At 70.0% G+C, this 57,671-nt stretch carries 53 protein-coding genes (1 of these 53 running past the window's edge); 42 read left to right on the top strand and 11 right to left on the bottom strand.

Translation table 11 applies throughout. The features are described 5' to 3' along the window. Together rplQ and truA are read left to right on the top strand one after the other, a co-directional pair. Positions 1–419 carry the 3' portion of a 50S ribosomal protein L17 gene (rplQ, locus tag ABZ656_RS19850; RefSeq protein WP_101400125.1) on the top strand. 106 nt of this gene lie to the left of the window's left edge, so the window shows 419 of its 525 coding nt (coding positions 107–525); its start codon lies off the left edge, out of view; the stop codon is at positions 417–419. A 91-nt stretch (positions 420–510) separates the two neighbouring features. Beyond that, positions 511–1,365, top strand: a complete 855-nt coding sequence (truA, locus tag ABZ656_RS19845; protein WP_360269514.1) for a tRNA pseudouridine(38-40) synthase TruA — start codon at positions 511–513, stop codon at positions 1,363–1,365. A 195-nt stretch (positions 1,366–1,560) separates the two neighbouring features. On the opposite strand, the gene ABZ656_RS19840 is transcribed toward truA, so the two are convergent. Beyond that, complete coding sequence (locus tag ABZ656_RS19840) at positions 1,561–5,907, bottom strand: choice-of-anchor D domain-containing protein (RefSeq protein ID WP_360269512.1); 4,347 nt, start codon at positions 5,905–5,907, stop codon at positions 1,561–1,563. A 375-nt stretch (positions 5,908–6,282) separates the two neighbouring features. On the opposite strand from ABZ656_RS19840, the gene ABZ656_RS19835 reads away from it, so the two are divergent. The 5 genes from ABZ656_RS19835 (at position 6,283) to ABZ656_RS19815 (ending at position 13,140) form a co-directional block, all read left to right on the top strand. Continuing rightward, entirely contained in the window at positions 6,283–7,869 is a 1,587-nt protein-coding gene (locus ABZ656_RS19835) for a cellulose synthase catalytic subunit (protein ID WP_097285866.1), read from the top strand. Next, entirely contained in the window at positions 7,869–8,885 is a 1,017-nt protein-coding gene (locus tag ABZ656_RS19830; RefSeq protein WP_360269510.1) for a glycosyl hydrolase, read from the top strand. The genes ABZ656_RS19835 and ABZ656_RS19830 overlap by 1 nt, the downstream gene beginning before the upstream one ends. Then, the gene (locus ABZ656_RS19825; protein ID WP_360269508.1) at positions 8,882–10,654 is read left to right on the top strand and encodes a glycosyltransferase family 39 protein; all 1,773 of its coding nucleotides are present in this window, start codon (positions 8,882–8,884) and stop codon (positions 10,652–10,654) included. The genes ABZ656_RS19830 and ABZ656_RS19825 overlap by 4 nt, the downstream gene beginning before the upstream one ends. Then, positions 10,651–12,303, top strand: coding sequence for a glycosyltransferase family 39 protein (locus tag ABZ656_RS19820; RefSeq protein WP_360269506.1), 1,653 nt, complete (start codon positions 10,651–10,653; stop codon positions 12,301–12,303). The genes ABZ656_RS19825 and ABZ656_RS19820 overlap by 4 nt, the downstream gene beginning before the upstream one ends. A gap of 84 nt (positions 12,304–12,387) precedes the next feature. Further along, positions 12,388–13,140, top strand: coding sequence for a polyprenol monophosphomannose synthase (locus ABZ656_RS19815; RefSeq protein WP_190169960.1), 753 nt, complete (start codon positions 12,388–12,390; stop codon positions 13,138–13,140). A gap of 33 nt (positions 13,141–13,173) precedes the next feature. Here the strand turns inward: ABZ656_RS19815 and ABZ656_RS19810 are convergent, their stop codons facing one another. Beyond that, positions 13,174–14,055 (bottom strand): hypothetical protein, encoded by an 882-nt coding sequence (locus ABZ656_RS19810; protein WP_101400130.1) that lies wholly within the window; start codon positions 14,053–14,055, stop codon positions 13,174–13,176. Positions 14,056–14,528: 473 nt separating this feature from the next. Between ABZ656_RS19810 and rplM the strand changes: the two genes are divergently transcribed. The 3 genes from rplM to glmM all read left to right on the top strand — a co-directional run bounded on the left by rplM (position 14,529) and on the right by glmM (position 17,061). Then, positions 14,529–14,972: a 50S ribosomal protein L13 gene (rplM, locus tag ABZ656_RS19805; RefSeq protein WP_101400131.1), complete on the top strand. Its 444-nt coding sequence runs from the start codon at positions 14,529–14,531 to the stop codon at positions 14,970–14,972. Positions 14,973–15,017: 45 nt separating this feature from the next. After that, a complete protein-coding gene (rpsI, locus tag ABZ656_RS19800) occupies positions 15,018–15,539 on the top strand; it encodes a 30S ribosomal protein S9 (protein ID WP_060895271.1) in 522 nt (173 codons plus the stop codon). A 163-nt stretch (positions 15,540–15,702) separates the two neighbouring features. Further along, positions 15,703–17,061 (top strand): phosphoglucosamine mutase, encoded by a 1,359-nt coding sequence (gene glmM / locus ABZ656_RS19795; protein ID WP_101400132.1) that lies wholly within the window; start codon positions 15,703–15,705, stop codon positions 17,059–17,061. A gap of 222 nt (positions 17,062–17,283) precedes the next feature. Here glmM and ABZ656_RS19790 read toward each other — a convergent pair whose 3' ends face one another. Both ABZ656_RS19790 and coaA read right to left on the bottom strand, forming a co-directional pair. Then, the gene (locus ABZ656_RS19790) at positions 17,284–18,231 is read right to left on the bottom strand and encodes a DUF389 domain-containing protein (protein ID WP_101400133.1); all 948 of its coding nucleotides are present in this window, start codon (positions 18,229–18,231) and stop codon (positions 17,284–17,286) included. 45 nt (positions 18,232–18,276) lie between these two features. Then, positions 18,277–19,245 carry a type I pantothenate kinase gene (gene coaA, locus ABZ656_RS19785; RefSeq protein WP_060895269.1) on the bottom strand — a complete coding sequence of 323 codons (969 nt, stop codon included), beginning with the start codon at positions 19,243–19,245 and terminating at the stop codon, positions 18,277–18,279. Between the two features lie 210 nt (positions 19,246–19,455). Between coaA and glmS the strand changes: the two genes are divergently transcribed. Continuing rightward, complete coding sequence (gene glmS, locus ABZ656_RS19780; protein WP_101400135.1) at positions 19,456–21,303, top strand: glutamine--fructose-6-phosphate transaminase (isomerizing); 1,848 nt, start codon at positions 19,456–19,458, stop codon at positions 21,301–21,303. On the opposite strand, the gene ABZ656_RS19775 is transcribed toward glmS, so the two are convergent. Next, the gene (locus ABZ656_RS19775) at positions 21,264–21,476 is read right to left on the bottom strand and encodes a DUF397 domain-containing protein (protein WP_360269502.1); all 213 of its coding nucleotides are present in this window, start codon (positions 21,474–21,476) and stop codon (positions 21,264–21,266) included. The genes glmS and ABZ656_RS19775 overlap by 40 nt on opposite strands. Before the next feature lie 8 nt (positions 21,477–21,484). Further along, complete coding sequence (locus ABZ656_RS19770; RefSeq protein ID WP_360269500.1) at positions 21,485–22,321, bottom strand: helix-turn-helix transcriptional regulator; 837 nt, start codon at positions 22,319–22,321, stop codon at positions 21,485–21,487. Between the two features lie 235 nt (positions 22,322–22,556). Here ABZ656_RS19770 and ABZ656_RS19765 point away from each other — a divergent pair, with 235 nt between their 5' ends. From ABZ656_RS19765 to tsaE, 11 genes are all read left to right on the top strand, one after another. Then, on the top strand, positions 22,557–22,970 hold the full coding sequence (locus ABZ656_RS19765; RefSeq protein ID WP_360269498.1) for an ATP-binding protein: 414 nt from the start codon (positions 22,557–22,559) through the stop codon (positions 22,968–22,970). Positions 22,971–23,003: 33 nt separating this feature from the next. Beyond that, the gene (locus ABZ656_RS19760) at positions 23,004–23,897 is read left to right on the top strand and encodes a hypothetical protein (RefSeq protein ID WP_101400138.1); all 894 of its coding nucleotides are present in this window, start codon (positions 23,004–23,006) and stop codon (positions 23,895–23,897) included. 186 nt (positions 23,898–24,083) lie between these two features. Continuing rightward, on the top strand, positions 24,084–24,575 hold the full coding sequence (locus ABZ656_RS19755) for a peptidylprolyl isomerase (RefSeq protein WP_101400139.1): 492 nt from the start codon (positions 24,084–24,086) through the stop codon (positions 24,573–24,575). A gap of 231 nt (positions 24,576–24,806) precedes the next feature. Then, on the top strand, positions 24,807–25,466 hold the full coding sequence (locus tag ABZ656_RS19750) for a sigma-70 family RNA polymerase sigma factor (protein WP_360269495.1): 660 nt from the start codon (positions 24,807–24,809) through the stop codon (positions 25,464–25,466). Next, entirely contained in the window at positions 25,463–26,716 is a 1,254-nt protein-coding gene (locus ABZ656_RS19745; RefSeq protein ID WP_360269493.1) for a CU044_5270 family protein, read from the top strand. Before ABZ656_RS19750 ends, ABZ656_RS19745 begins: the two co-directional genes overlap by 4 nt. 64 nt (positions 26,717–26,780) lie before the next feature. Beyond that, a complete protein-coding gene (locus ABZ656_RS19740; RefSeq protein ID WP_360269491.1) occupies positions 26,781–27,203 on the top strand; it encodes a holo-ACP synthase in 423 nt (140 codons plus the stop codon). 24 nt (positions 27,204–27,227) lie between these two features. Further along, positions 27,228–28,667: an NAD(P)H-hydrate dehydratase gene (locus tag ABZ656_RS19735; RefSeq protein ID WP_101400142.1), complete on the top strand. Its 1,440-nt coding sequence runs from the start codon at positions 27,228–27,230 to the stop codon at positions 28,665–28,667. 244 nt (positions 28,668–28,911) lie between these two features. After that, positions 28,912–29,790: a L,D-transpeptidase family protein gene (locus ABZ656_RS19730; RefSeq protein WP_101400143.1), complete on the top strand. Its 879-nt coding sequence runs from the start codon at positions 28,912–28,914 to the stop codon at positions 29,788–29,790. Between the two features lie 46 nt (positions 29,791–29,836). Further along, complete coding sequence (alr, locus tag ABZ656_RS19725; protein WP_101400144.1) at positions 29,837–30,991, top strand: alanine racemase; 1,155 nt, start codon at positions 29,837–29,839, stop codon at positions 30,989–30,991. Between the two features lie 158 nt (positions 30,992–31,149). Next, positions 31,150–32,388, top strand: a complete 1,239-nt coding sequence (locus tag ABZ656_RS19720) for an alpha/beta hydrolase (protein ID WP_101400145.1) — start codon at positions 31,150–31,152, stop codon at positions 32,386–32,388. Continuing rightward, the gene (tsaE, locus tag ABZ656_RS19715; RefSeq protein ID WP_095853078.1) at positions 32,354–32,887 is read left to right on the top strand and encodes a tRNA (adenosine(37)-N6)-threonylcarbamoyltransferase complex ATPase subunit type 1 TsaE; all 534 of its coding nucleotides are present in this window, start codon (positions 32,354–32,356) and stop codon (positions 32,885–32,887) included. The genes ABZ656_RS19720 and tsaE overlap by 35 nt, the downstream gene beginning before the upstream one ends. A 114-nt stretch (positions 32,888–33,001) precedes the next feature. On the opposite strand, the gene ABZ656_RS19710 is transcribed toward tsaE, so the two are convergent. After that, on the bottom strand, positions 33,002–33,205 hold the full coding sequence (locus ABZ656_RS19710; RefSeq protein WP_180362021.1) for a hypothetical protein: 204 nt from the start codon (positions 33,203–33,205) through the stop codon (positions 33,002–33,004). Between the two features lie 154 nt (positions 33,206–33,359). Continuing rightward, positions 33,360–33,914, bottom strand: a complete 555-nt coding sequence (locus tag ABZ656_RS19705) for a hypothetical protein (RefSeq protein ID WP_101400147.1) — start codon at positions 33,912–33,914, stop codon at positions 33,360–33,362. Positions 33,915–34,036: 122 nt separating this feature from the next. On the opposite strand from ABZ656_RS19705, the gene tsaB reads away from it, so the two are divergent. From tsaB to ABZ656_RS19625, 16 genes are all read left to right on the top strand, one after another. Next, positions 34,037–34,699 (top strand): tRNA (adenosine(37)-N6)-threonylcarbamoyltransferase complex dimerization subunit type 1 TsaB, encoded by a 663-nt coding sequence (tsaB, locus tag ABZ656_RS19700; protein ID WP_101400148.1) that lies wholly within the window; start codon positions 34,037–34,039, stop codon positions 34,697–34,699. Positions 34,700–34,716: 17 nt separating this feature from the next. Continuing rightward, positions 34,717–35,223: a ribosomal protein S18-alanine N-acetyltransferase gene (rimI, locus tag ABZ656_RS19695; protein WP_060895788.1), complete on the top strand. Its 507-nt coding sequence runs from the start codon at positions 34,717–34,719 to the stop codon at positions 35,221–35,223. After that, entirely contained in the window at positions 35,216–36,325 is a 1,110-nt protein-coding gene (tsaD, locus tag ABZ656_RS19690; RefSeq protein ID WP_360269487.1) for a tRNA (adenosine(37)-N6)-threonylcarbamoyltransferase complex transferase subunit TsaD, read from the top strand. Before rimI ends, tsaD begins: the two co-directional genes overlap by 8 nt. Continuing rightward, positions 36,322–36,573, top strand: a complete 252-nt coding sequence (locus ABZ656_RS19685) for a hypothetical protein (RefSeq protein ID WP_101400150.1) — start codon at positions 36,322–36,324, stop codon at positions 36,571–36,573. Before tsaD ends, ABZ656_RS19685 begins: the two co-directional genes overlap by 4 nt. 133 nt (positions 36,574–36,706) lie before the next feature. Further along, entirely contained in the window at positions 36,707–37,726 is a 1,020-nt protein-coding gene (locus ABZ656_RS19680; protein WP_075028486.1) for a LacI family DNA-binding transcriptional regulator, read from the top strand. Positions 37,727–37,995: 269 nt separating this feature from the next. Continuing rightward, positions 37,996–39,297, top strand: a complete 1,302-nt coding sequence (locus ABZ656_RS19675; protein WP_360269521.1) for an extracellular solute-binding protein — start codon at positions 37,996–37,998, stop codon at positions 39,295–39,297. A 117-nt stretch (positions 39,298–39,414) separates the two neighbouring features. Then, on the top strand, positions 39,415–40,323 hold the full coding sequence (locus tag ABZ656_RS19670) for a sugar ABC transporter permease (RefSeq protein WP_360269519.1): 909 nt from the start codon (positions 39,415–39,417) through the stop codon (positions 40,321–40,323). 128 nt (positions 40,324–40,451) lie between these two features. Beyond that, positions 40,452–41,216 (top strand): carbohydrate ABC transporter permease, encoded by a 765-nt coding sequence (locus ABZ656_RS19665; protein WP_248003692.1) that lies wholly within the window; start codon positions 40,452–40,454, stop codon positions 41,214–41,216. 42 nt (positions 41,217–41,258) lie between these two features. Beyond that, on the top strand, positions 41,259–43,487 hold the full coding sequence (locus tag ABZ656_RS19660; RefSeq protein WP_360269484.1) for a glycoside hydrolase family 3 N-terminal domain-containing protein: 2,229 nt from the start codon (positions 41,259–41,261) through the stop codon (positions 43,485–43,487). A gap of 112 nt (positions 43,488–43,599) precedes the next feature. Beyond that, entirely contained in the window at positions 43,600–44,661 is a 1,062-nt protein-coding gene (locus tag ABZ656_RS19655; RefSeq protein ID WP_360269482.1) for a LacI family DNA-binding transcriptional regulator, read from the top strand. An 87-nt stretch (positions 44,662–44,748) separates the two neighbouring features. Beyond that, positions 44,749–46,104: an endo-1,4-beta-xylanase gene (locus tag ABZ656_RS19650; protein WP_180362024.1), complete on the top strand. Its 1,356-nt coding sequence runs from the start codon at positions 44,749–44,751 to the stop codon at positions 46,102–46,104. Between the two features lie 196 nt (positions 46,105–46,300). Next, positions 46,301–47,299 (top strand): LCP family protein, encoded by a 999-nt coding sequence (locus ABZ656_RS19645; RefSeq protein WP_180362352.1) that lies wholly within the window; start codon positions 46,301–46,303, stop codon positions 47,297–47,299. A 65-nt stretch (positions 47,300–47,364) separates the two neighbouring features. Then, the gene (locus ABZ656_RS19640) at positions 47,365–47,847 is read left to right on the top strand and encodes a hypothetical protein (protein WP_360269480.1); all 483 of its coding nucleotides are present in this window, start codon (positions 47,365–47,367) and stop codon (positions 47,845–47,847) included. A 59-nt stretch (positions 47,848–47,906) separates the two neighbouring features. After that, on the top strand, positions 47,907–48,485 hold the full coding sequence (locus ABZ656_RS19635; protein ID WP_360269478.1) for a Uma2 family endonuclease: 579 nt from the start codon (positions 47,907–47,909) through the stop codon (positions 48,483–48,485). Between the two features lie 143 nt (positions 48,486–48,628). Then, a complete protein-coding gene (locus tag ABZ656_RS19630; RefSeq protein ID WP_060901481.1) occupies positions 48,629–48,985 on the top strand; it encodes a YciI family protein in 357 nt (118 codons plus the stop codon). A gap of 102 nt (positions 48,986–49,087) precedes the next feature. Next, positions 49,088–50,347: an RNA polymerase sigma factor gene (locus ABZ656_RS19625; RefSeq protein ID WP_360269516.1), complete on the top strand. Its 1,260-nt coding sequence runs from the start codon at positions 49,088–49,090 to the stop codon at positions 50,345–50,347. A gap of 40 nt (positions 50,348–50,387) precedes the next feature. On the opposite strand, the gene ABZ656_RS19620 is transcribed toward ABZ656_RS19625, so the two are convergent. Next, positions 50,388–51,575 (bottom strand): methyltransferase domain-containing protein, encoded by a 1,188-nt coding sequence (locus ABZ656_RS19620; RefSeq protein WP_101400157.1) that lies wholly within the window; start codon positions 51,573–51,575, stop codon positions 50,388–50,390. A gap of 110 nt (positions 51,576–51,685) precedes the next feature. On the opposite strand from ABZ656_RS19620, the gene ABZ656_RS19615 reads away from it, so the two are divergent. From ABZ656_RS19615 to groL, 4 genes are all read left to right on the top strand, one after another. After that, positions 51,686–52,615, top strand: a complete 930-nt coding sequence (locus ABZ656_RS19615) for a polysaccharide deacetylase family protein (RefSeq protein ID WP_360269476.1) — start codon at positions 51,686–51,688, stop codon at positions 52,613–52,615. Beyond that, a complete protein-coding gene (locus tag ABZ656_RS19610; RefSeq protein WP_101400158.1) occupies positions 52,612–53,391 on the top strand; it encodes a polysaccharide deacetylase family protein in 780 nt (259 codons plus the stop codon). The genes ABZ656_RS19615 and ABZ656_RS19610 overlap by 4 nt, the downstream gene beginning before the upstream one ends. Before the next feature lie 334 nt (positions 53,392–53,725). Further along, complete coding sequence (gene groES, locus ABZ656_RS19605) at positions 53,726–54,034, top strand: co-chaperone GroES (RefSeq protein ID WP_060901476.1); 309 nt, start codon at positions 53,726–53,728, stop codon at positions 54,032–54,034. Between the two features lie 129 nt (positions 54,035–54,163). Next, positions 54,164–55,792: a chaperonin GroEL gene (gene groL / locus ABZ656_RS19600; RefSeq protein ID WP_101400159.1), complete on the top strand. Its 1,629-nt coding sequence runs from the start codon at positions 54,164–54,166 to the stop codon at positions 55,790–55,792. Between the two features lie 100 nt (positions 55,793–55,892). Here groL and ABZ656_RS19595 read toward each other — a convergent pair whose 3' ends face one another. Beyond that, the gene (locus tag ABZ656_RS19595) at positions 55,893–56,600 is read right to left on the bottom strand and encodes an ester cyclase (RefSeq protein WP_101403683.1); all 708 of its coding nucleotides are present in this window, start codon (positions 56,598–56,600) and stop codon (positions 55,893–55,895) included. Between the two features lie 84 nt (positions 56,601–56,684). Further along, positions 56,685–57,458: an SDR family oxidoreductase gene (locus ABZ656_RS19590; RefSeq protein WP_360269473.1), complete on the bottom strand. Its 774-nt coding sequence runs from the start codon at positions 57,456–57,458 to the stop codon at positions 56,685–56,687. Positions 57,459–57,671 lie beyond the last annotated feature (213 nt).

The following is a 57,671-nucleotide window of genomic DNA, read 5'->3' as shown; positions in this document are numbered from 1 at the left end:
CCACCGAGGCGAAGGCCCGTCGCCTGCGCCCGTACGCGGAGCGTCTGGTCACCAAGGCGAAGAAGGGTGACCTTCACAACCGCCGTCAGGTGCTCTCGGTGATCACGGACAAGAGCATCGTGCACACGCTCTTCACCGAGATCGGCCCGCGCTACGAGAACCGCCCGGGTGGCTACACCCGTATCACCAAGATCGGTAACCGCCGTGGCGACAACGCGCCCATGGCCGTCATCGAGCTGGTGGAGGCCCTGACCGTGGCCCAGCAGGCCACCGGTGAGGCCGAGGCGGCCACCAAGCGTGCCGCCAAGGACGCCGAGGTCAAGACCGAGGCTCCGGCCAAGGTCGAGGACGCCAAGGTCGAGGACGCCAAGGTCGAGGACGCCGCCGAGGCTCCCGCCGAGGAGTCGAAGGACGCCTGAGGCACTGCCTGGCTGTGAGCGGGTCCGTCCCTTCGGGGGCGGGCCCGCTTTCGTGTTCCGGCACAGATGCCGGCCTTGAGAGGATCTAGGTGTGAGTGACGAAGTACAGCCCGGGTTCGTACGGGTGCGTTTGGATCTGTCGTACGACGGGACCGAGTTCTCCGGGTGGGCCAAGCAGGCCTCGGGGCGCCGGACCGTGCAGGGGGAGATCGAGGACGCCCTCAGGACCGTCACGCGGTCCAGGGACACCACGTACGAGCTGACCGTCGCCGGGCGCACCGACGCCGGTGTGCACGCCCGCGGGCAGGTGGCGCACGTCGATCTTCCCGTCGAGCTGTGGGCCGAGCACGAGGAGAAGCTGCTCAAGCGGCTGGCCGGACGGCTGCCCAAGGACGTGCGGGTGTGGTCCCTGCGGGAGGCCCCCAGCGGGTTCAACGCCCGATTCTCCGCGATCTGGCGGCGCTACGCCTACCGCGTCACCGACAACCCCGGGGGAGTGGATCCCCTGCTGCGGGGTCACGTCCTGTGGCACGACTGGCCGTTGGACGTGGACGCCATGAACGAGGCGGCCGAGCGGCTCGTGGGCGAGCACGACTTCGCCGCCTACTGCAAGAAGCGCGAGGGCGCCACGACCATTCGTACGCTCCAGAAGCTGAGTCTGGTGCGCGGGGACGACGGGATCATCACCGCCACCGTCCGCGCCGACGCCTTCTGCCACAACATGGTGCGCTCGCTCATCGGTGCGCTGCTGTTCGTGGGGGACGGGCACCGGGGTCCCGACTGGCCAGGGAAGGTGCTCGCGGCCGGCGTACGGGACTCGGCCGTCCATGTCGTACGGCCGCACGGGCTGACGCTTGAGGAGGTCGGCTACCCCGCGGACGAACTGCTCGCCGCGCGCAACAAGGAGGCGCGGAACCGGCGGACGCTGCCGGGGGCCTGCTGCTGAACCGGCTGTCGGCGGAGGACCGGAAGGCGGTGGCACGCCCCACTGCACGGGCCGTCGGCCGGGCCATGGACGCGCCCGGTCGCAGCCTCCGTCGGGGCATGGAGGTCGGCCACGAGGACCTGCCGCGCGGAAGGCGAGGCCCCGCCCTGGACCGCTGTCCGAGGACGGGGCTGTTCAGCCGGGTCGCAGTCGTGCCTACTGCCTGACGGTGAAGTACTGCCAGGCGCCCCAGGTGCTGAGGTTGGTGTTGTCCTTACTGCTGTGGATGTACTCCGCGGCGATGCGGAACCTGCTGTTGACGGACTTGGTGAGAGACATCTGGTGGCGGCCGGCGCTGGTGGAACCGAGTGAGGAGCAGGGGGTGGTGGTCTGCGTGTGCCAGGCGCCGCTGTAGTACCGCTGCACGCGGAAGACGAGGCACTGGCCGGCCTTGTTGGGTGTGACGGTGGCGTCGAGTTGCTCCTTGGCGGTGTGGTGGTACACCCAGTAGAGAGTGCTGCCGTAGTGCGTGCTCGTGTAGTAACCGGACAGTTTCTCCGAGATCCGCACATAGGACTGCACACTTCGGGCGACGGTCTTCGGGGCGTACTGGTAGTCACCGGCGAACACCGCGCTGAACGTGGTGTTGCGGGCGAGCTTGTAGGACCCTGTCAGATTGCCGTGGGAGTCCACCGTGCCCGACTTCACCAGGACCGATGTGCCGCCGAACGGCTGAGCGTAGATCGCCACCGTTCGCTTGTTGTAGGTCGTACCCAGGTGAGCGGTGACCTTCGCGGACTGACCGTATGCGTACGTCGAGTGGTCGGTGGTGATGGTCAGGCCCGTCGAGACTCGGGACACCTGGACGGTGGCGCTGCGGCTGCCCGGCTTGTGTGAGATGTCGCCGCCGTAGGTCACCTTGTAGGTGTTGGCGCCGCCGATCTGCGGGGTGTCCGCGAACGTGAACGAACCGTCCGCGGCGACCTTCGCGTCGGTGAGTGCGACGCCGGACGGGTGTGCGAGGTCGGTCTTCGTCACCGTGACGACCCCACCGGTGGCGAAGGGCGAGCCGGAGAGCGTGCCGGACACGGTCAGCTTGTGCGTGCGGGTGGCCGTGGCCGGGGCCGCCAGAGTGACCGAGGTGGCCGGCTTGGACACCTGGACGAGGCTTGCCGTGCTCGCCGCCTCGTGTGTTGCGTCCCCCGCGTAGCTTGCGGCGTAGGTGTAAGTGCCCTCTGCCGGCGGGGTGTCGCTGAAGGTGAAGGAGCCGTCCGCCTTCGTCGTTACATCGCGCAGTGCTGTTCCGTTCCGCGTGATGTGCGCGACCTGACCTGCGGGAAGCGCCACGGACGAGGTCAACGTGCCGTCAACGGTCAACGGCCGGCCCGGGACACCCGTGCTCGGGGCGGTGAGATGGAGCGAGGTCGCCGCTTTCGGCTCCGGGACCGGAGGCGCCGCCTCGCTGACGACCGGGCCGCTCACCGTCTGCACGTCGGCGTTGTCGCCGGTGGCACCGGAGAAGGCGAGGAGCGCGGTGGACGTCAGCGTCGGTGTCGCGTCCATCACCTGCGCCCCGTCGATCCAGACGTACAGATGGCCGGCGGCCACCTGGATGTCGACCTGGTGTGTGCCCTGGCGCAGGGAGGTGCCGAGTGTGGCCATCGACTGGTAGTCGATCGCCGACGAGCCGGCCGCACTGCGGCCGACGCCCACGAAGTTCTGTGCCTTGAGCGTGTCGTTCCAGCCGGTGGCGAGCGCGATCACCGTGCCCGGCCGTCCCGCGATGCCGAGGCTGTCACCGGTCCCGCCCAGTGCGGAGGCGGAGTTCTGGGCCGGGTCGAGCAGAGTGAGCGTCATGCCCTTCCCGCCGCTGCCGGGGCCGAACTTCGTGGTGAAGGTGGCCCGCAGACCGTCGGTGCGCAGCGGCTCGGTGTACACCGCCGTGCCCGCCTGATTGCTGGTGGCCGGGGTCAGTTGGACCCCGCCGCGGTCAGCCGGCACCGCCGAGCCGTTGGTCTGCCACAGGCCGTCGTCGGCCGAGGTGGTCGTGGCGGTGCCGGTACCGGTGCCCTTGACCGGCACGTACATGGCGCCCTGGCTGTTGCCGTTCGTGTCGGTCCCGGTGCCGGTGACCTCGTAGAAGGCGCTCAGATCCGCAGCCGAACGCGGAGTGAACGTCACGTTCTGCACCGCGGTCTGCTCAGGACCGATGATCAGGCCCTCCGACAGCTGCACCGGGCTGTTGAAGTCACCTGTCGGCGCCTTGGCCTTGGTCACCGTAACCGGGATGTTGCCGGTGTTGGTGATGGTGAACGACAGCGACTTGGAGCTGCCGATCGGGACCTGGCCGAAGTCCAGTGAACTCGTGGAGAACTCCAGGTGTCCCTGCCCCGTGATGGCCGTCGCGCTGACCGGCAGGCTCAGCGTGTGTGTGGCGCCGCCGCCGCTGCTGCTGACCACGAGCGCGTCGCTGTCGACCTGGTCGCCGGTCGGGGTGTAGGTGACCGAGAGCACGAACGAGCCACCGGCCGGTACGACCGTCCCCGCGCTCGGCAGGCCCGAGGCGGAGAAGGCGCCGCCGGGCGAGTCGACCGAGTCGATGGTCTCCGGTTCGGTACCGGTGTTGGTGATCTGAAGGTTCAGCGTCGAAGTGCTGCCGGTGGGCACTTCCCCGAAGTCCAGGGCGGCGGGTGCCGCCCCGAGGCCGGGCCTGGTGCCGACGCCGTGGAGGGCGAAGACCAGCTTCTGGCCGTCCGACAGGTTCGCGGTCAGCGTGCCGTTGATGCCGCCGGTGGCGGTGGGGGCGAAGGTGATCGGAACGTCCAGGGTGGCGTCCGCCGCCAGTGCCGTGGGCTGCTCGGGGGTGGGTACGGCGGACGGGTCGACCGAGAACGCGCCGGAGGCCTTGAGCCCCGTGACGCTGACGTCCTGCGTGGCCGTCAGTTTCATCTCGGCGGAGCCGCTGTCGCCCACACCGACCTGACCGAAGTCCAGCGAGGCCGCGGTCAGAGCCGTCCTGGCCGGGCTGCCGAAGCCGTAGAGCACACCGTCCCGGGTGCCGACGTACACCTTGCCGCCCTCGGCGGTCGGCGTGCTGAACTTGGTCGCGGTACCGATCGGCGCGGACCACAGCAGCTGGAGCAGGCCGTTGCCGTCGGGAGTGGGGCTGTAGGCGCGCAGGGTGCCGTCGGCCCCGGAGGCGTTGCTCGCGGAGGTCATCCACACCAGGGCACTGGATTCGTCCGTGCCGTCGGACGTGACCAGGGGAGAGCCGCTGGTGTAGCCGAAGGTGTCCTGGCTCTGGCCGGTGAGGGTGAGCGTGGGCGTACCGCCGTTGCGCACGCCGTACTTGAGAGCGCGCAGCGGACCCTGGTTGCCGACGACGTAGACATAGCCGCCGTCGCCGCCCCAGAACGCGGGGTGCCCCCACATGCCCTGGTAGGGGCCGGACGCGCTCACCGCGGCGTCGCCGCCCTGGGCTCCCTGGCCCATGCCGCCGAGGTTGTCGCGGTCGAGCAGGAACACCCGTCCGTCCTTGCCCTGCTGGATCAGCAGGTGCGGGTGCTCGCTGGTACCGAAGCCGTCCGGCAGCGCCATCGGGGCGCCCGAGGAGATGTCCTGGTCGTTGAGGTCCAGGGTGGAGGCGTCGCTCGGGCTGAAGAAGTCGGCTGTACCGAGGGTGTTGTCCGCGCCGACCTGGAGGCGTACGACGGACTCGGCCAGGGTTCCCTGAACGGTCTTGCCCGGCCCGGGCGCCGGGCTGATGCCGTTCCCGGTGCTGAAGAAGATCCGGCCGGACCCGTCCGAGACCAGTCCGCCACCCGACTGCCAGATGCCGGCGCCGCCGGTGCCGGCACCGGTCGCCGTGGCCCACATCGAGGTGATGCTGTGCCCGGTGGTGCTCACCCCGACCACATAGCCGCGGTACGGCCACGCGTCACAGTGGCCGCCGAAGCCCGCGTAGACGACGCCGTCCATCAACAGCAGGCCCGGGCGCTGCTGCTCGTAGTAGGCGTCGAACTTGGCGCTCGGGTCGTTGACGGGGCTTCCGGCGATGGTGACCGGCCACCCCGGGCGCTCGGCTCCGGAGGCCGGGTCCACTGCGTGCATCAGCCACGTCGGGTGGCGGTGCGTGGAGGTGCCGTCGTCGACCTTGGTGGTGAAGTAGAGGGCGTTGGTGGCCGGGTCGTAGACGGGAGTCGCGGTCGCCCCCACATTGGGTGTCAGGTCCCCGCAGCCGATCGCCGAGGCCGGCCATGCCGGTCCGTAGTTCTTGCTCCACTCGATCGCACCGGTGGCGCGATCGAGGCCGTACACGGTGTTGCTCTCGGTGACCGCGATCACCTGGTCGCCCAGCACCAGGGGCTGGGCGTATATCTGCCCGTCCAGTTTCGTGGCGAAGAGCCGGCCGAAGGCGGACGACTGGACAACAGCCGGGGAGAGCCCGGCCTCGTTCTGGTCCCAGTTGGTGCGCAAGTTGTCGATGCCCTGGGTGGTTTGGTCGGCCTGGGCCGAGGATGCCACCAGGCTGATCGTCGTGCCGATCAGTGCCGCAGCGGCCACGGCCACTGTGGCGAACAGCCATCTGCGCCGCCGGTTGCGATGGCGGCCACCGCGTGCGGGCACGGAAAACCCGGGCAAATCGGGACCTCCCCCTAGTGTTCGCACCCGGAATGGTCACAGGTGCGGCGCAAACGTGAAGACTGAGTGGTTGTTCTTACCATCAGTTGACCTTTTTGCGCACTGCGGGGGCGTGCTTCGCTGCTGCGCGGCGCCACTGCTACCCCTGTGACTCGTGATGAAACCATCACGTAACAAGGTTGTTGAGTCTTAAAGGGGAGATCCGGTTATGCTTTCGCGGTCCGGCTGAAAGTTCGAATTTGGGGCAGCCGGGCTCGGGGTGGGTTCACAGGTCCGTTCCAGGTCCTGGGGGGGTTCATGAACAGTGCAGTGAGTGCTGCGGCGCGCGCTGAGCGTCCTCATCGACGCAGACGCGAGCCGGAGAGCCATGGGCTCTTGCCACAGCCGCCGGACGACGCCGAGAAGTACTCGTACACGCGCCGTCACCTGTGGGTCCTGACGCTGGGCTCGCTGATCAGCTTCGCCTGTCTCGCGGTGAGCCAGTTCCTGTTCACGGCGTCCAGCCCGTGGTTCTGGCTGACGATGCCGCTGCTCGCCTTCGTGGTCGCGGACTACCTGATCTCGCTGTACCTGGACGGGCTCAGCAAGGACTTCGACATCAAGGCGCACAAGCTGCTGGTGCGGGACTGGCGGCCCGCCGTCCACCCGAGCGTGGACGTCTTCCTGCCGGTGTGCGGTGAGCCGCTGGAGGTGCTGCACAACACCTGGGTCAACGTGAACCGGCTCGCGGGCACCTACCGGGGCGTCGTCAAGGTGTACGTGCTGGACGACGCCGACGACCCGGAGGTCGGCGCCATGGCGCGGGACTTCGGCTTCCACTACGTGGTGCGGCCGAACCGCGGTTGGTTCAAGAAGGCCGGCAACCTCCACCACGCCTTCGGGATCACCGACGGCGACCACATCCTCATCCTCGACGCCGACTTCGCGCCGCGCGCCGACCTGCTCGACGAACTGCTGCCGCACATGGACGCCGACGAGCGGATCGGGATCGTGCAGTCGCCGCAGTTCTTCCGGATCACCGACCGGCAGAACTGGATCGAGCGCGGCGCGGGAGCGGTGCAGGAGCAGTTCTACCGGTCCGTGCAGACCTCCCGCGAGGACAAGGACGGATCGATCTGCGTCGGCTCGTGCGCGGTGTACCGGCGCGCGGCCCTCGCCCAGATCGGCGGCATCACGCTGATCGAGCACTCCGAGGACATGTACACCGGTTTCGACCTGCGGGCGCTGGGCTGGAAGCTGTGCTACGTGCCCGTCGCGCTGTCGGCCGGTGTGTGCCCGGACACCGCCGGTGCCTTCCACAACCAGCAGTACCGCTGGTGCATGGGCTCGTTGTCGCTGCTGACCAGCAAGCGGTTCTGGGAGATGGACCTCAAGTTCCAGACGCGGCTGTGCTACGTCTCCGGGTTCCTCTACTACCTGCAGACCGCCCTCGCGACCTTCCTCGCCCCGCTGATCCCGCTCGGGCTGCTCATCCTGCGGCCCGATCTGCTGCGCGCCGAGGCCTCGCTCTGGGTGCTGCCCAGCGTGGCGTACGTGACGCTGGTGCTGCCGCTGTGGCACCGGGCGCCGTACCGCCTGGAGGCCTGGTCGGTTCGCGTGATGTACGGGTGGTCGCATGTCTTCGCCGTGTGGGACGTGTTGCGCGGACGTCCGATGGGTTGGAAGCCGACCGGCTCGCAGGGCGCCAAGAAGAACGGCATGCGCCGGTACTGGACCGGAATGATCGTGTGGAGCGCCGGGACCGCGGTGCTGTGGATCGGCGTCGCCGCCTGGCGCATGCTCACGCTCTATCCGCCGGACTTCGCGCTGATGCTGTCCGCCGGCCTCTTCTATGCCATGGTCGTCGGGCGCGTGCTCGTCCAGCCTCGGGAGCAGATCGCGTGATGAGTCGTTTTCGTGCGCTGGCGGCAGTCCTGCTCGCCGGCGCACTCCTCGCCGGCTGCAGCACGTTCTCCGAGCAGGGCCGGGACGAGTACCGACGGGCCCAGGGCGAGGCGGCGGACCCCGGCGAGTCAGCGGCCACCGAGACGGCCAAGCCGGAACCCCCGTATGACGTACGCCCGTTGCTGAAACCTGCGAAGAAGTACCTCGGCCTGGCCGCCGAAGGCGCGCCCGCCGACATGAAGAACGTCGACGCCTTCGCGAAGTCCGCGGGCAAGAAGCCCAACCTGATCGAGTTCTACTCGGCGTGGGGCGACCGCTACGAGACGGCCGCCGTACAGAACGCCCGGGACTACAAGGCGCTGCCCTTCATCGCCTGGGAGCCCTTCGACAAGACGCTGGGGCAGATCGCCTCCGGCGCCGACGACGCGTACATCCGCGGCTACGCGAGGTCCGTCAAGGAGCTCAACCTGCCGGTGGCGATCAGCTTCGGGCACGAGATGAATGCCTTCTGGTACCCCTGGGGCACGAAGAAGGCCACCGCCGCGCAGTTCGTCGCCGCGTACCGGCACGTCCACGACCTCTTCGACCAGGAGGGCGCCACCCAGGTCATCTGGGTGTGGAGCCCGAACGTGATCAACCCGGTGCCGACCGTGCGCCTGAAGCCGTACTGGCCGGGCGAGGAGTACGTCGACTGGGTCGGAGTCATCGGCTACTACGCCCGCACCGGCCCCTCCACCTTCTCGACTCTGTACGGGCCGACGACGACCCAGATCCGTGCCTTCACCAAGAAGCCCGTGATCATCGCGGAGACGGCGGCCGAGGCCGGGCAGCGCAAGCCGGCCGACATTACCGACCTTTTCAAGGGGACGGCCGCACACGACGACGTGATCGGCTTCGTCTGGTTCAACTTCGACAAGGAAGCGGACTGGCGCATCACCAGCGGTCCGGCCACGACGCGCACCTTCCGCGAGCAGGCCGCCGCCTCCCGCTTCGGATTCGATGTGACCAAGCCATGAGCAGCAGACAGCCGCAGCCGCCGCAGGAACACCAGCAGCAGTACCAGCAGTACCAGGAGTACCAACAGGAGTCGTACGGGCAGGACTCGTACGCGTGGCCGCCCCAGCAGCAGGCGTATCCGCCGTACTACGAGACGTACGACCCGTACGCGGAGCCCTCGGCCCCTTCGAGCCCCGGAACCCCGGTCCGTGCGACCGGACCGGAGCCCGAACCCGAACCCGAGCCCGACGACCCCGGCTACACACTGCCCGCCGTCCCCGAGTCCTCCTGGGCCGTGGACAACCGGCGCGGCAAGCTGCTCGGGCGCGGAGTGCTGGGGTGCCTGCTGCTGGTGCAGGCCGGGCTCTCGCTGCGGCTTCGGGGGACGGCCTTCCAGGACGAGGCGCTCTACATCGCCTCCGGCCACTACGAACTGAACAACCTGCTGCACGGCACCAAGCTGCCGGTCGACTTCGCGGGCTACTTCTCCGGCCACCCGAAGCTGTACCCGGTGCTCGCCGCCGCCGTGGACTCGTACTTCGGGCTGACCGGCGTCCGGGTCCTGAGCCTGTTGTTCATGCTGGCCGCCACCGGCCTGCTGTACGCGGTGACCCGGCGCCTGTTCAACCTGCGGGCGGCGCTCGGCGCGGCCGCCCTCTTCTCCGTCCTCCAGTCGACGACCGTGCTCGGCAACTTCGCCACGTACGACGCCGCCGCGATCTTCCTGCTCGCCCTGTCGATGTACGCCGTCGTGCGCACCGACCGGATGCGCTCGGCGGCCGTCCTGCTGGCCGCGCCACCGGCCGCGCTGGCCTTCGCCGTGAAGTACGCCTCCGGCCTGTATCTGCCGACGCTGGTGCTGCTCGCGGTGGTCACCGCGCACCGGCACCGCGGGGTGAAGACCCTGGGCCGCGGGGTGTTCCTCGGCACGGGCATCGGGGCGCTGCTCGGCGCCGGGTACGTTCTTTCCGGGCCGCTCGGCGGCATCAGCTCCACCACCACCAACCGGGCCCAGGGCGCCGATTCCGCCATGAAGCTGCTGGAGCACAGCGCCGAGTGGGGCGGTCTGGTCTTCCTGGCGGCGCTCGTCGGCTCGGTCGCGTACGCGCTGCGCGGGCGGATGGGCGAGATGCCGTGGATCGAGGGGGAGACCGCCGGGCGGGTGCGGCGCGCCGGGCTCGGAGTGGTGCTCACCGGGACGGCGCTGCTGGCACCGGCGTACCAGATCCATCTGCACACCGAGGTCTCGCTCTACAAGCACGTCGGCTTCGGCCTGTTCTTCGCCGCGCCCATGGCGGGCCTGGGCATGGCCCGCCTGGTCGGCCCGCACTTCCGGCATCCACAGCTCGGGATCATGGTGTATGTCCTCGCGCTGGTGTTCGGCATGGTGCAGGCGCAGAAGGCGTACAGCTTCCCGGACTCCTCGCCGATGGTCGCCTATCTGCGCACGGTGGCCCACGTCGACAAGAAGGGGTTCTACCTGGCAGAGGAGCAGGAGGTACCCGCGTACTACCTGCGCGACGTCACCGGCTGGAACCAGTGGCAGAACACCTACTTCATGGACTACCGGGGCAAGGACGGCAAGCAGCACACCGGTCCCGACGCCTTCGAACAGGCGGTGCGCGACGGGCGCTTCGACGTGATCGTGATGCACGGCTCGGTGACCCCGGCGACGTACGAGGCGGTCAAGAAGGGGCTGAAGGGCAACACGCACTACCGCCTGGCCGCGGTCTTCCCGTTCACGACGAGCAGCGGTCAGAACGCCTACCGGATCTGGGTCAAGCGATGAGCGGCACGACGGCGGTCGACGGCGGTACGGCGGCGGGGTACGAGCCCGCCTCGGAGACGTCCGCGGGCGCCGGTTCCGGAGGACGGAGGGCGCGGCGCGAGGCCGAGCAGCACACCGGTGACCGCGGTGGGCGCCTCGCGGCGCTGCTCGTCTTCCTGCTGCCCTCGGCCGCCGCGCTGGCGCTGATCCTGCGCGGGATCGGCCATCGACAGCTGTGGCGCGACGAGCACGCCACCTGGTGGGCGGCGACGCTCTCCTTCCACGACCTGAGCCAGCTGATCCGCTCCATCGACGTGGTGTTCACCCCGTACTACGTGCTGATGCACTTCTGGGTCTCGCTCGCCGGGGACTCACCGACCGCGATGCGTATCCCGGGGGCCCTGGCCATGGCCTCCTCCGCGGGACTGCTCGCTCTGCTCGGGCGGCGGCTGTTCACCACGCAGACCGGGGTGCTCGCCGGCTTCCTGTTCGCGGTGGTGCCGACGGTGACGCGCTACGGGCAGGAGATCAGGCCGTACGCCTTCGCCGTGGCCGCCGTGCTCCTGTCGACGCTGCTGCTCGCCAGGGCGCTGGAGCAGCCCGGCTTCAAGGTGTGGGTGGGCTACACCCTCACCGTGCCGATGATCGGCTGGAGCCATCTGGCCTCGCTCGCGGTGCTCGGTGCGCATGTCGTGATGGTCCTGATGGCCCGGCGTTCGGGGGACCGGATCGTGGGCTGGGCGTACGCGGCGGCGGGCACCGTCGGCCTGTGCTTCGTCATCCCGATGGCGATCCAGGGCACGGGCCAGAGCGGGCAGATCGCCTGGAACAACCCCGTCATGAAGGACCTGGTCGACTTCCCGAAGAACCTCTTCGGGTCCTGGGCGGTGGCCACGCCGGTGATGGCGCTGGGCGCTCTGGGCCTGTTCTTCGCGGGCCGCCGGGCGCTTCCGCTGGCCGTGTGGATCGTGCTGCCGCCGCTGGCGACCTATGTCACCGCGTCCAAGCTGCATCTCTTTCTGCCGCGCTATCTGCTGTTCACGGCGCCCGCCTGGGTGCTGCTCGCCGCGGTCGCGGTCTGCCGGATCGCCGGGCCGGTGGCCGGGCCGAAGGCGGGTACGGGGGCCGCGGCCCGGCGTGGGTTCGGCTGGGTGCTTGCCGCGGCAGCGGCCGCAGGGCTCGCCTGGCAGGCGCTCCCGGGCATCCGCGAGACCCGCGAGAACGCGCTCGGGGAGCCCGACTTCCGCGGCGCGGCCCAGCTCATCGAGGCCGGGCAGCGGAAGGGCGACGGGATCGTGTTCAGCGGGGCGCTGTCGGAGCGCCGGGCGATGGACTACGAGCTGCGCGACGACAAGGGACGTCCGCGGGACGTGCTCATGTACCGCACCCCGCAGGAACTGGGCTCCTTCGGCGCCGCGGAGTGCCCGCGACCCGCGAAGTGCCTGGCGAACGCCGACCGGCTGTGGCTGGTGTCCACCACGCTCGACGGACAGCCGCTCAGCGGTATGTCGAAGGCGACGGCGACCGCGGTCGAGCGAGGCTTTCGCGTCGTGAAGACACGCAAGCTGGACAGCCTCACGCTGGTGCTGTTCGAAAAGTCCGCCAAGGCGGCCACGGGCGACACGTCAGGGAAGAAGGACGACGCCGCCCAGCGCAAGATCCACACCTGAGCGCAGCGGCCTTCCGGGTGCCGCGCCGGACACGGCCGTCCGGCGGGGGGAAATTTAAGATGACATATGGGGAGGAGAAGGGGAATGACGAACAACCTGGGAGCGGGCACTGCCGTCACTGTGGTGATGCCGACCTACAACGAGGCGGCCAATCTGCCGAGAATGGCCGAAGCCGTACTTCAACTGCCGCTCGACGGCCTTCACTTGAAGATCGTGGACGACTCCAGCCCGGACGGAACCGGCAGGATCGCCGACGAGCTGGCGGAGAAGTACAACACCAAGGGGCGGCGCCGGATGAGCGTGCTGCACCGCACCGAGAAGGACGGGCTAGGGCGCGCCTACGCGGCCGGGATGAGCCTCGCGCTCGACGAGGGCGCCGAGTACGTCGTCCAGATGGACGCCGACGGCAGCCACCCCGTCGAGGCCGTGCCCCGGATGCTCGGCACGGCCCTGGCCAACGGGGTGGGCCTGGTCATCGGCAGCCGGTACGTCGAGGGCGGCTCGCTGGACGAGGACTGGGGCGCGCACCGCGTCCTGCTCTCCCGCTTCGCCAACCGGTACGCCCGTACCGTGCTCGGCACCCGGATCCGGGACATCACGGCCGGGTTCAACCTCTGGTCGGCCCAGGCTCTGCGCGACATCGACCTGGCCACGCTGGACAGCGCCGGCTACAGCTTCCAGGTCGAGCTGAAGTACAAGGCCGTACGGGCGGGGCACAGCGCCGTCGAGATCCCGATCCGTTTCGAGGAGCGGACCGAGGGGGTCTCGAAGATGACGCTGAAGACACAGCTGGAGTCGGCGGTGGTGCCGATCCGGCTGCGTATGAAGAACAAGTGACCCGGGTCCCGGGTGCGGGAGGCGGCCGGCCGGTTACTGGTTGGCCGCCGTCGACGCCTGGGCCTCGCCACGGCGGCGGATCTGGCGGAAGGCGAACTCGGCCAGGTCGTCGCCGGTCGTGAAGACCTTGGCGTCCTTCGTCGTCACGTCCTTGCCGTTGATGAAGCCGGCCAGCGTGAAGTAGGCGTAACGGCCGTAGGAGTTGGTGGTCGAGCGACAGACCGCCGTACGGCAGAAGTTGGCGACGCCCTGGCCGGACAGCGACGTGATGATGCTCTTGCTGTCCGCCTCGGACTTCGCCTTGGCCGCCTGAGCGGCGGTGTTGAAGACCGCGACGCCGACGGTCACCCCGACGCCGTCCTTGCTGTAGGTGACGCGCATCAGCCGGGTGCAGTCGTTCTTGGTGAGCACCGCGGGCAGTGTGCCCTGCACGGCCGACGCGCACTTCTCCGTCGAGGCGGTGGGGCCCTTGCGGTAGACGCGGTCACCCATCGTCAGCTGCGAACCGGGGAAGAGGATGTCCGGGCTGAGCGGCGCGGTGTCCTTCTGCACGCTGGATATGAAGTCCATCGGATCCAGCGGCGGCGGCGCCGAGGTCGGAGCGAACGTCGGTACCGGCGCCGTGCTGTCGCTCGGGATGGTCGCGGTGGCGGGCAGCTTGCTGGGCGCGTTCCCGGCCTGGTTGTCCCCGTTAGAGGAGACGACGGCCACGGCGACGGCAGCGCCGACCGCGATCGTGGCGACCGCCGAGCCGACGATCACCAGCAGCCTGCGCCTCCGGTTGCGTGTCTCGGACGCCTCGGCGAGTGCCGCCCAGTCCGGAGTCTGGTTCCGACGTCCCCAATCGGGTTGCTGAGAACCAGGCTTCCAGGGATCCCACGGAGGCTCCCCCTGCCCACCCTGCCCATAACTCATGGGCCGCATCTTAGACGGGGTAAGGGGGGTGGCGTTCCGCACCGGAGGGCACTTGAGCCCCTAGCGTGACCTGAGTGCGCAAGGGCAAAACTGACATCTCCGGGTGGTTGGTGCGACACGCTTCGACGGGCTTCCCGGCACCGGCCGTCCGGTGACGCCGGGTAGTCGGATCGTCGCGGAGGCGAGGGCTGCCTTACTCTGTCTCCAGTGACTGTTCGCGTGGCCCTGGGTGCCGAGGCACCCGGGTCGCGAACCCGCGTTTTGACCCTTCCGGGCAAGCGCGGGTACTCTTGCAGTTCGTTATGTGTATTGGCTTGCTCATTCTCACGTGAGGGGCCCTTACACCGGTCCACCGGGGCCGATGACCAGCGACCAGCACTCGGTATGCGTCACCGAGGTGCGGTCAGGGCTGTCGTGATCGTCCGTGGTGGCCATGTCAGGACCCACTCACTGAAGAAGCGAAGGCTACGACCGTGCGTACGTACAGCCCCAAGCCCGGCGACATCACTCGCCAGTGGTACGTCATCGACGCCCAGGATGTCGTCCTGGGCCGTCTGGCGACCACTGCCGCGAACATCCTGCGGGGCAAGCACAAGCCGATCTTTGCGCCGCACGTCGATGCTGGTGACTTCGTCATCATCATCAACGCCGACAAGGTGCACCTCTCCGGCAACAAGAAGACCCAGAAGCTGGCGTACCGCCACTCCGGTTACCCGGGTGGTCTGCGCTCCGTCCGTTACGACGAGCTGCTGGCGAAGAACCCCGAGAAGGCCGTCGAGAAGGCCATCAAGGGCATGATCCCCAAGAACACCCTGGGCCGTCAGGTGCTCTCGAAGCTGAAGGTCTACGCGGGCGAGAACCACCCGCACGCTGCCCAGCAGCCGGTCCCGTTCGAGATCACCCAGGTCGCGCAGTAGTTCCGGCCACCACCCCCTAAGACAGAAAAGAATCTGAGGAGAATCGTGGCCGAGACCACCGTTGAGCAGCCGGTCGAAGAGACTGAGCTCGTCGACATCGAGAACTACACCACCGAGTCCGAGGTCCCCGTCGAGGGTGAGTACACCTCGGAGTCGCTCGCGGGCCGCTTCGGTGACCCGCAGCCGGCCGCCGGCCTGGGCCGTCGCAAGAACGCCATCGCCCGCGTCCGGATCGTCCCGGGCACCGGCAAGTGGAAGATCAACGGTCGCACCCTTGAGGACTACTTCCCCAACAAGGTGCACCAGCAGGAAGTCAACGAGCCCTTCAAGGTGCTCGAGCTCGACAACCGCTACGACGTCATCGCCCGCATCTCGGGTGGCGGCGTCTCCGGTCAGGCCGGTGCGCTCCGTCTCGGTGTCGCCCGCGCGCTGAACGAGGCGGACGTGGACAACAACCGCCCGGCCCTGAAGAAGGCCGGCTTCCTCAAGCGCGACGACCGTGCGGTCGAGCGCAAGAAGGCCGGTCTCAAGAAGGCCCGTAAGGCTCCGCAGTACAGCAAGCGTTAATCACTGGCTGCTGCGTATTCGTACGACCGTTCGCCCCGGCGGCACGCTGTGTGCCGCCGGGGCGTTCGTTTATCACAGCCCAGGGCGTATAACGGCACAAGGCGCTCAAAGGCTTGCATGATCGGATGACTTCCGAAAACTGAGCTTCATCAGGAGGACACCAGTGGGACGACTCTTCGGCACGGACGGCGTGCGCGGTGTCGCCAACGCGGATCTGACGGCCGAGCTTGCGCTCGGTCTCTCCGTGGCGGCGGCACATGTGCTGGCCGAGGCGGGTACGTTCGAGGGCCACCGGCCGGTGGCAGTGGTCGGGCGGGACCCACGTGCGTCCGGGGAGTTCCTGGAAGCGGCCGTGGTCGCGGGCCTGGCCAGCGCGGGTGTGGACGTCCTGCTCGTCGGTGTGCTGCCCACCCCCGCGGTGGCGTACCTCACCGGTGCGCTGGGCGCCGACCTCGGCGTGATGCTCTCGGCCAGCCACAACGCCATGCCCGACAACGGCATCAAGTTCTTCGCCCGCGGCGGCCACAAGCTCGCCGACGAGCTGGAGGACAGGATCGAGGGCGTCTACGAGGAGCACCGCACCGGCGCGCCCTGGGACCGGCCCACCGGCGCCGGGGTCGGGCGCGTGCGCGCGTACGACGAGGGGCTCGACCAGTACGTCGCCCACCTCCTCGGCGTGCTCCCGAACCGTCTCGACGGCCTGAAGGTCGTCCTCGACGAGGCGCACGGCGCCGCCGCCCGAGTGTCTCCCGAGGCCTTCACGCAGGCCGGTGCCGAGATCATCACGATCGGCGCCTCGCCCGACGGCCTGAACATCAACGCCGGCTGCGGCTCCACCCACCTCGACCTCCTGAAGGCCGCTGTCGTCGAGCACGGGGCCGACCTCGGTATCGCGCACGACGGCGACGCCGACCGCTGCCTCGCCGTGGACCACACGGGTGCCGAGGTGGACGGCGACCAGATCCTGGCCGTACTCGCGCTGGCGATGCGGGAGCGTTCCGCACTGCGCTCCGACACTGTCGTCGCGACGGTCATGTCCAACCTGGGCTTCAAACTGGCCATGGAGCGCGAGGGCGTCTCCCTCATCCAGACCGCGGTCGGCGACCGCTATGTCCTGGAGGAGATGAAGGAGCACAACTACGCGCTCGGCGGTGAGCAGTCCGGGCACGTGATCATCCTCGACCACGCCACCACCGGTGACGGCACGCTGACCGGCCTGCTGCTGGCGGCCCGGATCGCCCAGACCGGCCGTACGCTCCAGGACCTCGCGTCCGTCATGGAGCGGCTGCCGCAGGTTCTCATCAACGTCCCCGACGTCGACCGCACCCGGGTGCAGAGCTCCGCCGAACTCGCGACCGCGGTCGCCGAGGCCGAGCGGGAACTCGGCTCCACCGGCCGCGTCCTGCTGCGCCCCTCCGGCACCGAGCCGCTCGTCCGGGTCATGGTCGAGGCCGCCGACATCGACCACGCACGGTCGGTGGCGGGCCGGCTCGCGGACGCGGTGAAGTCGGCGCTGGGCTAGGGCCTGTCCGGCGGAGCATGCCGCAGACGTGGGGATTGGCACGCACATCTGCGGCGTTGTCGTCGGTTGCCGACTCCCCCGAGCTCTCGGCTTCGCTCGAGCAGGGGGGACCCCCATCGCGTCGACGCCCTCCTCCGCCTTGCAGCTGCACGCACCAAGCCCCGCTCACCAGCGTCGATGAGGCACCGCCCGATTCCTGCGACCTGATCTGCCGGACAGGCCCTAGAACCGACCTGTTCTGGCGGTACGTTCACGCTGCTGGGCCCAGAGCCACTTCTGGGCCAGCAGCGTGAGCGTGCCGGCGAGGATGATGCCGAGCAGGTTCAGCAGCAGTTGCACCGTCGATCCCCAGGTCTGGGCGGTGTCCCCGTAGCTCAGGGCCACGGCCGCGTTGGCGGCGGCCGGGACGGTGGTCACGGAGATGGCGACGCCGACCAGGGCGCCCGACTTGGCGGAGGTCAGCGAGAGCGTGCCGGCGATGCCCGCGAGCACCGCGACGACGAAGGAGAAGGCGTCGGGCGCGTAGACGAAGCTCGTGTTGGGTCGCGCACCCTTCAGCTCGGCCTGGCTGAACAGGCCGACCATGTCCATGAAGATGCTGAAGAACACGGTCGTCGCCATCGCCACGGCGAAGCCCACCAGCAGCGCGATCAGCGACCGCGCCGCGAGCCGTGGATGCCGCTGCACGAGGGCCGTACTGAACCCCGCCAGGGGCCCGAACTCCGGGCCGACCGCCATCGCGCCCACGATCAGGATCGCGTTGTCGAGGACCACACCGCAGGCCGCGATCATCGTGGCCAGCGTGAGGAAGGCGACGTAGGTGACCGAGAGCGTCGACTCCTCGTGCGTCGCGTCGGCCAGGTGCTCCCACAGCACCGCGTCCGCACCCTCGCCCGGCGACTCCCGCTGGGCCTTGTCGGCGCGCTTCGACAGCGACAGATCGATGTTCTCGACGGCGATCGACCCGGTCCGGTCGAGCTCCATCTCCCGCAGCGTGCCGATCAGTTCGTCGCCCGCCTCGCGCGCGACGTCGCACATGACGACGTCCCCGGCCGGGTTGCGGGCGGCGCCCGCGAGCACGACGAGATGGGTCGTGCCGACGGTCCGCTCGATCAGCCGTACGACGTCGTCGGTGCGGTCGGCCGGGGTGATCAGACGCAGATGCAGCATGCGGCGCAGGCTATACGCACTGGATGACGGCCTTGCGGCCCGGGACTACAGCTTGCGCAGGCTCAGGCGCTGCACCTTGTGGTCCGGGCCCTTGCGCACGACGAGGGTGGCCCGGCCCCGGGTGGGCGCCACGTTCTCCAGCAGGTTGGGCTTGTTGATGGTGCGCCAGGTCGTGCGCGCGTAGTCGAGCGCCTCCTCCTCGGAGACCTGCGTGTACCTGCGGAAGTAGGAGTCGGGTTTCTGGAAGGCGGTCTGGCGGAGCTTCTTGAACCGGTTGAGGTACCAGCGCTCGATGTCCTCGGCGCGGGCGTCGACGTACACGCTGAAGTCGAAGTAGTCGGCGAGACCGACGCGGGTGCGGCCGTCCTTGCCGGGGAGGGCGGGCTGCAGGACGTTCAGGCCCTCGACGATGAGGATGTCCGGGCGGCGGACGGTGAGCCGCCGGTCGGGGACGATGTCGTAGATCAGGTGGGAGTAGACGGGGGCCGTGACCTCGTCCTTACCCGCCTTGATGTCGGCGACGAACCGGGTGAGGGCGCGACGGTCGTACGACTCGGGGAAACCTTTCCTCGACATCAGGCCGCGCGCCTCCAGCTCCTTGGTGGGGAGCAGGAAGCCGTCCGTGGTCACCAGTTCGACGCGTGGGTGTTCGGGCCAACGGGAGAGCAGGGCCTGCAGCAGGCGCGCGACGGTGGACTTGCCGACGGCGACCGACCCGGCCACCCCTATGACGAACGGGGTGCCGGACTGGGAGCCCTTCTCGCCGAGGAAGGTGTTCAGCGCTCCTCTGAGCCCGTCCGTGGCGCCGACGTACAGATTGAGCAGCCGGGACAGCGGCAGATAGATGTCCCGCACCTCGTCGAGGTCGATGACATCGCCCAGACCGCGCAGCTTCTCGACCTCCTCGGCGGTCAGCGGCAGCGGCGTCTTTTCGCGCAGCACGCTCCACTCGGCTCGGGTGAGGTCGACGTAGGGAGTCGCCTCCGGCCTGTGCCGGTGGGCGCTCCGGGGCATCGGGGAGACCGGAGAGATCACAGTCCATTGTTACGGGAGTGTGGACCGGGTGGGGGGTGGGGTGGGTCACGTAGTCGGCTACTCGGGGTCACGCGGGAGCGTCCAAGGGCGTCCAGGGGGCCGGGGGACCCACCGAAAGGCAGCTGGAATTTCCGAATTCGGGCACGGAGTGCCGGGTTCGGGGGGCTGTTGGCGCTTAGGCTGCGGCGCATGTGCGGAATCGTGGGATACGTGGGGTCGCAGTCGGCGCTTGATGTGGTGATGGCCGGGCTGAAGCGGCTGGAGTACCGGGGGTACGACTCGGCGGGTGTCGCCGTGCTGGCGGACGGGGGGCTCGCCGCCGCGAAGAAGGCCGGGAAACTGGTCAACCTGGAGAAGGAGCTGGTCGGCCGGCCGCTGCCGACCGGGTCGACGGGGATCGGGCACACGCGCTGGGCCACGCACGGGGGGCCCACGGACGCGAACGCCCATCCGCATCTCGACAACGCGGGGCGCGTCGCCGTCGTGCACAACGGGATCATCGAGAACTTCGCGCTGCTGCGTGCGGAGTTGGCCGAGCGCGGGCACGAGCTGACCTCCGAGACCGACACCGAGGTGGTCGCACACCTGATCGCCGAGGAGTTCTCGGCGTGCGACGACCTGGCGGAGGCGATGCGGCTGGTGTGCCGCCGCCTGGAGGGCGCGTTCACGCTGGTCGCGGTGCACGCGGACGATCCGGACGTGGTGGTGGGGGCGCGGCGGAACTCGCCGCTCGTGGTGGGCGTCGGGGAGGGCGAGGCCTTTCTCGCCTCGGATGTCGCCGCGTTCATCGCCCACACGCGGTCGGCGATCGAGCTGGGTCAGGACCAGGTGGTGGAGCTGCGCCGGGACGGCGTGACGGTGACCGGTTTCGACGGCCGTCCGGCGGACGTGCGCTCTTATCACATCGACTGGGACGCGTCGGCCGCGGAAAAGGGGGGTTATGACTACTTCATGCTCAAGGAGATCGCCGAGCAGCCCAAGGCGGTCGCCGATACGCTCCTGGGCCGGATCGACGCGGCAGGTTCACTGACGCTCGACGAGGTGCGGATCCCGGTTCACGAGCTGCGCGAGGTCGACAAGGTCGTCATCGTGGCCTGCGGGACCGCCTTCCACGCCGGGCTGATCGCCAAGTACGCCATCGAGCACTGGACGCGGATCCCGTGCGAGGTGGAGCTCGCGAGCGAGTTCCGGTACCGGGATCCGATTCTCGGTACGCGGTCGCTGGTGATCGCCATCTCCCAGTCCGGCGAGACCATGGACACGCTGATGGCGCTGCGGCACGCCCGCGAGCAGGGCTCCAAGGTGCTGGCGATCTGCAACACGAACGGTTCGACGATCCCGCGCGAGTCGGACGCGGTGCTCTACACGCACGCGGGTCCTGAGGTCGCCGTAGCGTCCACCAAGGCCTTCCTGACGCAGCTGGTCGCCTGTTATCTGGTCGCGCTGTACCTGGGCCAGGTGCGCGGGACCAAGTGGGGCGACGAGATCCAGGCCGTCATCCGGGACCTGTCCCAGATCTCCGGCGAGGTGGAACGGGTCCTGGAGACCATGGAGCCGGTACGGGAGCTCGCACGATCGCTCGCCGACAAGAAAACCGTGCTGTTCCTGGGGCGGCACGTCGGCTATCCGGTCGCCCTGGAAGGTGCCCTCAAGCTCAAGGAGCTCGCCTACATGCACGCCGAGGGCTTCGCGGCGGGTGAGCTGAAGCACGGGCCGATCGCGTTGATCGAGGACGATCTGCCGGTCGTGGTCGTCGTGCCGTCCCCGCGCGGGCGCTCGGTTCTCTACGACAAGATCGTGTCCAACATCCAGGAGATCCGGGCGAGGGGTGCGCGCACGATCGTGATCGCTGAGGAGGGGGATGAGGCGGTGGTGCCTTACGCCGACCATCTGATCCGGATTCCGGCCACGCCGACGCTGCTTCAGCCGCTCGTCGCGACGGTGCCGTTGCAGGTGTTCGCGTGTGAACTGGCGACGGCCCGGGGCAACGAGGTGGATCAGCCTCGGAACCTGGCGAAATCGGTGACGGTGGAGTGAGTTGTCTTTAGGGCTTCGATGAAGGGGGTGAAGGCTCCGGCCGGGAAGGTGAGGGTGGCCCTGGCCGGGGTCTTGGAGTCACGGATGGCTATGTGGGTGGGTGAGTTCGCGATTTCCACGCACTCGTTGCCATCGTCGGGGCCTGAGTAGGACGACTTCCGCCAGTTGTCCATGGGATGCCTCACAGCTCTTTCGCCAGCCGGTGGATGAAGTCACGCGACCGATCAGGGTCGAGTGATACGGCCTCCACCTTACGGAAGCGCGTTCGGAAGGCGCTCAGTTGTGCTTCGGAGTCGATGAAGGCCGAGCCATGGGGTACGTCACGCACCACCGTGTCCAGTTTGGGCACGGGGCCGCCCACGTAAGTCATGGTGCTGGCGGCCCTGGCGAAGCCGTCCAGATCGAAGGGGATGACGCGCACGGTGATGTGGTCCGCTTCGGAGATCTCCAGGAGCCGGACAAGCTGAGCCCGGGAGGCGACGCGGTCGCTGACCCTGATGCGTAGGGCCGCCTCGTGGATCACCAACTCGTACGGGATGGTGATCTCCTGGCGTGCCATTCGGTGACGGACACGCAATTCAAGCTCGTCATGGGTGAGTTCGGGCACTCTGGAGGAGAAGACGGCACGTGCGTATTCCTCCGTCTGCAACAGGCCCGGTACGTACAGGACCGCCACATCGCGCCGGAAGCAGGCGTGGTGGTTCAGTTCGGAGAGGTCCAGGAACGACGTGGGCAGCAGGCCCCGGTACTCCTCCCACCAGCCGCGTGTCCGATCGGTGACCAAGGAGACCAAAGCATCGATGAACTCGCTGTCTTCGCAGGCGTAGTGGGACGCAAGTCGGCGCAGACGTTCCTCGCTCACCCCTGAGAGACCGGACTCGATATGGCTGAGCTGGACGGGGCTCACTCCCAGCAGCGCTGCCGCCTGACGGCCGCTGAGGCCTGCCGCCTCGCGGAGTCTGCGTAGTTCGACCGCCAGGCGCATCTGGCGTGCCGTTGGGTCGCGCCTCGTCGTCATCGACTGCTCCTCGGTGCAACGCGCCTGTGAGCGCGACTCGTTCGGGGTCAGATTACGCGGTCGACTTGCCCAACCGAAACATTAACCCCTACCGTCGGTGATGCGACGCACACACTGCGACACCCCGGGGCACCGGAAGCGCACCGCTCCGTCCTGCCGGGACGGCTGCGTCAATGCCACCGCCCGCCACCGCCGCGTATCCCCAACCCCCCCACCACCCGAACGGAGTTCAGTCATGCCCGAAACCGTCGTCGACCCCTGGGAGTACATGATGTACATCCCCCACGACCTCCGCGCCGTCACCGTCAGTCGTCGTACCGTCCGCCTGATCCTCACCCTGCACGGGCTGATCCGCCTCACCGACGTCGCCGAGCTGGTCGCGGCCGAGCTGGTCTCCAACGCCGTGCGGCATACGAAGGGGCAGGCGGCGCTACGGGTGCACTGGCGGGCCGGGGTCCTGCGTATCGGCGCCTGGGACGCGGACCCGCAGCCCCCGGAGCCGTCCCTGCCGTGGGACCGGGTCGCCGACGCGGAGGAGGGCCGCGGCCTCGCCCTCGTACGCGCCTGCGCCGATCTGTGGGGCTGGCAGCCGCTGGCCAGGAACGGGCAGCGCGGCAAGTACGTCTGGTGTGACCTCGCCGCCTCGTAGCTCGTTGATCACGTCGTACAGGAAGGAGGGCTGATGGTCAGCTCGTCGCACGAGGCGCTGCACCACTTCGGCCAGAAGGATACGGCCGGGTTGATCCGCAACTTCCAGAAGCTGTTCCGTGTGCCGTTCCCGGAGCCGTGCGGCTTCACGGTGCTCAACACGGACCTGACCGAGATCGAGCCGGTCGAGCGGCGCGTGGACAGCCTGGTGCGGGTGAACACTGAGGAGGGTGACTATCTGCTGGTGCTGGAGTCGCAGGGCAAGAAGGACGAGAGGAAGCGCGGGAGTTGGCCGTACTACCTCTCGTACCTTTACGAGGAGTACCGCTGTGAGCCGGTGCTGATCGTCATGACCCAGAGCAGCTCCACCGCGCGGTGGGCCGCGCAGCCCATCCGGTTCGGTCTGCCCGGCTGGTCCTCGCTCGTCGTACGGCCGATGGTTCTCGGACCGGACAACGTGCCGGTGATCACCGACGAGAAGGAGGCCGCGCAGGATGTGTCGCTCGCGGTGCTCTCGGCGATTACGCATGGTAAAGGGCCGCGTGCCGCTGCGATACTGGGACCACTCGCGGCGGCTCTGGAGACGATTGACCCGGCAAGCGCGGCTCTGCTCGTACAGCTCGTGACGTCTGGCCTGGTGGATTCCCAGGCGAAGGAGACTTGGAGGGACCTGATGGCTCCGGTGAACTACTTCTTCCGCCACCCGGTCGCGGAGCAGGTGAGGGATGAAGGGCGCGTCGAAGGGCGCATCGAAGGGCGCATCGAAATGACCCTGAAGATTTTGGAGCTTCGAGGCCTCCAGGTACCTGACTCCGTCCGGCAGAGGGTGCAGGCGTGTTCCGACCTGGATCAGCTCAAGGCCTGGTCGGAACGGGCGGTCCACGTGGCCGACGCAGAGGACCTGTTCACGGACGTGCGGCCCGAATAGCCGTACGGGGCTGGAGGCCCCCCCAGCGCACCCCAGTCCGCCTTAGCGCCGGTGACAGTGATTAGTGCCGCGCTCCGGTGACGGCGTTAGGCCGTTTGTCCCGCTGTGGGGGTTCCCGCTGCGACCCGTGGGCCGGTGCCCTCTTATTCTCGGACACGACCTTTCGAATACAAGAGGAGCAGTGCCATGGGACAGAACGTCTTCTTCGAGGTGTCCGCGGACGGGGAGCCGCTCGGCCGGATCGAGTTCAAGCTGTACGACGACGTGGTCCCGGAGACGACCCGCAACTTCCGTGAGCTGGCCACCGGCCAGAACGGGTTCGGCTACAAGGGCTCGCCGTTCCACCGCGTCATCCCGGACTTCATGCTGCAGGGCGGTGACTTCACCAACCAGAACGGCACCGGCGGCAAGAGCATCTACGGTACGAAGTTCCCGGACGAGAACTTCAAGCTCAAGCACACCAAGCCGGGCCTGCTGAGCATGGCCAACGCCGGCCCGAACACCAACGGCTCGCAGTTCTTCATCACCACGATCGTCACCGACTGGCTCGACGGCAAGCACGTCGTCTTCGGTGAGGTCGTCGAGGGCATGGACGTCGTCCGGGCCGTCGAGAAGCTCGGCAGCCGTTCCGGTGCCACGTCCAAGAAGATCGTCATCTCGGACTCCGGCACCGTCTGAGGGATCCAGGCCAGGACTCGTCCGGCCGTACAGCACGGAGATCGAGCGGGAACGGCTGCGGCCGTTCCCGCTCGTTCGGTTATCAGGCGCCCCCCAATGCCCCGCCCCTCTGCCTCTTCACCCTTCCCTCGGCGTGACGCGGACCACACCGGATGAATTTCGGCTCGCCCTGTAAGAAGTGGGCCGTCACGCGCATTGCTTGGTGAGAGAGCCGATATGAGGGGATGGCGTGTGACACATGCCCAACGCTTCAGGGACGTCTACGAGGAGTGCTATCCGCGCGTCCTCGCCTATGCCACGAGTCTGGTGGGTCGACAGGTAGGCGAGGACATCACGAGCGAGACGTTCACCGTCGCCTGGCGGCGCGTGCGGGACATTCCGCAACCGGCACTGCCCTGGCTGCTGGGAGTGGCCCGCAACCTGGTGCGCGAACTGCGCCGCCGGGACAGCCACCAGTACGCCGTCGCCGCCCAGGAGGCCCAGCGCATCAGCAGCGGTGCCCGCCGCGACGTCGGTGACGTCGCGGCGGACGTGACCGACCGGGAAGCCGCGTTGCAGGCCCTGGCGAGTCTGTCCGACGCCGACCGGGAGCTGCTGACCCTGATCGCCTGGCACGGGCTGAGCCCCAAGCAGGCGGCACGGGTCCTGGGCTGCACCATCGCGACGCTGACCGTCCGGCTGCACCGGGCCCGCCGCCGTCTGGAAAAGGCCCTGGAGGCGGTGTCCCCGGCGGAGACGGCGTCCGTAGCCCCCGCACAAGTACCGCCCGCACAAGCGCCCCCTGCACGGGTGCCGCCCGCACAAGCGTCACCCGCACACGCGCCGGCCGCGCAAGTGCCACCGCCTCGGGCCCCGCACCGCAGCACCGATCGCAAAGGAGCACTCACATGAAGAACACCCACGCACGGTCCGGGCGGCCCGACGTCATGACGGTGCTCGCGGACGCCCGGCCCGACGAACTCGACCCGGCCCGGCTGGCCGACTCCCCGCGCCAGCACGACGACCTGGCACGCATCCTCGCCGGAGCGACGGACGGTCGCGCGGCACGCTCCCAGGAACCACGGCGCCTCCGGGCCGGGATCCGGCCGCTCGGGACCGTCGTGGCTGTCGCAGCCGTCGCGGCGTCCGTGGTGGTCGTGAACACGCTCGACCGGCAGGATCCATCAGGCGTGCGCGCGAGCGCCCATCCGCAGTCCTCCGCCGCCACGCCGGGGTCGCCTTCGGCGGCGTCGGACGGTCGCGCCGACGTCCAGGTCGACGGCCGCCTCGAACTGCTCAGCGTGGCGAAGAAGGCGGAGACACCGGCCGCCGAGGGAACGTACTGGCAGACCACCACGCGCTCGCAGGACGTGAACGTCGTCGGTGCGAAGGGGCAGCTCTTCGCCGTGCGCACCACGTCGACCGGGGAGTGGTCGGTGGGTGTGCGTCCGGGAACCCGGAGCCTGATTGTCTCCGGTCTGGACGACGTGACCGTGCCCCGCACCGAGGCGGACAAGGCACGCTGGCGGGCCGCGGGCTCGCCCGCCACCGCGCAGGCCGAGGTCTCGACGGCGGCCGGATCGGGAACGCTCGGGTACAGGATCGGAACCGGGCGGCCGATGGTCATGCGGACCGACGCCGACGACAAGATCTACGTCCTCGGCCCGCGGAACGTCTCGTACCAGGATCTGCGCGAACTTCCCTCCAGCAGTGCGGAGTTGCGCCGTCAGCTGGAGAAGCTGTACGGCGAGGACAGCAGCGGTGCCGAGACCGGCGGCGGCCGCACGGCCTATGTGCTGCGCCAGGCGGCCGACCTCATCACGATGCCGGTGAAGCCCGCCGTACGGGCTGCCGCGTATCGGGTGATCGCGGACCTGCCCGGCGTCCGGGGGCTCGGGCGTGTCACCGATCCACTGGGGCGTGAGGGCGTCGGTGTCGCGTTCCCCGGTACGGCGCGGACCCCGCTGGGGAGCGTGCAGCAGCGGCTGGTCGTGGACCCGTCCACCGGCGCGATGCTCTGCGAGCAGGACGTGCTGGTCGAACCGTCGGCCAGGGCCAGGGAAGCGGGTCTCGACGCGGGGACGACGGTGAACTACGAGGCGACGACGCGGATGAGCTGGGGTGAGCACCAGATCACCGTGCCGAAGAACGCCGAGCGCTGAGCTCGCGCAATCAAGGCCGAGAGGTCGGCACGTCGGCGGCCGTCCGGCCCATAGGGTGCTGGACATGAGCATCATCGGGGTCGGTATCGACGTGGCCGAGATCGACCGGTTCCTGGCGGCGCTGGAGCGTACGCCGGGGCTGGCCCATCGGCTCTTCCTGGATCAGGAGTTGCACCTGCCGAACGGGGAGCGCCGCGGCATCGCGTCCCTGGCCGCGCGCTTCGCCGCGAAGGAGGCGGTCGCCAAGGCGCTGGGCGCTCCGGCGGGCATGCACTGGACGGACGCGGAGGTCTACGTCGAGGACAGCGGCCGGCCGCGGCTGCGGGTCACGGGGACGGTGGCGGCGCGCGCGGCCGAACTGGGCGTCCGCTCGTGGCATGTGTCGCTGAGCCATGACGCGGGGGTGGCCTCGGCGGTGGTGGTGGCGGAGGGGTTGGGGTGGAGCCCGGGGAGGGGCGGTTGTCCGGCGGCCGGGGCGGCGCGGTGAGCCTGCGTACGGGAGACTCGACCCATGCGTACTGCGTACAGCGTGGAGACGGTCAGGGCGGCAGAGCGTGAGTTGATGGCGCGGCTTGCGGAGGGTGCGCTGATGCAGCGCGCCGCGGCCGGACTGGCCGCTGCCTGCGCGGACTTGCTGGGACGGGTGTACGCCGGCCGGGTCGTGCTGCTCGTGGGCAGCGGGGACAACGGGGGCGACGCCCTGTACGCCGGGGCCCGGCTGGCGCGGCGGGGGGCGGGGGTCACCGCCGTGCTGCTCGCGCCCGAACGGACCCATGGCGCGGGCCTGGCCGCGCTGCGGCGGGCCGGGGGCACGGTGGCCGGGTCCGGCGCCGCCGAGGAGTTGATCCTGCGGGCCGACCTCGTGGTGGACGGGATCGTCGGCATCGGGGGCAAGGGCGGGCTGCGGCCCGAGGCGGTGCCGCTGGCCGAGTACGCCGCGGACTCCCGGGCGGCCGTGGTCGCCGTGGACCTGCCGAGCGGGATCGAGGCCGACACGGGAGAGGTCCGGGGCACCGCCGTCCGCGCCGATCTGACGGTGACCTTCGGGACGCACAAGCCCGGGCTGCTGATCGACCCGGGGCGTGAGTACGCCGGTTCCGTACGCCTGGTCGACATCGGGCTCGAACTGCCCGAGGAGGCCGAACTTGAGGCCCTTCAGCACGTGGACGTGGCGGCGCGGCTGCCGGTGCCCGGGGCCGAGAGCGACAAGTACCGGCGCGGGGTCCTCGGGATCGCGGCCGGGTCCGCGCGGTATCCCGGGGCCGCCGTGCTCGCCGTGTCCGGGGCCCTGCGGGGTGGGGCGGGGGCGGTGCGGTACGTCGGGCCCGCGGCGGATGCCGTGATCTCCCGCTTTCCCGAGACGCTCGTGTCGGACCAGGGGCCCGAGCGGGCCGGGCGGGTCCAGGCGTGGGTGGTGGGGCCCGGGATCGGGGACGACGCGTCGGCGGTGGCGCAGGTGCTCGGGGCGGACGTGCCGGTGCTGGTGGACGCGGACGGGCTGCGGCTCGCGGACCGGTCCGCGGTACGGGCCCGCACCGCGCCCACGCTGATGACTCCGCACGCCGGGGAGGCGGCGGCGTTGCTCGGGGTTTCGCGGGAGTCGGTGGAGGGGGCTCGGCTGGCGTCGGCGCGGGAGTTGGCGCTTCGGTACGGGGCGACCGTGCTGCTGAAGGGGTCGACGACGCTGGTCGCCGACCCGGCGGGCGGTGCGGTGCGGGTGAATCCGACGGGGACGGCGTGGCTGGCCACGGCCGGGAGCGGGGACGTGCTGTCGGGGCTTGCGGGGTCGTTGCTCGCGGCGGGGCTGTCGGCGTTGGACGCGGGGAGTGTGGGCGCGTATCTGCATGGGCTGGCGGGGAGGCTCGCGGCGGATGGGGCGCCCTTGGGGGCGCATGATGTCGCGGCGGCGATTCCGGAGGCCTGGCGGGACGTCCGCGACGCGCTCCGCTGACCCTGCCGTTCTTTGTCCCCTGGGGGGCGGCTGGGCGCGCGATTCCTCCCGCCCCTGGGGCGGGGCTTCGCCCCAGCCCTCCGGGTGGGTTCTTCGTCCGCGGGGCGGTGGGGGCTGGGCGCGCAGTTCCTCGCGCCCCTTACGGGGGCGCCGCGTTGCCCATTACGGGGGACCCCGTCCGCGCGGCTCACCCCCGCTCGCCCCGGGGTTGCGTATCGCTGGTCGCATGATGATGAGCAGACGAATGAGATGCCGGAGCGTGGGGGTGCTCCTCGCGCTGCTGGTGGTGATGCCGGTGGAGGGTGCGGCGGCGGAGCCCGGGCCCCCGGCGCCAGGGCCGGGGAGCGAGCTGGTGCCCGGCGTGGCGCCGGGGCCGCATCAGCCGTGGCAGGTGGACACACCGGACCAGATGCTGCCGCCCAAGGTGTACACACCGAGCGCGCAGGAGCAGGCCGTCGAGCCGAGGGACGCCCCCGCGGGTACGGACGCGCTCATCGAGTACGTCCCCCTCCGCGAGGCCGCCGCGGGCAAGTCCGTGACGTGCAGCAAGCTGGCCGGGCCGTACCAGCGGCAGGTCGAGCGGTGGCTGAAGCTGAAGGTCGACGGGAAGCAGTCGGCGAGGGACTGCGCCGCCATCCGGGCGTTCCAGACGAAGGAGGGGATCAAGCCGAACACCGGCTTCGCCGGCCCCGTCACCTGGGCCCGGATGCAGCTGATGTCCGCGAAGAAGAACCCGAACACGGCCGGGAAGTGTCCCGTGCGGTCGTACCGCGTCGCGTGTGTGGACCTGACCAGGCAGCTCACCTGGGTGCAGAAGGGGAAGAAGGTGCTGTGGGGACCGGTGCCGATGCGCAGCGGGCGGGCCGGGTACCGGACCAGGACCGGCTGGTTCAAGGTCTACTGGAAGCACAAGAACCACTGGTCGACGCTGTACAACAGCCCGATGCCGTACAGCCAGTTCTTCAGCGGCGGAGAGGCCTTCCACGCCATCTACGGCAGCATCTACGACCCGAACGGCTCGTATGGCTGTGTCAATCTGCGCCTCGCCGACGCACGCTCCCTGTGGAACGTCACCAAGACGGGCGACCACGTGTACGTGTGGGGCCGCAGGGCCGGTACCTGACCGTCCTCCCGGGGCCCTCGGGCCCCTCTGAGACACTGGGGGCGCGATGAACGACACAGCACCCCTGCGCGCCCGCGCAGAGATCGACCTGGCCGCCCTGCGGGCCAACGTGCGGACCCTGCGCGCCCACGCGCCGTCCGCGGCCTTGATGGCCGTGGTCAAGTCCGACGCGTACGGCCACGGCGCGGTCCCGTGCGCCCGCGCGGCGCTGGAGGCGGGGGCCACCTGGCTCGGCACCGCCACCCCCGAGGAGGCCCTCGCCCTGCGCGCGGCGGGCCTGACGGGCCACCGGATCATGTGCTGGCTGTGGACGCCGGGCGGGCCGTGGCGGGAGGCCGTCGAGGCCGACCTCGACGTGTCGGTGAGCGGGATGTGGGCCCTGCGGGAGGTCACCGCCGCCGCCGAGGCGGCCGGGATGCCCGCCCGGGTCCAGCTCAAGGCGGACACCGGGCTCGGGCGCTCCGGCTGCCAGCCCGGCGACTGGCCCGAACTCGTGAGCGAGGCGTTGCGTGCCGAGGAACGCGGGCTGATCGACATCACCGGTCTGTGGTCGCACTTCGCCTGCGCCGACGAACCCGGGCATCCCTCCGTCCAGGCCCAACTGAACCTTTTCCGCGCGATGGTGACGTACGCCGAGGAGCGTGGCGTGCGCCCCGAGGTGCGGCACATCGCCAACTCGCCGGCCACGCTGACCCTCCCCGAGAGCCACTTCGACCTCGTACGGACGGGGATCGCGGTCTACGGCATCTCGCCCAGCCCCGAGATCGGCACCCCGGCCGACTTCGGGCTGCGCCCGGTGATGACGCTGAGCGCGTCCCTCGCGCTGGTGAAGCACGTACCGGGGGGCCACGGGGTCAGTTACGGGCATCACTACGTCACCCCGGGTGCCACCACCCTCGGCCTCGTCCCCGTCGGGTACGCGGACGGCGTTCCGCGCCACGCCTCCGGCACCGGACCGGTGCTGGTGGGCGGCAAGTGGCGGACGGTCGCGGGGCGGGTCGCGATGGACCAGTTCGTGGTCGACCTGGGCGGGGACGAGCCGGTGCCCGGTTCGGAGGCGATCCTGTTCGGTCCGGGCGACCGGGGCGAGCCGACCGCCGAGGACTGGGCGCGGGCGACGGGGACGATCGCGTACGAAATCGTCACCCGGATCGGAACCCGAGTGCCGCGCGTATACGTGAATAAGGAACAAGGCGGGTAACCCGCAAGGAGTACAGGGGGTGCCCCGCGCAGGACAACAGGGCAACAGGACATAGTTGCACCATCAGTGGTACCTCCGGCACCACCCTCAGCACGACCGGCACCACCCCCAGCACCACCTTCTGAAGTGAACGACACCCCGGCGAAGAGGAGCGGTACGTGAGCGAGAGCAGCGCGGAGGCCGTCGCGGACGTCGCCGTGGCGGCCGTCGCCTCCGCCGCCGGGAACTGGCGCAAGGCCGGTATCGCCGGCGTCGCCATAGGCGTGGTCGCGGCGGGCGCCGCCGCCGGAGTCGCCATAGAGCGGCTCACGGTGGGCCGCGGCATGCGCAGCAAGGCCCGCCTCGCGCTCGACTCGACGGGCCCGTACGGCTCGCTGCGCGGCACGCCAGGCAAGGCGTACGCCGACGACGGCACCGAGCTGTACTACGAGGTGGACGACATCGAACAGGATGTGACGTTCACCCCGCGTCGGCGGCGGCTCTTCGGGCGCAAGGCTCCCGCCCCCGTCACCGTCGTCTTCAGTCATGGGTACTGCCTCAACCAGGACTCCTGGCACTTCCAGCGGGCCGCGCTGCGCGGTGTGGTGCGCACGGTGCACTGGGACCAGCGCAGTCACGGCCGCTCCGGGCGCGGGGTCGGGCAGACGCAGGACGGCACACCCGTCTCCATCGACCAGCTCGGCCAGGATCTGAAGGCCGTCATCGACGCGGCCGTGCCCGAGGGGCCGATCGTGCTGGTGGGGCACTCCATGGGCGGGATGACCGCCATGGCGCTGGCCGACCAGTACCCGGACCTCGTCCGCGAGCGGGTCGTCGCCGTCGCGCTCGTCGGTACGTCGTCGGGGCGGCTCGGCGAGGTCAACTTCGGGCTGCCCGTCGCGGGCGTCAACGCGGTGCGGCGGGTGCTGCCCGGTGTGCTGAAGGCGCTCGGTCAGCAGGCCGCCCTGGTGGAGCGGGGGCGGCGGGCCACGGCCGACCTGTTCGCGGGGATCATCAAGCGGTACTCGTTCGCGTCCCGGGACGTCGACCCGGCCATCGTGCGGTTCGCCGAACGGATGATCGAGGGCACTCCGATCGACGTCGTCGCGGAGTTCTACCCGGCGTTCACCGAGCACGACAAGACCGAGGCGCTCGCGTACTTCGCCGAACTGCCGGTGCTGGTGCTGGCCGGGGTCGGCGACATGGTGACACCGAGTGAGCACAGCGAGGCGATCGCGGATCTGCTGCCGGACGCCGAACTGGTGCTCGTCCCGGACGCCGGGCACCTGGTCATGCTGGAGCATCCCGAGGTGGTCATAGACCGTCTCGCCGACCTCCTGATGCGTGCGGGCGCCGTCCCGGCAGGGGCTACCGTGGGTGGCTATGGAAGCACCAGCAGCAGCGCACAACCCGGCTGAGCCCGCCGCCGAGGGCGTGAACGTCCGGATCACCGTCAACTCGCCCGAGCAGATGCGGGAGTTGGGCCTTCACCTGGCCAAGCTGCTGCGCGCGGGCGATCTCGTGATGCTGAACGGGGAGCTCGGCGCGGGCAAGACGACGCTGACGCGCGGGCTCGGCGAGGGGCTCGGCGTACGGGGCGCGGTCACCTCGCCGACGTTCGTCATCGCCCGTGTGCATCCCTCCCTGGGTGACGGTCCGCCGCTCGTGCACGTGGACGCGTACCGGCTGGGCGGTGGCCTCGACGAGATGGAGGACCTCGACCTCGACGTGTCGCTCTCCGACTCGGTGATCGTCGTGGAGTGGGGCGAGGGCAAGGTCGAGGAGCTGACCGACGACCGGCTCGACGTCGTCATCCACCGGGCCGTCGGCGACACCACGGACGAGGTCCGGCACGTCACGCTCACCGGGCTCGGAGAGCGCTGGGCGACGACCGATCTGAGCGTGCTCGCGGCCTGATCACCCTGGGTGAGGGTTCCGGGGGACGTGAAGGTTCCGACAAGCCGTCGGCAAGATGTTGCGTTCGGCGTCTCGGCCGTGGTCACATGGACCTCAGTCCGTAGTTAGGTCTACCTAACTGCGCTTGCCCCCGAATCCCCAGGAGGCGTCCATGTCGGCTTCGGAACGTGACGTGCCGGTGAAGCCGGTGCAGCAGCAGCCGTGCGGTGGGGTGTCGATGCGGGATCTGTTGGCGTCGTGTGCGGCCGCCGACGCGGTGTCCAGGCCGCCTCGGGCGCCCATGCCGGAGGCGCCGCGTGCGGCTGAGCGGTCCCGCAAAGCTGCGTGAGCGCTCCGCGGAGGCGTGGTTCTTCGGCTGCGGGTCCGGTGGGGGCTGGTCGCGCCCCGCGGCGGAGCCGTTGATGTACACAGCCCCGCGCCCCCAAGGGCGCGCTCCCGCACACGCCCGTCGACTGCTCAATGACGACGACGATTACCGGATGACGACGACCTTCACGCCGATCGTCGCGAAGTTCCACATCGCGGTGCCGTCCTTGCGTGACTCCCGGATGCCGCCGAGTTTCTTGGTGGAGTCGGGGGAACCCGTGGAGCCGTCTGTGGCGGAGCTGAAGCCGATCGTCACGCCGTCCACGAGGGCGAAGCGGACGACGTGCTCGATCTGGGCGCCGTCCGATCCGGTGACGGCCTTGGAGCGGGAGGTGACGGCGTAGCTGCCGACCGCGGGGTCCACCGTGCCGGGGGTGACCTTGAAGGTGCGCTCGGTCCTGTTGTTCGCGGCGACCAGCCACACGCGGTCGTCGTCGACCGAGTAGACGACCCGCTCACCGCTGCCGGAGGCGGCCGGCAGCGCCGCCGGGTTCTTCTTGTCCCGGGGTGCCTTCGTGGTGGGGACCTTGGGGGTCGAGCCCGCGAGGGGCTTGCTCAGGGTGTCGGGCACGTTCGCGGACGCCTGGTAGGCGAGGAAGCCGACCACCGCGACAGCCGCCGCGGTGAGCCCGGCCACGAATCCCGAGCTGCTCCTAGCCACCTTGTGTACCCGCCTCTCGTACCGCGTTCGTGTCCATTACGTCCTTTGTGGTGACGGTAGCAGCCGCCACCCCGCAGACCGGGGCGGCCGTGCGTCGTGCTCGGGCGCCGTAGGCTGTTTGCGTGCTCTTGCTCGCTCTGGATACCGCCACCCCCGCCGTGACCGTCGCCCTGCACGACGGCACGTCCGTCATCGCCTCGTCGAGCCAGGTGGACGCACGCCGGCACGGAGAACTGCTGCTGCCGGCCGTCGACCGGGTGCTCGCCGAGGCAGGCCTCAAGCTGGACGCCGTCACCGGCATCGTCGTGGGCGTAGGCCCCGGCCCGTACACGGGGCTGCGTGTCGGCCTCATGACCGCCGACACCTTCGGCCTTGTGCTCGGCGTGCCCGTGCACGGCCTGTGCACCCTCGACGGCCTCGCGTACGCCGCCGACGGCACCGGCGTCGAGGGGCCGTTCGTCGTCGCGACGGACGCCCGGCGCAAGGAGGTGTACTGGGCGCTGTACGACGACCCCCGTACGCGTGCCTCCGAGCCCGCCGTCGACCGGCCCGCCGACATCGCCGAGACGGTTGCCGGTCTGCCCGCCGTGGGCGCGGGTGCGCTGCTCTATCCCGACACCTTTCCGGACGCCCGTGCTCCCGAGAATGTCTCGGCGGGCGCGCTCGCGTCCCTGGCGGCGGAGAAACTCGCCGCGGGCGAGGAGCTCGTGGCGCCCCGGCCGCTCTACCTGCGCCGCCCGGACGCCCAGGTGCCCAAGAACTACAAGGTGGTCACCCCGAAGTGACCGCCGAGCTGCGCGAGATGCGCTGGTGGGACATCGATCCTGTACTGGAACTGGAGAAGGATCTCTTCCCCGAGGACGCCTGGTCGCGGGGGATGTTCTGGTCCGAGCTGGCCCACGCCCGCGGGCCCGGGGCGACGCGCCGGTACGTGGTGGCGACCGAGAGCGGCCGGCTCGTCGGATACGCCGGGCTCGCCGCCTCCGGTGACCTGGGCGACGTACAGACCATCGCCGTACGACGTGATCAGTGGGGCACCGGCCTCGGCGCCCGGCTGCTGACCGAGCTGCTGCGGGCCGCGACCGCGTTCGAGTGCGCCGAGGTCATGCTCGAGTGCCGCGTGGACAACGTCCGCGCGCAGAAGCTGTACGAGCGCTTCGGCTTCGAGCCCATCGGCTTCCGCCGCGGCTACTACCAGCCGGGCAACGTCGATGCCCTGGTCATGCGGATGCGCACCGCGTCCGACAGCGGCTCCGCCCCGGGTTCACCCTCCGTAAACGGCGTACAAGGAACAGAGAGCAATGGCTGACGAACCGCTGGTCCTGGGTATCGAGACCTCCTGCGACGAGACAGGCGTCGGCATCGTCCGCGGGAACACGCTGCTCGCGGACGCCGTCGCGTCCAGCGTCGACGAGCACGCCCGCTTCGGCGGCGTCGTGCCCGAGGTCGCCTCCCGCGCCCACCTGGAGGCGATGGTGCCGACCATCGACCGGGCACTCAAGGACGCGGGGGTGAGCGCGAAGGACCTGGACGGCATCGCGGTCACCGCCGGTCCCGGCCTCGCCGGCGCCCTCCTCGTCGGCGTCACCGCCGCCAAGGCGTACGCCTACGCGCTGGGCAAGCCCCTCTACGGCGTCAACCACCTCGCCTCCCACATCTGTGTGGACCAGTTGGAGCACGGCCCGCTGCCGGAGCCGACGATGGCCCTGCTCGTGTCGGGCGGCCATTCGTCCCTGCTGCTCTCGACCGACATCACCTCCGACGTACGGCCCATGGGCGCGACCATCGACGACGCCGCGGGCGAGGCCTTCGACAAGATCGCGCGTGTGCTCAACCTCGGCTTCCCCGGCGGTCCTGTCATCGACCGGTACGCGAAGGAGGGCGACCCCTCCGCGATCGCCTTCCCTCGCGGACTCACCGGGCCGCGCGACCCGGCGTACGACTTCTCCTTCTCCGGGCTGAAGACGTCCGTTGCCCGCTGGATCGAGGCCAAGCGGGCGGCGGGTGAGGAGGTGCCGGTGCGTGACGTGTCGGCCTCCTTCCAGGAGGCGGTCGTCGACGTGCTGACCCGCAAGGCCGTACGGGCCTGCAAGGACGAGGGCGTCGACCACCTGATGATCGGCGGTGGCGTGGCCGCCAACTCACGGCTGCGGGCGCTGGCTCAGGAGCGCTGCGAGGCCGCGGGGATCCGGCTGCGGGTGCCGCGTCCGAAGCTGTGCACGGACAACGGGGCGATGGTGGCCGCGCTGGGCGCGGAGATGGTCTCCCGGAACCGGGCCGCCTCCGACTGGGACCTGTCGGCCGACTCCTCACTGCCGGTGACGGACCCGCATGTGCCCGGTCGTTCACACGAGCACGGCCATGATCATGATCATGTGCACGAGGTCTCGAAGGAGAACCTGTACTCGTGACCGTCGCGTTGATGTGGGAGGCGCGGGCCGTCCCCGGGCGGGGCGAGGAACTGCTCGCCTGGGTGCGGGGACAGGAGCCGGCGACGCGGCCGCTGCGGCGGGAGGTCCTGCGCGCGCCGCAGGACCGGGTGCTCGTCATCACCTGGTGGGATGCGGCCTACGACGCCGAGCTCCCCGAACTCCCGGAGCCGGACGGGGACTTGGTGACCCGGGCGGTCCATCGGTGGCGGTTCGAGTCGGTCTCCTGACGTCTTCGTTTCCGTCTTCGTTTCCGGCTGGGCTTCACGCCGACCTCGCTTTTCCGGAAGACTCCTGCAAAGTTTCGTCCGTGGGTGTGGAACGGTAGAGGGGCGGTTCGACGTGTCGACGGAGGTGGGCGCAGTGGCCCGGGAGAGCATCAAGAACAAGGTGACGATCACCGAGATCGCCCGGCAGGCCGGCGTCTCGGTGCCCACCGTGTCGCGTGTCGTCAACGGCCGCTCCGACGTCTCGCCGGAGACCCGGGCCCGTATCGAGGACCTGCTGCGGCGTCACGGCTACCAGCGCAGGTCGTCCGCGCCCGGAGACCGGGCGGCCCTGATCGACCTGGTCTTCAACGACCTCGACAGCCCCTGGGCCGTGGAGATCATCCGGGGGGTCGAGGAGGTCGCGCACGCCTCCGGAGTGGGCACGGTGGTGTCCGCCATCCACGGTGCGTCGGGCTCGGCCCGGCAGTGGATGACCAATCTGCGCGCCCGCGCCTCGGACGGCGTGATCCTCGTGACCTCGGTCCTCGAACCCCGGCTGCACGAGGAGTTGCGGCGGCTCGGGGTGCCGCTGGTCGTGGTCGATCCTGCGGGCTCCCCGACTCTGGACATACCGACCGTCGGCGCCGCCAACTGGGCGGGCGGGATGGCGGCGACGGAGCATCTGCTCGGGCTCGGGCACCGTCGGATCGGCTTTGTCGCGGGGCCGGTGCGGTTGCTGTGCTCGCGGGCGCGGCTCGACGGGTACCGGGCGGCGCTGGACGGGGCGGGCGTCGCGGTCGACGACGCGCTGATCGTGCCGGGGGACTTCTATCACCAGGCCGGCTTCGACGGCTGCAACACGCTGCTAGACCTGGAGGAACCGCCGACCGCGGTGTTCGCGGCGAGCGACCAGATGGCGCTCGGGGCGATCGAGGCGTTGCGTCGGCGGGGGTTGCGGGTGCCCGAGGACATGAGTGTCGTCGGGTTCGACGATCTGCCGGAGGTCCGGTGGTCGGCGCCGCCGCTCACGACGGTGCGGCAGCCGCTGGCGGACATGGGGAAGCTGGCCACGCGGACGGTGCTCCGGCTGGCGCTGGGCGAGGACCCGGTTTCTCCGAGGGTTGAGCTGGCTACCGAGCTGGTTGTTCGGGCGAGTACGGCGCGACGGGGTTGACGGCGGCCCCACGGGCGGGGGCTTGAGATTGTTGCGGGGCCGCGGGCCGGTGGGGGTCGGTCGCGCAGTTCCGCGCGCCCCTTCGGGCGTGCCGGGACCAGCGCCCCTGCAGAGGCGCGGGGAACTGCGCGACCAGCTCCCACCGGCCCGCACCCGAAGAACTTCCGATATTTGTCAGGGGCGTTGACACGGCTGTTCCGCACCCGTAACTTCCGGCGCACTCGGCCGATAATTATCGGCCCTCTTCCGGAAGGTGTGCGATGCGAGCGTTGGGCAACACCTACACCTCTTTCTCCCGCCGGAGGTTCCTGGCGGCATCCGCGGCGACCGGACTGGGGGCGGCCGCCCTGAGTGCGTGCGGCTCCTCCGACAGCGGGAACAGTTCGGGCAAGACCACGATCGAGTGGTGGAACATCACCACCACCCAGCCCGCGAAGAAGCTGTGGGCCCAGCGCGCCAAGGACTTCGAGGCCGCGCACCCGGACGTGAAGGTCAAGATCGTCACGCTGGAGAACGAGGCGTACAAGTCCAAGATGACCGCGCTGACCACCTCCGGAAAGCTTCCGGACGTCTTCCACACCTGGGGCGGCGGGGTCCTCAAGCAGCAGATCGACGCGGGTCTGGTCGAGGACCTGACCGACAAGACCGCCTCCTGGACGAAGGACTATGTGCCCGCCTCGCTGGCGGCCTACCAGTTCGACAAGAAGACGTACGCGGTCCCGTTCGACATCGGCATGGTCGGCTTCTGGTACAACAAGGCGCTCTTCAAGAAGGCCAAGATCGACACCCCGCCCACCACCTGGTCCGGCTATCTCGACACCATCAGGGCCCTCAAGAGCGCCGGGATCACGCCCATCGCGCTGGCCGGCAAGGAGAAGTGGCCCGGCATGTACTACTGGGCGTATCTGTCGATGCGCGTCGCCGGGCTGGAGGCGATGCAGAAGGCGGCCACCGACGCCGACTTCACCGGCGAGGGGTTCGTCACGGCCGGCCAGCACCTCAAGGACCTCGTCGCGCTCGAACCCTTCCAGAAGGGTTTCCTCGGCGGGGCCTACTCGGACCCCAACGGTGAGGCGGCCCTGATGGGCAACGGCAAGGCGGCCATGGAACTGATGGGCCAGTGGGCGCCGACCGTCGAGAAGGACTCGGGCAAGGGCATCGGCGACGACCTGGGCTTCTTCTCCTTTCCCTCCGTGGAGGGCGGAAAGGGCGCGCTCACCGAGGTGTTCGGCGGAGGAGGCGGCCACGCGGTGCGCAAGGGGGCGCCGGACGCGGCGGTGGAGTTCCTGAAGTTCTTCGCGGAGAAGGAGTTCGCCGAGACGCTCGTCAAGGAGACCGGCCTGATACCGGTGTCCAAGGACGCGCGCCCCGCGCTGACCGACCCCAACCTCACCGCCGTGTCGGACGCCCTGAACAACGCCACCGGCTTCCAGCTCTACCTCGACCAGGCATACGCCCCCGCCGTCGGCCAGGAGATCAACGACAGCGTCGCCGCGCTCATCGCCGGATCCAAGTCGCCCGAACAGGTCACGCGTTCGGTGACCCAGGTCGCCAAGAGCGAGAAGAGCTAGCGGCCGGCGATGACGCACTCGACCTCGACCTCGACCGCGTCGACGTATGTGCCCCATCGCGGCAAGTCGACCGGCGTGACGGCCGTTTCACCGGGCCAAGGGCCCCGCCGTCCCGCCATGCGGCACGTGCGCGACTGGTTCGCGGCCTTCGTCTTCACCATCCCGGCGCTCGCCCTGTTCGGGATGCTCGTCCTCCTGCCGATGGGCTACGCCTTCTACGTCAGCTTCTTCAACTGGGGCGGATTCGGCTCGCCCACCGACTCCGTGGGGTTCGACAACTACACCCGGCTCTTCCAGGACCCGGTGTTCCTCGGGGACCTGTGGCGCGGCGTCCTGCTCGTCGCCTTCTCCCTGGTCCTCCAGCTCCCGTTCGCGCTCGCCATGGCCGTGCTGCTCAACCAGAGACTGCGCGGCCGGGCCGTCTACCGGATGCTGTTCTTCGCGCCGTACATCCTGTCCGAGGTCATCACCGGCGTGCTGTTCAGCATGATCTTCGCGCCGGGCGGCGGACTCGCCGACAAGGTCCTCGGCGCGGTCGGTCTCGACGGCCTGGGCGGGCTCTGGTTCGCGGGTCAGAACACCGTCCTGCCCACCCTCTTCCTGGTCATGACCTGGAAGTACTTCGGCTTCCACATGATGCTCTACCTGGCAGGCCTCCAGGGCATCCCGGCGGAGTTGCACGAGGCGGCACGCATCGACGGCGCCGGCAGCTGGCAGCGCTTCCGCCACGTCACGCTCCCGCTGCTCGCGCCGACCCTGCGGATCAGCGTGTTCCTGTCCGTGATCGGCGCCATCCAGCTCTTCGACCTGGTCTGGGTGATCTCCGCGGGCGGTCCCGACCACCACTCCGAAACCATGGTCATCAGCATGTTCCAGTACGGCTTCAAGCGCTACCAGATGGGCTACGCCAGCGCGATCAGCGTGGCGATGTTCCTGATCAGCCTCGTCTTCGCCCTCGCCTACCAGCGTTTCGTGCTGCGCCGTGACACCGAAGGAGCCATCACCACCATGCGAGCAGGCCGATGAGCGCGGTCGTGAAGAGCACGGTCCCGGAAAACACGGTCCCTGAGAGCACGGTCCCGAAGAGTGTCGTACGCCGTCGCAGACTGCGCTCGCTGCCCGTGTACGTGATCCTGTGGCTGGTCGGCGCCGTCATGGTGACCCCACTGCTGTACGCCCTGGTCTCCGGCTTCAAGTCCACCGACCAGCTCTCCAGCAACACCTTCGGCCTTCCCCACCCCTGGGTGACCTCGAACTACACCTCGCTGCTCGGCTCGGGACCGTTCTGGCGGTCCGTCGGCAGCAGCACCCTCATCGCGGTCGCCACCGCCCTGCTGACCGTGGGGGCGTCGGCGCTCGCCGCCTACGCGCTCGCGCGGTTCGCCTTCCGGGGCAGGGAAGTGCTCTTCACCGTCTTCACGATGGGACTGATGTTCCCCTTCGCGGTGGCGATCCTGCCGCTGTTCATCCTGCTGCGCACCTTCGGGCTGCTGGACAATCCCTGGGGCGTGATCCTGCCCCAGGCCGCCTTCGGCCTGCCCATGACGATCGTCATCCTGCGCGGCTTCTTCCGGGAGATCCCCGGCGAACTGGAGGAGGCCGCCACCCTCGACGGCTGCTCCTCGTTCGGCTTCTTCTGGCGCATCCTGCTGCCGCTGGCCCGCCCGGCGCTCGGCACCGTGTCCGTCCTCGCCATCGTGGGCAGTTGGAACAACTTCCTGCTCCCCCTGCTCGTCTTCAGCGAACCCACCTGGTGGACGGTCCCCGTCGGCATCCAGCAGTTCCAGGGCCAGTACGCCTCCGACGTGGCCCGCATCTTCGCCTATCTGGTCCTCGCCATGGCGCCCGCCCTGGCCTTCTACGCGGTCGCCGAACGACAGCTGATCGGCGGCATCACGCTCGGCGCGACCAAGGGCTGAGCGCCGGCCCCTCCCGATGCCCCTGTGGATGTGAGGAGTTACATGACCGACCCCTGGCAGGACACCGCTCTGCCCGCAGGCGTCCGCGCCGCCGATCTGCTCGCCCGTATGACCACGGAAGAGAAAGTCGCCCAGCTCTACAGCGTCTGGCCCGGCTCGAACGAGACCCCGGGCGGGGACATGGCGCCGTTGCAGCACGCCCTGTCCGAGGACATCGACCTGACGCGGCTGCTCCCGCACGGGCTCGGCCAGCTGACCCGCCCCTTCGGCACCGCACCGGTCGACCCGGCCGAGGGCGCCGCCCGTCTTGCCGCCCTCCAGGAACGCATCCGCTCCGCGAACCGCTTCCGGCTGCCGGCGCTCGCCCACGAGGAGTGCCTCACCGGGTTCACGGCCTGGCGGGCGACCGTCTTCCCGACCCCGCTCGCCTGGGGCGCGAGCTTCGATCCGGCCCTGGTGAAGGAGATGGCGGCGGCGATCGGAGCCTCGATGCGCTCGGTCGGCGTCCACCAGGGCCTCGCCCCGGTCCTCGACGTCGTACGCGATCCCCGCTGGGGCCGTACGGAGGAGTCGATCGGCGAGGACCCCTACCTCGTGGCGACCGTCGGCACCGCCTATGTCCAGGGACTGGAGTCGGCGGGTGTCGTCGCCACCCTCAAGCACTTCGCCGGCTACTCGGCCTCCCGCGGCGCCCGCAACCACGCGCCCGCCTCGCTCGGCCCGCGCGAACTGGCGGACGTCATCCTGCCGCCGTTCGAGATGGCCGTACGGGAGGGCGGGGCGCGGTCGGTGATGGCCTCGTACAACGACCTCGACGGGCTGCCCGCCCACGCGCACCGCCGACTGCTCACCGAACTCCTGCGGGAGGAGTGGCAGTTCACCGGCACGGTCGTGGCCGACTACTTCGGGGTGTCCCTCCTGGAGTCCGCGCACGGGCTCACCGACTCCCCTTCGGGGGCGGCCGCGCTCGCGCTCGCGGCGGGCGTGGACGTCGAGCTGCCCGCCGTGCGCTGCTACGGCTCCGGGCCCCTCGACGAGGAGTTCGTGGACCGGGCCGCGCTGCGGGTGCTGACGCAGAAGTGCGAACTGGGGCTGCTGGATCCGGACTGGGCGGCGGAGCCAGCGGACTCAGGATCCGTCGACCTCGATCCGCCGCACATGCGTGCGCTGGCCCGGCAGTTGGCGGAGGAGTCGGTCGTCCTGCTCGCCAACGGGGGTACGTTGCCGCTGGCGTCCGGGGTGCGGCGGATCGCCGTGCTCGGTCCGCTGGCCGACGATCCCGCGGCCATGCTCGGCTGCTACACCTTCCCCCGGCATGTCCTCCTCGACTACCCCGAGGTCGAGATGGGGGTGGGCGTGCCGACGCTGCTGGAGGCGCTGCGCGCCGAGCTGCCGGACGTGGAGTTCACCGATGATCCGGTGGCCGCCGACGTGTGTGTGGTGGCGGTCGGCGACCGCTCGGGGCTGTTCGGGCGGGGCACCTCGGGCGAGGGGTGCGACGCGGCCGATCTCGAACTGCCCGAGGGACAGGGAGAGTTGGTCGACAAGGCGCTGGTCTCCGGGACGCCGGTCGTGCTGGTACTGCTCTCGGGGCGGCCGTACGGGCTCGGGCGCTGGGCGGACCGGTGCGCGGCGGTGGTGCAGGCGTTCTTCGCGGGACAGGAGGGGGGTCCCGCGGTGGCCGGGGTGCTGTCCGGGCGGGTCAATCCGTCGGGGCGGCTCCCGGTGAGCGTGCCGCGCGAGCGTGCCGGGCAGCCGTGGACGTATCTCGCCCCGCCGCTCGGACAGCGCGGCGAGGCCAGCAACCTCGACCCGACGCCGCTGTTCCCGTTCGGACACGGGCTGTCGTACACGACGTACGACTGGCAGGCGCCGTCGGTCGACGACACCGCGTTCCCGACGGACGGCGAGACGACCCTGCGGCTGACCGTCCGCAACACGGGGGAGCGGGCCGGTACCGAGGTCGTGCAGCTCTATCTCCACGACCCGGTCGGCAAGGTGGCGCGGCCGGTGGTCCGGCTGGTGGGCTACGCGCGGGTGCCGCTGGAGGCGGGCGCGTCGGCGGAGGTCCACTTCACGGTCCCGGCGGACCTGGCCGCGTACACCGGCCCGGACGGCGACCGGATCGTCGAACCGGGGGAACTGGAGCTGCGGTTGGGTGTGTCCAGCGCCGAGGGCGAGGTGCGGTACGCGGTGCCGGTGACGCTGACCGGGCCCGAACGGGTGGTGGGCCGGGAGCGGCGGATGCGGTGCGAGGTGCGCGTGAAGTGAGCCGTCGGTGCGCGCGTCGCCGAATGTTTCCTTCCAGTTCTCGAATGTTACGGACCTTCCCTGGGGTCGGAGAGGGGTCGCCCGGCGTGCACCCGGGGATACGATCGCGCCCATGAATCCCGCGAAGCCCGTGGAGAAGCGGATGGCGGATCGTCCCTCGGGGACCGCGACCCTCGCCGAGATCGCCCGCGAGGCCGGCGTCTCCGCTCCGACTGTTTCGAAGGTGCTCAACGGCCGGGCCGATGTCGCTCCGGCCACCCGCACCCGTGTCGAGGAGCTGCTGCGCGCGTACGGCTACCGGCGCCGCCGGGCCGAGGCGACCCGCTCACCCCTCATCGACCTGGTCTTCCACGAGTTGGAGAGCGCCTGGGCGATGGAGGTCATCCGGGGCGTCGAGAACGTGGCGCGGGACGAGGGGCTGAGCGTCGTCCTCTCGGAGAGCGCGGGACGGCTGACCCCCGGGCGGACCTGGGCCGACCAGGTCGCCGCCCGTCGCCCGCACGGCGTGATCCTCGTGCTGTCCCGGCTGGACGAGTCCCAGCGCGCGCTGCTGACCAGCAGGTCCATCCCGTTCGTGGTGATGGACCCGGCGGGCGACCCGGGCGACGACGTGCCGTCCATCGGCGCCACCAACTGGCACGGCGGGCTGGCCGCGACCCGCCATCTCGTCGACCTGGGGCACCGGCGGATCGGCGCGATCAGCGGGCCCTCGCGGATGATGTGCAGCCGCGCGCGCGTCGACGGATACCGGGCGGCGCTGGAGACGGCGGGACTGCCGGTGGACCCGGAGCTGATCAGAGTCGGGAACTTCCACCACGAGGACGGCTACCGGCTGGGCCTCGACCTGCTGCGCCGCCCCGACCGCCCGACGGCCGTCTTCACCGGCAACGACCTCCAGGCGCTCGGCCTGTACGAGGCAGCCCGCGAGCTGGGCCTGCGCATCCCGGAGGACCTGAGCGTCGTGGGGTTCGACGATCTGCCGGTGGCGCGCTGGGTCGGGCCGCCGCTGACGACCGTACGACAGCCCCTGACGGAGATGGCGGAGGCGGCGGCCAGGCTGGTGCTGGAGCTGGGGCGCGAGGAGCGGCCGGCGGCAGGGACCAGAGTGGAACTGGCCACGAGCCTGGTGGTGCGCAGCAGTACGGGGGCGGCTGCGGCGGTCGGCTCGGCGTGAAGTGGACGTATTGACGAGTGGGGCATCCCGCTCCACACTCCTCCGAAGCCAATCGGTTGCAAGACCGAAACTTTCGGAGGCACCCGCATGAGATCTCTGAGAACAGGCTTATCCCTGGGTTCCGTTCTCACCGGCATCGCCGCCCTCGGCGCCCTGCTGGTCGCGGCCCCCGCCGCTCACGCGGCCGACACCCCGCTGCGCGACCTGGCCGCCGCCAAGGGCAAGGTGATCGGCACCGCCGTCACCGGGTCCAAGCTCACGGGGACGTACGGCGACATCGCCGGGGCCCAGTTCAGCTCGCTCACCCCCGGCAACGCCATGAAGTGGGAGACCGTCGAGCCCACCCGGGGCACCTACAACTGGGCCGAGGCCGATCAGATCGTGGCCTTCGCGCAGGCCCACAACCAGCAGGTGCGCGGCCACACCCTGGTCTGGCACAGCCAGAACCCGAGCTGGCTGACGAACGGCAGCTGGACGTCCGCCCAGCTCAGCTCGCTGCTCCAGGACCACATCACCACCGAGGTCACCCGATACAAGGGCAAGCTGGCCGCCTGGGACGTGGTGAACGAGCCCTTCAACGAGGACGGCACCTACCGCTCGACCCTCTGGTACAACGGCCTCGGCTCCGACTACATCGCCCAGGCCCTGACCTGGGCGCACGCGGCCGACCCGGGCGCCAAGCTCTACATCAACGACTACAACGTCGAAGGCGTCAACGCCAAGAGCACCGCCCTCTACAACCTGGTCAGGTCGCTGAAGGAGCGCGGCGTCCCGATCGACGGGGTCGGCCTCCAGGCCCACCTCGTCCTCGGCCAGGTGCCGTCCACGCTCCAGCAGAACATCCAGCGCTTCGCCGACCTCGGCGTCGACGTGGCGATCACGGAGCTGGACATCCGTATGCAGGTCCCCTCCGACAGCGCGAAGCTGACGCAGCAGGCCGCCGACTACAAGACGGTGTTCGACGCGTGCGTCGCGGTGTCCCGGTGCTACGGCGTCACCGTCTGGGGCTTCACCGACTCCGATTCCTGGATCCCGGACGTCTTCTCCGGGTACGGCGCGGCGACTCCGTACGACGAGAACTACGTGCCGAAACCGGCGTACTACGCGATCGCGGGCTCGCTGGGCGGGACCTCGACGCCACCGTCCACGGGTGCCTGCACGGCGACGTACAGCGTCCAGAGCCAGTGGAACACGGGGTTCACGGGGCAGGTGAGGATCGCCTGTTCCGGGGCCGCGCTGTCGTCGTGGAAGGTGAACTGGACGTACGGCGCGGGCCAGCGGATCACCCAGGCCTGGAACGCCGACTGCACCCAGTCCGGTGCGGCGGTGACGTGCGCGAACGCCTCCTACAACGGAACGGTACCGAACGGCGGATCAGTGACGTTCGGGTTCAACGCGTCATGGAGCGGGAGCAATCCGGTGCCCACCGTGACGCTGGGCTGAGGGTGGCGTGAGAAGTCTGAGATTTTCCGAAGGAAACCCCAGAAGAGGTTCCTGCTCGTAATAATTCGGACTTACGTTCCTCCGCGTGACTGCAGAAGAGGAGCGTGGGGGCGGACGTGAGGCCGGGCGCGGGGACGGGGTCGAGAGCGGGGACGGGAACGAGGGCGCCGCGAGACGTGCCGGACGGCGGAGAGGTCTGCTGAAAGCCGCCGGCATCACGCTCGCCGGCGTCCTCGTGCTCTCCGCGGCCGGGGCGGGCTGGGCCTACTGGCACCTGAACCACAACATCAAGAGCGTGGACATCAACAGCGCGCTGGGCGACGACCGTCCGGCGAAGGCGGTGTCGACCCCGTCGGCGTCCGCCTCCGCCTCGGCCGCCCCGCTGCCGAGCGGCGCCCTGAACATCCTGGTCCTCGGTTCCGACTCGCGCAGTGGGAAGGCGAACGCCGCGCTCGGGGGCGGCGACAGCTCGGGCGCCCGCTCCGACACGGCGATGGTCGTCCACGTCGACGAGGGGCGCACCAAGGCGACGGTGGTGAGCATCCCCCGGGACACCCTGGTGACCCGTCCGTCGTGTCCGACCTCGTCCGGCGGGACGACCTCGGTGGCGTACAACGCGATGTTCAACAGCGCGTACTCGGTGGGCGGTCCGGTCTGCGCGGTGAAGACCGTCGAGTCCCTCACGGACGTCCGCATGGACCACTACATCGAGATCGACTTCTCCGGCTTCGCGAAGCTGGTGGACGCGCTCGGCGGCGTCACCGTGACGACGGACCAGAACATCGACGACGACAAGAGCCATCTGCACCTGAAGGCGGGCACCCACCACCTGGGCGGCACCCAGGCCCTGGCGCTGGCCCGCACCCGGCACGGCATAGGCGACGGCAGCGACCTCGGCCGCATAGGCCTCCAGCAGAAGCTGGTGAAGGCGCTGCTGGAACAGATGGCGTCGACGTCCCTGCTCACCGATCCCGCCAAGCTCTACAAGGTCGCCGACGCCGTCACCGGCAGCCTGACGACGGACACGGGGCTCGACTCGCTGGGCGAACTGATGAAGCTCGGCCAGAGCCTGAAGTCCCTCTCCTCCGACAAGGTCAAGACGGTCACCATGCCGGTGGTGACGGCCCCGTCGAACCCGAACCGGGTGGTGGCCGACGAGCCGGAGGCGAGCGACCTGTGGGCCTCGCTCAATTGACCGGGCCGACGCCGCCGACCCGGTACGTCAACAGATAGCGCCAGTAGAGGAGTTGGCGGACGCCGGTGACCGAGCGGCCCCCGGCACAGTCGGCGCGCTCGACGGCGTACGGCGCGCTGGCCCGGCTCGGCCGGATCGACGCCCGGCTCACGCTGTCGGCTGGGGAGTGCGCGGCGCTGGAGGAGGAGGCCGCCGAGTGGTTCGCGCGGGGTGCGGGTGAGGCACAGCTCGTCCAGGCGCTGACGGCGGGGCTTCCGGAGCGCGTGGCGCACGCGTACGCCTTCGTACGCGCACGGCTCCTCGCCAAACTGCCCCCGCCGCCCGAGCCACAGCCATCGGCGCCCCGGTACGAAGTGGTGTGCACGGCGTGCGGGGAGCCGGGCGGGGAGGACGGTGTCGAGCTGCGGGGCGGGTTGTGCGGGGGGTGCTGGGGCGGGCGGCCCGCCCTCGCGGCCGACGAGGCCCGCGCCCACGTCGGGCAGTTGCGCGCCGCCCTGCGCGCGGGGACCCGTACGGGGACCAGGACGAAGAAAGGAGCAGGCACATGACGACCTTGCAGCACGGTCCGCCCGTGACCGGGGCAGGATGGAGGGGAGGAGGCGACGCCGTGACCCCCAGCACTGCCGACCGGCCCCAGATGCTCGTCGAGGAATTCGAGGAGCTCGCTCGTCACGCGCCCGAGTCGGCGCGGCTGGAATTCCTGAACGGAAGGATCGGGGTCAAGCCCATGCCGGACGGCAATCACGCGCAGATCGTTGCCTGGCTCCTCAAGCGGTGCATGCAGTACCGCCCCGAACTCTTTCTCTTCCCGGAACAAGGTCTCCAGATCCAGGCGTACCGCAAGGGGCGCGCCCGGCCGGGCGGAGCACTGGCGCCCGAGGAGTACTTCGCCGGAAAAGGCGAGTGGGCCGAACCTGCGGGCGTCCTGATGGTCGTCGAGGTCACCTCGCACGACCGGGACGCCGACCGGCGTGACCGGATCGAGAAGCCCGACGGATACGCGGCCGCCGACATCCCCGTCTACCTCCTCGTCGACCGGGACACGGACAGCGTGACCGTGCACTGCGACCCCGAGGGCGGCGTCTACCGCTCGCTCACCACCCGGGCGTTCGGAGCGGTGATCGAGCTGCCGGATCCGGTCGGGTTCACGCTGGATACACAGAAGCTCAAGGACTTCGCCGACTGAACCGCAGCCGCCGCACCCCGCCGCGAGAAAAAAATCCAGAGAAATCCGGGGACGGTGTCGAAACCGGTGTCTCCCGTTCGACGCACGGGTGAGAGGCAGGGAGAAGCCCCGCCTCCGAGGCACCACGGACACGAGGAGTCACCATGCCGCGTTACCTGTCGCTGGTCCAGATCGACGAGAGCACCGCGCCCGCCGAGGGCCCGAGCCCGGAGCTGATGCAGCGGATGGGCGAGCTGATCGAGGAGATCACCAAGGCGGGGGTCATGCTCGACACCGCCGGGCTGACGCCGTCCGCCCAGGGCAAGCGGGTGCACTGGTCGGGCGGGCAGCTCTCCGTCACCGACGGGCCCTTCACCGAGTCCAAGGAGGTCGTCGGCGGCTACGCGCTCATGCAGTGCAAGGACATGGCCGAGGCCCTGGAGTGGACCAAGCGGTTCCTGAAGGTGCACGAGGAGCACTGGACGGTGACCTGCGAGGTGCGGGAGATCGCCGAGGGCTGAGCGGTTCCTTGGCCTGTGGCCGCCGCGGGTGTCTGATGGTGGGTTGTGGAAGAGCAGCAGCCCGCCGTCACGCCCGTCACACCGTCGGACCCGTCCGGGGCCATCAGAGGTGACGTCGAAGCCGTCGAAGCCGTGGAGACGATCTTCCGGATCGAGTCGCCCCGCATCATCGCCGGCGTCTCCCGCATCGTCCGTGACGTCGGCATCGCCGAGGAGCTCGCGCAGGACGCCCTGGTCGCGGCGCTGGAACAGTGGCCGCGGGACGGCGTCCCGGACAACCCGGGCGCGTGGCTGACGACCACGGCCAAGCGTCGTGCGATCGATCTCGTACGCCGCAGGGAGCAGTACGCGCGCAAGCTGGAGGAGGTGGGGCGGGACCTTTCGGTGACCGCCCCGCACCACCTCGACGAACCCTCCGACCCGGACGACATCGACGACGATCTGTTGCGGCTCGTCTTCACCGCCTGCCATCCCGTCCTCTCCGCCGAGGCCCGCATCGCCCTCACCCTGCGCCTGGTCGGCGGTCTGACCACCCCCGAGATCGCCCGCGCCTTCCTCGCCCCGGAGGCGACCGTCGCCCAGCGCATCGTGCGCGCCAAGCGGACCCTGGCGACGAAGGGCGTCCCCTTCGAGGTCCCCTACGGCCCGGACCGCGAGGCCCGCCTCGGGTCCGTACTCGAGGTCATCTACCTGGTCTTCAACGAGGGGTACGCGGCCACGGCGGGCGACGACCTGCTGCGCCCCGCCCTGTGCGAGGACGCGCTGCGACTGGCACGCGTGCTCGCCGAGTTGATGCCCAAGGAGCCCGAAGTGCACGGGCTGGTGTCCCTGCTGGAGCTCCAGGAGTCCCGCGCCGCCGCCCGCACCGGCCCCTCGGGCGAGCCCGTCCTCCTCAAGGACCAGAACCGGCGCCGCTGGAACCGCCTGCTGATCCGCCGCGGCTTCGCCGCCCTCGGCCGGGCGAGCGCCGGCACCACCGGACCCGCCGGCCCGTACGCCCTCCAGGCCGCCATCGCCGCCTGCCACGCCCAGGCGTACGCGTACGAGGACACGGACTGGCGGCAGATCGCCACCCTGTACGGGCTGCTGGCGGCCCTTTCCCCGTCTCCCGTGGTCGAGTTGAACCGCGCCGTCGCCGTCTCCATGGCCGAGGGCCCCGCCGCGGCGCTGGAGATCGTCGACCGTCTGACCGGTGAACCGACCCTGCGCGACTACCACCTGCTGCCCAGCGTCCGCGGCGACCTGCTGGCCCGCCTCGGCCGTACGGCGCAGGCCCGCGCGGAGTTCGAACGAGCCGCGGGCCTGGCCCGCAACGAACGGGAACGCGTGCTGCTGGAGACGCGGGCGCGGGACTGCGGCTAGAGGACTGCCGACAGGGGGACTCCTGCCAGGGCGACAGGACCTAGGAGGCGTGCCGCTGGGCCGGGTGGCCGAGCAGCATCGTCGGTGCCCCCGCGACCCTGGTCAGGAAGACGGTGGCCGAGTGGGGGCCGTGCGACTTGGGCAGGGCCTTCTTGCGGAGTTCCTCCGGCTCGACCGCCGACCCCCGCTTCTTCACCGTCAGCACCCCGACCCCCCGCTCCCGCAGCAGCGCCTTCAACTTCTTCACGTTGAAGGGGAGTCGGTCGGTGATCTCGTAGGCGGAGGCGTACGGCGTCGGGCGCAGTTCGTCCGCCGTGACGTACGCGATCGTCTCGTCGACGAGCCCGCCGTCGACTTCCTCGGCGACCTCGGCGACCAGATGGGCGCGGATGACGGCGCCGTCGGGCTCGTACAGGTAGCGCCCGACCTCGCGCACCGCGGGGTCGGGGAGGCCGCGGCCGCGCAGCTCGCGCGGGCCGGGCAGCAGGGTGGCCCGCACCAGCCCCGGCTCGGTGCCGAACCACAGCACCGCCTCCTTCACGTCACCGGCGTCCGAGATCCACTCGGCCTCCGCCTCGGCGGGGATGGCCTCGTGGGGGATGCCCGGGGCGATCTTCAGCGCGGCGAGCGGGGCCTTCAGAGCCGTCGCGATCGCCCAGGAGAGCGGGGGTGAGTACGCCTCCGGGTCGAAGATCCGGCCGCGTCCGCCGCGCCGCGCAGGGTCCACGAAGACCGCGTCGTACGCCTGCGTGTCGACCTCCGTGACATCGGCCTCGCGCACCTCGATGAGGTCGGCGAGCCCGAGCGCATCGGCGTTCGCGCGCGCCGCCGCCACCGTCAGCGGGTCGCGGTCGACGGCGAGGACGCGGATCCCGGCGCGGGCCAGCGCGATCGCGTCGCCGCCGATGCCGGAGCACAGGTCGGCGACCGAGCGCACGCCCAGGGACCGCAGCCGCCGCGCTCGATGGGTGGCGACCGTGGTGCGCGTCGACTGCTCGACCCCGTTCGGGGTGAAGAACATCCGCTCCGCGTCCTCGGCGCCGAACTTCGCCGCCGCCCGCTGCCGCAGCCGTGCCTGCCCGAGTGCGGCCGAGACCAGTTCGGCCGGGTGGTCGCGGCGCAGCCGGGTGGCGACGGCCAGCTCCTGGGCCGGTTCGGTGCCGCGCACCTCGTCGAGCAGGGCGCGGCCCTCGGGGGTGAGGAGGGAGGCGAAGGAGACGTCGTTCACCGGCCCATTGTCGGTCAGTGCGGGCGGGTGTGGGCCAGTCGGTGGACGGTGCGCCCCCGGTCGCGGTGTCGGAGCCCCGGGCGCACGGTGGCCTGCAAGGATCCGACACCATGCGATCAGTACGACAAAAGTACAAAAACAACGCAAAGAGGGCGCGCGTCTGGGGCGGGGTCGCCGTCCTCGCCGTCGCCGCCCTCGCGTCCGGTTGCGCCGACGACGACACCAACGGCGCCCGTTCGGCCCAGGGGCCCCAGCAGGCGCTGCACGCGCCCCCGGCCCGCGCCCTCGACTCCTACGCCGCCAGAATCCGCGAGCAGCAGGCCGCCCGGGCCGTCGCGGCCAAGCACTGGGGGCTCACGAAGGTCCCGCTGGCCGCGCCGCCGGCCCCGGCGAGAAAGCCGGTCATCAGACCCCGCGACGGCTTCGAGGTCACCGATCAGGAAGAGCTCGGCCTGCCGCCGGTCTTCACGACCGTCCCCACCAAGGACAAGGTCGTCTTCCTCACCATCGACGACGGCTCCGAGAAGGACCCCGCGTTCCTCAGGATGATGAGCGACCTGAAGATCCCGTACACCGCCTTCCTGAGCAACTACCTGGTCAAGGACGACTACGGGTACTTCCGGAAGATGCGTGACCAGGGCGTCACCCTCAACAACCACACCCTCACCCACCCCTACCTGCCCGGGCTGTCGTACGAGGAGCAGCGGCACGAGATCTGCGGCATGCAGGACATCATGGAGAAGCAGTTCGGCAAGCGCCCGAAGGTCCTCAGGCCGCCCTACGGCAATTACAACCAGGACACCCTGCGCGCCGCCAAGTCCTGCGGCATCAAGTACGCGCCCATCTGGGACGAGGAGGTCTTCGTCGACCACTGGGAGTACCGCGACTGGGACCGCGACCTGCACCCCGGCGACATCGTCCTCACCCACTTCCGCGGCAAAGAGGACTGGGACGGCACCATGCCCGACATGATCCGCCGCTTCCTGAAGCTGGTCACCGACAAGGGGTACGCGGTGGCACGGCTGGAGGACTACCTGTGAGAACGCGGGCGCTGGTCGCGGGGGCGCTCACCGCGGCGCTCCTGACCGGCTGCACCGGCTGTGCCCAGTCCGTCGACCCGATCGAACGGCTTGGCAAGAAGGCCGCGCAGGAGGTGCGCAGGTCCAGGCCGAACGGGCCGACCCCGGCGACGTACCGCCGCTGGGGGCTGCCCACCCCGCTCGCCGCCCCGCCGCAGCAGCCCGCCCGGCCCGCCCTCCGCGGCGCGGCGCCGGGACTGGCTCCCGTCGTGGACCGCGTACCCACCCGCGACAAAGTGGTCTTCCTGACGTACGACGACGGTGCCGAGCGCGATCCGCGGTTCGTCGACATGGTCCGTGAACTGCGGCTGCCGGTCAGCATGTTCCTCACGGACAGTGTCGTCGGGCCGGGATACGGGCACTTCGCCCAACTGCGGACGGTCGGCGCGAGCGTGCAGAACCACACCCTCCATCACGCCTCGCTGCGCGGACTGCCGTACGCGGGCCAGCGGGCCGAGATCTGCGGCCAGCAGGAGAAGCTCAAGGCCCGCTTCGGTATCCGCCCCCGGCTCTTCCGTCCCCCCTACGGCGCCTACGACACCACCACGCTGCACGCCGCCTCCGATTGCGGGGTCGTGGCCGTCGTCCTCGGCCGGGAGCCCGACGCCCGCCGTCTGCGACCGGGTGACATCCTCTCCGGCTTCGAGGAGCCCAACCTCACGGAGGCGACGGTCAGACTCCTGCGACGCATCCAGGCGGAGGGCTTCACACCGGCACGCCTGGAGAACTACCTCTGACGATTCGGCTCGGGGAGGCATCGACTCGGGGAGGCATCGATCAGCCCGTCCGGTGTTCGAGGACGAGGCCGTTCAGGCCGATGGCGGGGGTCTGGGAGCGACAGCCCCCGGGCGCGCCGACACGCACGCCGGGTGCCCAAAACCCCACGCCACGCCGGACGCTTTGGCACTCCGCTTGACCGAGTGCTAATCGCGGTCATAGTCTCGGCCCTGGCACTCCCCCCTGGAGAGTGCCAATAGCGACGGGCAGGTCCGGCACCCGCGACGACGGATCCACCTGGTCGCCACCTCAGACAGTTAACCCCGTGAGATCTCCGAAGGGGGAGGTCGGATCGTGACGACCACCAGCTCCAAGGTTGCCATCAAGCCGCTCGAGGACCGTGTTGTGGTCCAGCCGCTGGACGCCGAGCAGACCACGGCTTCTGGCCTGGTCATCCCGGACACCGCGAAGGAGAAGCCCCAGGAGGGCGTCGTCCTTGCCGTGGGCCCGGGCCGCTTCGAGAACGGCGAGCGCCTGCCGCTCGACGTCAGCACCGGCGACATCGTGCTGTACAGCAAGTACGGCGGCACCGAGGTGAAGTACAACGGCGAGGAGTACCTCGTCCTCTCGGCTCGCGACGTGCTCGCGATCATCGAGAAGTAGTTCACCGAGCTTCACCGTTTCACCCAGTTTTGCAGTGAACTGCGCCCCTGGCCCCCGCGACCATAACCAGCCGGGCGTCGGGGGCGCGGTTCGTTCACCCCAGTTTTCCGAGAGGGCTGAATCGCTCCCATGGCGAAGATCCTGAAGTTCGACGAGGACGCCCGTCGCGCCCTCGAGCGCGGCGTCAACAAGCTTGCCGACACGGTCAAGGTGACGATCGGCCCCAAGGGCCGCAACGTCGTCATCGACAAGAAGTTCGGCGCACCCACCATCACCAACGACGGTGTCACCATCGCCCGCGAGGTCGAGCTCGACGACCCGTACGAGAACCTCGGCGCCCAGCTGGTGAAGGAGGTGGCGACCAAGACCAACGACATCGCGGGTGACGGTACGACCACCGCCACCGTGCTGGCCCAGGCGCTCGTCCGCGAGGGCCTGAAGAACGTCGCCGCGGGTGCCTCCCCGGCGCTGCTCAAGAAGGGCATCGACGCGGCCGTCAAGGCGGTCTCGGACGAGCTCCTCGCCACCGCGCGCCCGATCGAGGAGAAGTCCGACATCGCCGCCGTCGCCGCGCTGTCCGCCCAGGACCCGCAGGTCGGCGAGCTCATCGCCGAGGCGATGGACAAGGTCGGCAAGGACGGTGTCATCACCGTCGAGGAGTCCAACACCTTCGGCCTGGAGCTGGACTTCACCGAGGGCATGGCCTTCGACAAGGGCTACCTGTCGCCGTACATGGTGTCCGACCAGGAGCGTATGGAGGCCGTCCTCGACGACCCGTACATCCTCATCCACCAGGGCAAGATCAGCTCCATCCAGGACCTGCTGCCGCTGCTGGAGAAGGTCATCCAGGCCAACGCCTCCCGGCCGCTGCTGATCATCGCCGAGGACGTCGAGGGCGAGGCCCTGTCGACCCTGGTCGTGAACAAGATCCGCGGCACGTTCAACGCCGTCGCCGTGAAGGCCCCTGGCTTCGGTGACCGCCGCAAGGCCATGCTCGGCGACATCGCCACCCTCACCGGTGGTCAGGTCATCGCCGAGGAGGTCGGCCTCAAGCTCGACCAGGTCGGTCTGGACGTGCTGGGCACCGCCCGCCGTGTGACCGTCACCAAGGACGACACCACCATCGTCGACGGTGGCGGCAACTCCGAGGAGGTCGTCGGCCGGGTCAACCAGATCAAGGCCGAGATCGAGAACACCGACTCCGACTGGGACCGCGAGAAGCTCCAGGAGCGCCTCGCCAAGCTGGCCGGCGGCGTGTGCGTGATCAAGGTCGGCGCCGCCACCGAGGTCGAGCTCAAGGAGAAGAAGCACCGTCTGGAGGACGCCATCTCCGCGACCCGCGCCGCGGTCGAGGAGGGCATCGTCTCCGGTGGTGGCTCCGCGCTCGTCCACGCCGTGAAGATCCTCGAGGGCAACCTCGACAAGACCGGCGACGAGGCCACGGGTGTCGCGGTCGTCCGCAAGGCCGCCGTCGAGCCGCTGCGCTGGATCGCCGAGAACGCCGGCCTCGAGGGTTACGTCATCACCTCCAAGGTCGCCGAGCTCGACAAGGGCCAGGGCTTCAACGCCGCCACCGGCGAGTACGGCGACCTGGTCAAGTCCGGTGTCATCGACCCGGTCAAGGTCACCCGCTCCGCCCTGGAGAACGCCGCCTCCATCGCCTCCCTGCTCCTCACGACCGAGACCCTGGTCGTCGAGAAGCCGGCCGAGGAGGAGGCCGACGCCGGTCACGGTCACGGCCACGGGCACTCCCACTGAGTCTCGTACTCCCGAAGAAGCCCCCGTTCCGCACGGAACGGGGGCTTCTCCCGTACTCGGTACCACCTGCCAGGTCCCGCACCACCGGCACCGACCGGTACTACTGCTCCAGCGCGTCCAGCGCCCCCAGCTGACCCAGCAGCCCCAGCTGGTCGTACTGCCACCAGCCCTCGGCGATCTTCCCGTCCTCCTGGCAGCGGAAGACGGTCGTACCGGTCATGGTGACCTGCTTCCCGGTCGCCGGGATCCCCATGAAGTCGCCCTTGTGGGTGCCGTTCCAGGTCCACCGGGTGCAGACCCGGTCGCCCTGGGTGAGCTGGTCCTCGACGGTGAACGTGAAGTCGAAACCGCCCCGCCACATCTCGATCTCGCGCCGCATCGCGTCGAGACCGATGGTGTCCTGCGCGTTGGCCGGATCGTGGTCGTGGTAGCCCTCCGTCATCAGACCGTTGAGCGGCGGCAGTTCACCCGGCGTCGCGAGCGTCTCGAAGAACCTGCGGATGTTGGCCGCGTACAACTGCTCGTCCCGCACCACGTCCAGGTCGGTGAACGTCGGCAGCTCGTCGCAGAGCGTCACCATCTCCTGGAAGATCCGTTCGGTCTCGGGGAGGTTCGAGTTCCGCATCGCCTCCTCGAACGAGGGGAACTCCACGATCTCTATGAAGTGGGTCGCGTCGGAGCGGTCCTTGCCGATCACACTGTGCGTCGCGGTCCGCTTGCCCCTGGTCTTCTCGACCCATGTGTCCATCAGCTGGTTCATCTCGTCGAACCGGCTGGTCCTGCAGTCGATGAGCTGTACGAATGTCATGGCGTCGCCTCCGGCCCCCTGGGTCCGGTTGAACACCCTCAGTTTCCCACCGGAGGGACGACACCACCCACCGCGCGGTGGCCCTTACCGGGGGCCGTACTTCCGGCCCGTCTTCGACGTGATTCCGCCCAGCAGACCTCGCGGCGCCACCTTCACCAGGCCCATCAGCGCCTTGTAGCGGGGGTCGGGGACGGACAGCGACTTGCCGCGGGCCAGGTCCGCGAGCGCCGCCGCGACCAGCTTGTCCGCGTCGAGCCACATCCAGTTCGGGATGTTGTCCGTGCCCATCCCGGCCCGCTGGTGGAACTCGGTGCGGACGAAGCCGGGAGCCAGCGCCATCAGCCGTACGCCGCTGCCCGCCAGATCCCGCGCCGCGCCCTGCGTGAACTGCACGACCCACGCCTTGGACGCCCCGTACGTACCCCGCGGCACGAACGCGGCCACCGACGCGACGTTGACCACTCCGCCCCGGCCGCGCTCCCGCATGGCCTCGGTCGCCGCCGACGTCAACCGCAGCACCGCCTCGCAGTGGACCTTGAGCATCGTCAGCTCGTCGGCCATCGACACCTCGAGATAGCGGCCCTTGTTGCCGAAGCCCGCGTTGTTGATCAGCAGGTCGACCGGGTTCTTGCGGTCGGAGAGGCGGGCGGCCACCGCCTCGATGCCCTCGTCCGTCGACAGGTCGGCGGTCAGCACCTCCGCCTCGATGCCGTGCCGGTCGTGCAGTTCGGTCGCCTGCTCGCCCAGCCGCTTGGTGTCGCGCGCCACCAGCACGAGGTTGTGCCCGTCAGCCGCCAGCCGCCGTGCGAAGGCGGCGCCGATGCCCGCGGTCGATCCCGTAATCAGAGCCGTTGTCATGGCCCAAGGCTAGTGACCTGACCAGGCGCGCCGCGCCCCGCCACCCAACGCCCGAGCCTGCTCCACGAGTTCCCCGCACACCCCGGACGCCCCCGCCCCCGCGCCCCTGCTTCGAGCGGCTAGTGCCGCAACAGGCAACGTTCGCCCCGTCGCGACGCCCGGCACGCACTCTCGCCGCACCGGCCGAAAGCCCAAGTACGTCCAGTGCGAGGA

The organism is Streptomyces sp. NPDC007095 (assembly GCF_040634475.1).
Classification (GTDB): domain Bacteria; phylum Actinomycetota; class Actinomycetes; order Streptomycetales; family Streptomycetaceae; genus Streptomyces.
Note: the sequence above shows the minus strand (reverse complement) of the source record. Positions and strands in the feature narration are given on the sequence as shown.

Excerpts from the sequence above, each read along its gene's own strand:
- ABZ656_RS19835 (WP_097285866.1), top strand. The coding sequence starts at position 6,283 with ATGAACAGTGCAGTGAGTGCTGCGGCGCGCGCTGAGCGTCCTCATCGA.
- ABZ656_RS19830 (WP_360269510.1), top strand. The coding sequence starts at position 7,869 with ATGAGTCGTTTTCGTGCGCTGGCGGCAGTCCTGCTCGCCGGCGCACTC.
- ABZ656_RS19825 (WP_360269508.1), top strand. The coding sequence starts at position 8,882 with ATGAGCAGCAGACAGCCGCAGCCGCCGCAGGAACACCAGCAGCAGTAC.
- ABZ656_RS19820 (WP_360269506.1), top strand. The coding sequence starts at position 10,651 with ATGAGCGGCACGACGGCGGTCGACGGCGGTACGGCGGCGGGGTACGAG.
- ABZ656_RS19815 (WP_190169960.1), top strand. The coding sequence starts at position 12,388 with ATGACGAACAACCTGGGAGCGGGCACTGCCGTCACTGTGGTGATGCCG.
- ABZ656_RS19810 (WP_101400130.1), bottom strand. The coding sequence starts at position 14,055 with ATGAGTTATGGGCAGGGTGGGCAGGGGGAGCCTCCGTGGGATCCCTGG.
- ABZ656_RS19790 (WP_101400133.1), bottom strand. The coding sequence starts at position 18,231 with ATGCTGCATCTGCGTCTGATCACCCCGGCCGACCGCACCGACGACGTC.
- coaA (WP_060895269.1), bottom strand. The coding sequence starts at position 19,245 with ATGCCCCGGAGCGCCCACCGGCACAGGCCGGAGGCGACTCCCTACGTC.
- glmS (WP_101400135.1), top strand. The coding sequence starts at position 19,456 with ATGTGCGGAATCGTGGGATACGTGGGGTCGCAGTCGGCGCTTGATGTG.
- ABZ656_RS19775 (WP_360269502.1), bottom strand. The coding sequence starts at position 21,476 with ATGGACAACTGGCGGAAGTCGTCCTACTCAGGCCCCGACGATGGCAAC.
- ABZ656_RS19770 (WP_360269500.1), bottom strand. The coding sequence starts at position 22,321 with ATGACGACGAGGCGCGACCCAACGGCACGCCAGATGCGCCTGGCGGTC.
- ABZ656_RS19765 (WP_360269498.1), top strand. The coding sequence starts at position 22,557 with ATGCCCGAAACCGTCGTCGACCCCTGGGAGTACATGATGTACATCCCC.
- ABZ656_RS19760 (WP_101400138.1), top strand. The coding sequence starts at position 23,004 with ATGGTCAGCTCGTCGCACGAGGCGCTGCACCACTTCGGCCAGAAGGAT.
- ABZ656_RS19755 (WP_101400139.1), top strand. The coding sequence starts at position 24,084 with ATGGGACAGAACGTCTTCTTCGAGGTGTCCGCGGACGGGGAGCCGCTC.
- ABZ656_RS19745 (WP_360269493.1), top strand. The coding sequence starts at position 25,463 with ATGAAGAACACCCACGCACGGTCCGGGCGGCCCGACGTCATGACGGTG.
- ABZ656_RS19740 (WP_360269491.1), top strand. The coding sequence starts at position 26,781 with ATGAGCATCATCGGGGTCGGTATCGACGTGGCCGAGATCGACCGGTTC.
- ABZ656_RS19735 (WP_101400142.1), top strand. The coding sequence starts at position 27,228 with ATGCGTACTGCGTACAGCGTGGAGACGGTCAGGGCGGCAGAGCGTGAG.
- ABZ656_RS19730 (WP_101400143.1), top strand. The coding sequence starts at position 28,912 with ATGAGATGCCGGAGCGTGGGGGTGCTCCTCGCGCTGCTGGTGGTGATG.
- alr (WP_101400144.1), top strand. The coding sequence starts at position 29,837 with ATGAACGACACAGCACCCCTGCGCGCCCGCGCAGAGATCGACCTGGCC.
- tsaE (WP_095853078.1), top strand. The coding sequence starts at position 32,354 with ATGGAAGCACCAGCAGCAGCGCACAACCCGGCTGAGCCCGCCGCCGAG.
- rimI (WP_060895788.1), top strand. The coding sequence starts at position 34,717 with ATGCGCTGGTGGGACATCGATCCTGTACTGGAACTGGAGAAGGATCTC.
- tsaD (WP_360269487.1), top strand. The coding sequence starts at position 35,216 with ATGGCTGACGAACCGCTGGTCCTGGGTATCGAGACCTCCTGCGACGAG.
- ABZ656_RS19670 (WP_360269519.1), top strand. The coding sequence starts at position 39,415 with ATGCGGCACGTGCGCGACTGGTTCGCGGCCTTCGTCTTCACCATCCCG.
- ABZ656_RS19665 (WP_248003692.1), top strand. The coding sequence starts at position 40,452 with ATGGTGACCCCACTGCTGTACGCCCTGGTCTCCGGCTTCAAGTCCACC.
- ABZ656_RS19660 (WP_360269484.1), top strand. The coding sequence starts at position 41,259 with ATGACCGACCCCTGGCAGGACACCGCTCTGCCCGCAGGCGTCCGCGCC.
- ABZ656_RS19655 (WP_360269482.1), top strand. The coding sequence starts at position 43,600 with ATGAATCCCGCGAAGCCCGTGGAGAAGCGGATGGCGGATCGTCCCTCG.
- ABZ656_RS19650 (WP_180362024.1), top strand. The coding sequence starts at position 44,749 with ATGAGATCTCTGAGAACAGGCTTATCCCTGGGTTCCGTTCTCACCGGC.
- ABZ656_RS19630 (WP_060901481.1), top strand. The coding sequence starts at position 48,629 with ATGCCGCGTTACCTGTCGCTGGTCCAGATCGACGAGAGCACCGCGCCC.
- ABZ656_RS19615 (WP_360269476.1), top strand. The coding sequence starts at position 51,686 with ATGCGATCAGTACGACAAAAGTACAAAAACAACGCAAAGAGGGCGCGC.
- groL (WP_101400159.1), top strand. The coding sequence starts at position 54,164 with ATGGCGAAGATCCTGAAGTTCGACGAGGACGCCCGTCGCGCCCTCGAG.
- ABZ656_RS19595 (WP_101403683.1), bottom strand. The coding sequence starts at position 56,600 with ATGACATTCGTACAGCTCATCGACTGCAGGACCAGCCGGTTCGACGAG.
- ABZ656_RS19590 (WP_360269473.1), bottom strand. The coding sequence starts at position 57,458 with ATGACAACGGCTCTGATTACGGGATCGACCGCGGGCATCGGCGCCGCC.